The organism is Deinococcus psychrotolerans (assembly GCF_003860465.1).
GTDB classification, from domain to species: domain Bacteria; phylum Deinococcota; class Deinococci; order Deinococcales; family Deinococcaceae; genus Deinococcus; species Deinococcus psychrotolerans.
Window position 1 is genome coordinate 346,029 of sequence record NZ_CP034186.1, and the last position, 57,357, is coordinate 403,385.

51 protein-coding genes and 4 pseudogenes (1 of these 55 cut by a window edge) are annotated in these 57,357 nt (G+C 61.2%); 28 read left to right on the forward strand and 27 right to left on the reverse strand.

The genetic code is table 11. From position 1 onward, the window contains the following. The 4 genes from EHF33_RS19505 to EHF33_RS19520 form a co-directional block, all read left to right on the forward strand. Positions 1–837: the end of a winged helix-turn-helix domain-containing protein gene (locus tag EHF33_RS19505; protein WP_124875324.1), read on the forward strand. 1,893 nt of this gene lie to the left of the window's left edge; 837 of the gene's 2,730 nt are visible here — the last part of the coding sequence; its start codon lies beyond the left edge, outside the window; the stop codon is at positions 835–837. Between the two features lie 407 nt (positions 838–1,244). Continuing rightward, a complete protein-coding gene (locus tag EHF33_RS19510; RefSeq protein WP_124875326.1) occupies positions 1,245–2,672 on the forward strand; it encodes a hypothetical protein in 1,428 nt (475 codons plus the stop codon). 325 nt (positions 2,673–2,997) lie between these two features. Next, complete coding sequence (locus tag EHF33_RS19515) at positions 2,998–12,201, forward strand: PKD domain-containing protein (protein WP_124875328.1); 9,204 nt, start codon at positions 2,998–3,000, stop codon at positions 12,199–12,201. A gap of 82 nt (positions 12,202–12,283) precedes the next feature. After that, the gene (locus EHF33_RS19520; protein ID WP_124875330.1) at positions 12,284–14,236 is read left to right on the forward strand and encodes a fibronectin type III domain-containing protein; all 1,953 of its coding nucleotides are present in this window, start codon (positions 12,284–12,286) and stop codon (positions 14,234–14,236) included. A gap of 34 nt (positions 14,237–14,270) precedes the next feature. Here the strand turns inward: EHF33_RS19520 and EHF33_RS19525 are convergent, their stop codons facing one another. The 3 genes from EHF33_RS19525 to EHF33_RS19535 are packed head-to-tail and all read right to left on the reverse strand — an operon-like array spanning position 14,271 to position 15,480. Beyond that, on the reverse strand, positions 14,271–14,693 hold the full coding sequence (locus EHF33_RS19525) for a helix-turn-helix domain-containing protein (protein ID WP_124875332.1): 423 nt from the start codon (positions 14,691–14,693) through the stop codon (positions 14,271–14,273). Between the two features lie 12 nt (positions 14,694–14,705). Further along, positions 14,706–14,930: a DUF4258 domain-containing protein gene (locus EHF33_RS19530; RefSeq protein ID WP_124875334.1), complete on the reverse strand. Its 225-nt coding sequence runs from the start codon at positions 14,928–14,930 to the stop codon at positions 14,706–14,708. After that, complete coding sequence (locus EHF33_RS19535) at positions 14,905–15,480, reverse strand: replication initiator protein A (RefSeq protein WP_241191431.1); 576 nt, start codon at positions 15,478–15,480, stop codon at positions 14,905–14,907. The genes EHF33_RS19530 and EHF33_RS19535 overlap by 26 nt, the downstream gene beginning before the upstream one ends. A gap of 702 nt (positions 15,481–16,182) precedes the next feature. Here EHF33_RS19535 and EHF33_RS22095 point away from each other — a divergent pair. Together EHF33_RS22095 and EHF33_RS19540 are read left to right on the forward strand one after the other, a co-directional pair. Next, positions 16,183–16,500, forward strand: a complete 318-nt coding sequence (locus tag EHF33_RS22095) for a DUF7662 domain-containing protein (protein WP_420889982.1) — start codon at positions 16,183–16,185, stop codon at positions 16,498–16,500. Next, a complete protein-coding gene (locus EHF33_RS19540; protein WP_124875336.1) occupies positions 16,445–16,774 on the forward strand; it encodes a DUF6979 family protein in 330 nt (109 codons plus the stop codon). The genes EHF33_RS22095 and EHF33_RS19540 overlap by 56 nt, the downstream gene beginning before the upstream one ends. A 121-nt stretch (positions 16,775–16,895) precedes the next feature. Here the strand turns inward: EHF33_RS19540 and EHF33_RS19545 are convergent, their stop codons facing one another. From EHF33_RS19545 to EHF33_RS19555, 3 genes are all read right to left on the reverse strand, one after another. Further along, on the reverse strand, positions 16,896–17,864 hold the full coding sequence (locus tag EHF33_RS19545) for a ring-cleaving dioxygenase (protein ID WP_124875338.1): 969 nt from the start codon (positions 17,862–17,864) through the stop codon (positions 16,896–16,898). A gap of 179 nt (positions 17,865–18,043) precedes the next feature. Then, positions 18,044–18,979: a DUF5996 family protein gene (locus EHF33_RS19550; RefSeq protein WP_124875340.1), complete on the reverse strand. Its 936-nt coding sequence runs from the start codon at positions 18,977–18,979 to the stop codon at positions 18,044–18,046. Positions 18,980–19,139: 160 nt separating this feature from the next. Continuing rightward, positions 19,140–19,673 (reverse strand): (4Fe-4S)-binding protein, encoded by a 534-nt coding sequence (locus tag EHF33_RS19555; RefSeq protein WP_124875342.1) that lies wholly within the window; start codon positions 19,671–19,673, stop codon positions 19,140–19,142. Positions 19,674–19,834: 161 nt separating this feature from the next. Between EHF33_RS19555 and EHF33_RS19560 the strand changes: the two genes are divergently transcribed. The 3 genes from EHF33_RS19560 (at position 19,835) to EHF33_RS19570 (ending at position 22,108) form a co-directional block, all read left to right on the forward strand. Continuing rightward, on the forward strand, positions 19,835–20,137 hold the full coding sequence (locus EHF33_RS19560; RefSeq protein ID WP_124875344.1) for a GNAT family N-acetyltransferase: 303 nt from the start codon (positions 19,835–19,837) through the stop codon (positions 20,135–20,137). A 118-nt stretch (positions 20,138–20,255) separates the two neighbouring features. Then, complete coding sequence (locus EHF33_RS19565) at positions 20,256–21,131, forward strand: Gfo/Idh/MocA family protein (protein ID WP_124875346.1); 876 nt, start codon at positions 20,256–20,258, stop codon at positions 21,129–21,131. After that, complete coding sequence (locus tag EHF33_RS19570; RefSeq protein ID WP_124875348.1) at positions 21,098–22,108, forward strand: Gfo/Idh/MocA family protein; 1,011 nt, start codon at positions 21,098–21,100, stop codon at positions 22,106–22,108. Before EHF33_RS19565 ends, EHF33_RS19570 begins: the two co-directional genes overlap by 34 nt. Before the next feature lie 52 nt (positions 22,109–22,160). On the opposite strand, the gene EHF33_RS19575 is transcribed toward EHF33_RS19570, so the two are convergent. Continuing rightward, positions 22,161–23,279 (reverse strand): N-acetylneuraminate epimerase, encoded by a 1,119-nt coding sequence (locus EHF33_RS19575; RefSeq protein ID WP_241191432.1) that lies wholly within the window; start codon positions 23,277–23,279, stop codon positions 22,161–22,163. A 272-nt stretch (positions 23,280–23,551) separates the two neighbouring features. Here EHF33_RS19575 and EHF33_RS19580 point away from each other — a divergent pair, with 272 nt between their 5' ends. The 10 genes and pseudogenes from EHF33_RS19580 (at position 23,552) to EHF33_RS19625 (ending at position 33,833) form a co-directional block, all read left to right on the forward strand. Beyond that, positions 23,552–24,283 carry a FadR/GntR family transcriptional regulator gene (locus EHF33_RS19580; protein ID WP_124875352.1) on the forward strand — a complete coding sequence of 244 codons (732 nt, stop codon included), beginning with the start codon at positions 23,552–23,554 and terminating at the stop codon, positions 24,281–24,283. Between the two features lie 53 nt (positions 24,284–24,336). Further along, entirely contained in the window at positions 24,337–25,869 is a 1,533-nt protein-coding gene (locus EHF33_RS19585) for an ABC transporter substrate-binding protein (RefSeq protein ID WP_124875354.1), read from the forward strand. Between the two features lie 90 nt (positions 25,870–25,959). Further along, entirely contained in the window at positions 25,960–26,913 is a 954-nt protein-coding gene (locus tag EHF33_RS19590; protein ID WP_124875356.1) for an ABC transporter permease, read from the forward strand. A 94-nt stretch (positions 26,914–27,007) separates the two neighbouring features. Further along, the gene (opp4C, locus tag EHF33_RS19595; protein ID WP_124875480.1) at positions 27,008–27,838 is read left to right on the forward strand and encodes an oligopeptide ABC transporter permease; all 831 of its coding nucleotides are present in this window, start codon (positions 27,008–27,010) and stop codon (positions 27,836–27,838) included. A gap of 29 nt (positions 27,839–27,867) precedes the next feature. After that, positions 27,868–28,809, forward strand: coding sequence for a dihydrodipicolinate synthase family protein (locus EHF33_RS19600; RefSeq protein WP_241191433.1), 942 nt, complete (start codon positions 27,868–27,870; stop codon positions 28,807–28,809). Beyond that, positions 28,802–29,476 (forward strand): N-acetylmannosamine-6-phosphate 2-epimerase, encoded by a 675-nt coding sequence (locus EHF33_RS19605; protein WP_124875358.1) that lies wholly within the window; start codon positions 28,802–28,804, stop codon positions 29,474–29,476. Before EHF33_RS19600 ends, EHF33_RS19605 begins: the two co-directional genes overlap by 8 nt. Beyond that, a complete protein-coding gene (locus EHF33_RS19610; protein ID WP_277425560.1) occupies positions 29,469–30,326 on the forward strand; it encodes an ROK family protein in 858 nt (285 codons plus the stop codon). The genes EHF33_RS19605 and EHF33_RS19610 overlap by 8 nt, the downstream gene beginning before the upstream one ends. Beyond that, positions 30,323–31,408 carry an ABC transporter ATP-binding protein gene (locus EHF33_RS19615; RefSeq protein WP_124875360.1) on the forward strand — a complete coding sequence of 362 codons (1,086 nt, stop codon included), beginning with the start codon at positions 30,323–30,325 and terminating at the stop codon, positions 31,406–31,408. Before EHF33_RS19610 ends, EHF33_RS19615 begins: the two co-directional genes overlap by 4 nt. Positions 31,409–31,434: 26 nt before the next feature. Beyond that, on the forward strand, positions 31,435–32,430 hold the full coding sequence (locus EHF33_RS19620; protein ID WP_124875486.1) for an ABC transporter ATP-binding protein: 996 nt from the start codon (positions 31,435–31,437) through the stop codon (positions 32,428–32,430). Positions 32,431–32,814: 384 nt separating this feature from the next. Continuing rightward, positions 32,815–33,833 (forward strand): annotated as a pseudogene (locus EHF33_RS19625) (SIS domain-containing protein). Positions 33,834–34,219: 386 nt separating this feature from the next. Here EHF33_RS19625 and EHF33_RS19630 read toward each other — a convergent pair. From EHF33_RS19630 to ung, 5 genes are all read right to left on the reverse strand, one after another. Beyond that, a complete protein-coding gene (locus EHF33_RS19630; protein WP_164473633.1) occupies positions 34,220–34,630 on the reverse strand; it encodes a hypothetical protein in 411 nt (136 codons plus the stop codon). Between the two features lie 204 nt (positions 34,631–34,834). Further along, positions 34,835–35,068 (reverse strand): hypothetical protein, encoded by a 234-nt coding sequence (locus EHF33_RS19635; RefSeq protein WP_124875364.1) that lies wholly within the window; start codon positions 35,066–35,068, stop codon positions 34,835–34,837. Between the two features lie 59 nt (positions 35,069–35,127). Then, positions 35,128–35,766, reverse strand: a complete 639-nt coding sequence (locus EHF33_RS19640) for an Ig-like domain-containing protein (RefSeq protein WP_124875366.1) — start codon at positions 35,764–35,766, stop codon at positions 35,128–35,130. Positions 35,767–35,975: 209 nt separating this feature from the next. After that, positions 35,976–36,131: a hypothetical protein gene (locus tag EHF33_RS21255; RefSeq protein ID WP_164473634.1), complete on the reverse strand. Its 156-nt coding sequence runs from the start codon at positions 36,129–36,131 to the stop codon at positions 35,976–35,978. A gap of 620 nt (positions 36,132–36,751) precedes the next feature. Beyond that, on the reverse strand, positions 36,752–39,034 hold the full coding sequence (ung, locus tag EHF33_RS19645) for a uracil-DNA glycosylase (RefSeq protein WP_124875368.1): 2,283 nt from the start codon (positions 39,032–39,034) through the stop codon (positions 36,752–36,754). A 446-nt stretch (positions 39,035–39,480) separates the two neighbouring features. Between ung and EHF33_RS19650 the strand changes: the two genes are divergently transcribed. From EHF33_RS19650 to EHF33_RS21375, 4 genes are all read left to right on the forward strand, one after another. Next, a complete protein-coding gene (locus EHF33_RS19650; protein ID WP_124875370.1) occupies positions 39,481–40,038 on the forward strand; it encodes a ParA family protein in 558 nt (185 codons plus the stop codon). Next, positions 40,035–40,295, forward strand: a complete 261-nt coding sequence (locus EHF33_RS19655) for a hypothetical protein (protein ID WP_124875372.1) — start codon at positions 40,035–40,037, stop codon at positions 40,293–40,295. Before EHF33_RS19650 ends, EHF33_RS19655 begins: the two co-directional genes overlap by 4 nt. A 113-nt stretch (positions 40,296–40,408) precedes the next feature. Further along, the gene (locus tag EHF33_RS19660) at positions 40,409–40,723 is read left to right on the forward strand and encodes an AbrB/MazE/SpoVT family DNA-binding domain-containing protein (RefSeq protein WP_124875374.1); all 315 of its coding nucleotides are present in this window, start codon (positions 40,409–40,411) and stop codon (positions 40,721–40,723) included. A gap of 198 nt (positions 40,724–40,921) precedes the next feature. Continuing rightward, positions 40,922–41,230, forward strand: coding sequence for a type II toxin-antitoxin system VapC family toxin (locus EHF33_RS21375; protein ID WP_206431655.1), 309 nt, complete (start codon positions 40,922–40,924; stop codon positions 41,228–41,230). Between the two features lie 63 nt (positions 41,231–41,293). On the opposite strand, the pseudogene EHF33_RS21655 reads toward EHF33_RS21375, so the two are convergent. Further along, positions 41,294–41,864, reverse strand: a pseudogene (locus tag EHF33_RS21655) (IS6 family transposase); the annotation flags it as partial. A 266-nt stretch (positions 41,865–42,130) separates the two neighbouring features. Between EHF33_RS21655 and EHF33_RS19670 the strand changes: the two are divergent. The 3 genes from EHF33_RS19670 to EHF33_RS19680 all read left to right on the forward strand — a co-directional run bounded on the left by EHF33_RS19670 (position 42,131) and on the right by EHF33_RS19680 (position 43,073). After that, on the forward strand, positions 42,131–42,394 hold the full coding sequence (locus tag EHF33_RS19670) for a type II toxin-antitoxin system Phd/YefM family antitoxin (protein ID WP_124875376.1): 264 nt from the start codon (positions 42,131–42,133) through the stop codon (positions 42,392–42,394). Next, the gene (locus EHF33_RS19675; protein ID WP_124875378.1) at positions 42,394–42,798 is read left to right on the forward strand and encodes a PIN domain-containing protein; all 405 of its coding nucleotides are present in this window, start codon (positions 42,394–42,396) and stop codon (positions 42,796–42,798) included. The genes EHF33_RS19670 and EHF33_RS19675 overlap by 1 nt, the downstream gene beginning before the upstream one ends. 65 nt (positions 42,799–42,863) lie before the next feature. Then, on the forward strand, positions 42,864–43,073 hold the full coding sequence (locus EHF33_RS19680; RefSeq protein WP_124875380.1) for a DUF433 domain-containing protein: 210 nt from the start codon (positions 42,864–42,866) through the stop codon (positions 43,071–43,073). A gap of 183 nt (positions 43,074–43,256) precedes the next feature. Here EHF33_RS19680 and EHF33_RS19685 read toward each other — a convergent pair whose 3' ends face one another. The 6 genes from EHF33_RS19685 to EHF33_RS19710 form a co-directional block, all read right to left on the reverse strand. Next, positions 43,257–44,489, reverse strand: coding sequence for a sensor histidine kinase (locus tag EHF33_RS19685; protein ID WP_124875382.1), 1,233 nt, complete (start codon positions 44,487–44,489; stop codon positions 43,257–43,259). A gap of 18 nt (positions 44,490–44,507) precedes the next feature. Beyond that, a complete protein-coding gene (locus EHF33_RS19690; protein WP_241191435.1) occupies positions 44,508–45,386 on the reverse strand; it encodes a PAS domain S-box protein in 879 nt (292 codons plus the stop codon). Between the two features lie 159 nt (positions 45,387–45,545). Continuing rightward, the gene (locus tag EHF33_RS19695; RefSeq protein WP_124875386.1) at positions 45,546–45,953 is read right to left on the reverse strand and encodes a RidA family protein; all 408 of its coding nucleotides are present in this window, start codon (positions 45,951–45,953) and stop codon (positions 45,546–45,548) included. Next, the gene (locus tag EHF33_RS19700) at positions 45,953–46,924 is read right to left on the reverse strand and encodes a threo-3-hydroxy-L-aspartate ammonia-lyase (RefSeq protein WP_124875388.1); all 972 of its coding nucleotides are present in this window, start codon (positions 46,922–46,924) and stop codon (positions 45,953–45,955) included. Before EHF33_RS19700 ends, EHF33_RS19695 begins: the two co-directional genes overlap by 1 nt. 411 nt (positions 46,925–47,335) lie before the next feature. Continuing rightward, positions 47,336–47,659: a putative quinol monooxygenase gene (locus EHF33_RS19705; RefSeq protein ID WP_124875390.1), complete on the reverse strand. Its 324-nt coding sequence runs from the start codon at positions 47,657–47,659 to the stop codon at positions 47,336–47,338. Next, positions 47,656–48,432, reverse strand: coding sequence for a type 1 glutamine amidotransferase domain-containing protein (locus EHF33_RS19710; protein WP_241191436.1), 777 nt, complete (start codon positions 48,430–48,432; stop codon positions 47,656–47,658). Before EHF33_RS19710 ends, EHF33_RS19705 begins: the two co-directional genes overlap by 4 nt. Positions 48,433–48,882: 450 nt before the next feature. On the opposite strand from EHF33_RS19710, the gene EHF33_RS19715 reads away from it, so the two are divergent. Beyond that, entirely contained in the window at positions 48,883–50,295 is a 1,413-nt protein-coding gene (locus EHF33_RS19715) for a leucyl aminopeptidase family protein (protein ID WP_124875394.1), read from the forward strand. A gap of 170 nt (positions 50,296–50,465) precedes the next feature. Here EHF33_RS19715 and EHF33_RS21660 read toward each other — a convergent pair whose 3' ends face one another. The 8 genes and pseudogenes from EHF33_RS21660 to EHF33_RS19745 all read right to left on the reverse strand — a co-directional run bounded on the left by EHF33_RS21660 (position 50,466) and on the right by EHF33_RS19745 (position 56,903). Further along, a complete protein-coding gene (locus EHF33_RS21660; protein WP_241191466.1) occupies positions 50,466–50,687 on the reverse strand; it encodes a transposase family protein in 222 nt (73 codons plus the stop codon). Next, complete coding sequence (locus EHF33_RS21665) at positions 50,588–50,926, reverse strand: transposase family protein (RefSeq protein WP_241191437.1); 339 nt, start codon at positions 50,924–50,926, stop codon at positions 50,588–50,590. Before EHF33_RS21665 ends, EHF33_RS21660 begins: the two co-directional genes overlap by 100 nt. After that, positions 50,863–51,342, reverse strand: coding sequence for a transposase family protein (locus EHF33_RS21670; RefSeq protein WP_241191438.1), 480 nt, complete (start codon positions 51,340–51,342; stop codon positions 50,863–50,865). Before EHF33_RS21670 ends, EHF33_RS21665 begins: the two co-directional genes overlap by 64 nt. 99 nt (positions 51,343–51,441) lie before the next feature. Further along, positions 51,442–52,722 carry an alginate O-acetyltransferase AlgX-related protein gene (locus EHF33_RS19725; RefSeq protein WP_124875396.1) on the reverse strand — a complete coding sequence of 427 codons (1,281 nt, stop codon included), beginning with the start codon at positions 52,720–52,722 and terminating at the stop codon, positions 51,442–51,444. Then, on the reverse strand, positions 52,719–53,834 hold the full coding sequence (locus tag EHF33_RS19730) for an alginate O-acetyltransferase AlgX-related protein (protein ID WP_124875397.1): 1,116 nt from the start codon (positions 53,832–53,834) through the stop codon (positions 52,719–52,721). The genes EHF33_RS19725 and EHF33_RS19730 overlap by 4 nt, the downstream gene beginning before the upstream one ends. A 9-nt stretch (positions 53,835–53,843) precedes the next feature. Next, positions 53,844–55,262: an MBOAT family O-acyltransferase gene (locus EHF33_RS19735; RefSeq protein WP_124875399.1), complete on the reverse strand. Its 1,419-nt coding sequence runs from the start codon at positions 55,260–55,262 to the stop codon at positions 53,844–53,846. 13 nt (positions 55,263–55,275) lie between these two features. Then, positions 55,276–55,860, reverse strand: coding sequence for an alginate O-acetyltransferase AlgF (locus EHF33_RS19740; RefSeq protein WP_124875401.1), 585 nt, complete (start codon positions 55,858–55,860; stop codon positions 55,276–55,278). A 292-nt stretch (positions 55,861–56,152) separates the two neighbouring features. Beyond that, a pseudogene (locus EHF33_RS19745) lies at positions 56,153–56,903 on the reverse strand (IS6 family transposase). A 23-nt stretch (positions 56,904–56,926) separates the two neighbouring features. On the opposite strand from EHF33_RS19745, the pseudogene EHF33_RS19750 reads away from it, so the two are divergent. After that, positions 56,927–57,154, forward strand: a pseudogene (locus tag EHF33_RS19750) (IS6 family transposase); the annotation flags it as partial. Between the last annotated feature and the right edge of the window lie 203 nt (positions 57,155–57,357).

The window sequence follows — 57,357 nt, forward strand, 5'->3', positions numbered from 1 at the left end:
CTAAAGCTCTGCTTGGCAGAGGGTGAGGTGGAAGCGGCCTACACGGCGCTGCACCGGCTGGACGAGGTAAGCGTCAGCGTCCACGGCAGTGATGCGCTGCTCAAGCAGACTTTCGAGGTGCTGGCCATGCACGGCAGACTGGCCCTCTTGGCCCAGACCCCCCAGTTGACTCACCTTCTGGACGAGGTCAAGGACTGGCTCGAATCGTGCTGGCGCGGCAACGACGAGCACTTCGGATCCCCGCTCAGCGGCCACGATATCCTGGCCCGTTTGCGGCTGGCCCGCAATGAACCCACCCAAGCGCTGCCTCTACTGGAGCGGCTGATCGAGGCAGCCCAGGATCAGGAACGGGAAAACGACCTGATCCGCTTTCTGCTGCTGCAAGCCCTGGCGCTGCAACAGCTGAACCGGGAAGGGGAGGCGATGCAGGCGCTGATCCGCGCCCTGAAACTCGCCGAACCGGAGGGCTATTGCCGCAGCTTCATAGATCTGGGGCCCCAGATGCAGGCCCTGCTCAAGCAGCGTGCCAGGGACCGGAACACACCGTACCTCGCCGCACTTCTGGCCGCGTTTCCGGAAAGAAGCAGTCCTCTGACAGCGCCCGAACAGCCCCAGACCGAAGTGATTCTTCAAAGGGTGCAGGGCGAGGTCTTCAATGCGCGTGAGCTGGCGGTGCTGCGACTCCTGGAAGTTGGGAACACCCACAAACAGATTGCCAGGGAGCTTCAGCTCTCGCCCAACACGGTGAGGTGGTACATGAAAAACCTCTACCTCAAATTGCGGGCGAACAACCGCACTGGGGCGCTCAACCGTGCCAGGGAGATGGGTCTGCTTTAGCGCTGCACTGCACGCTTTCCATCCACACACTTTCTACCCATTTGCAGGGTGACACATCATCACCTTTCTCATTAAGCTTGGATTCAGGTGATGTTCTGTGGGGAGATTTGAGCCGCTGCGTTACGAAATTCGGGTAAAGGGGCATCTCGATGCCGGCCATAGCGAGTGGTTGGGCAATCTCAAGCTTCACCTTGAGTTCCGCCGGGACCAACCCGTCACGGTATTAAGCGGCTCCCTTACCGATCAGGCCGCACTGCACGGGGTCCTTAACATGCTTCAGTCGTTGGGTGTGGTTTTGCTGGAAGTCACTCAAGTCGAGGAGCCGAATTGAAGTGCCCACGAGAAGAAAAGCGGATGAGCGGGTGTCCACTTACCATTCCACTGAAACACGCTGGAGGATGTGACCATTGAAACGACGAGTGAACGAACTCACCGACCCTGACCCGCTTCGCGCCGCTGGCCTGCAGAGAGTGGACAAACAGCGCTGGACATGGCGTGCGGCGATCTATTGCAGCGCCGTCATGAGCAGCGTTGCCGGAGCGTCCGGCGAAGTTCAAGTCAGGTATTACAGCGTCAGCGCAGCCCAGAGTTTTCTGGACGCTTTCAGTGTGCAACTCAAGCTTCAGTCGCCCAGCAGTCAGACAAACAGCTACGCCGCCGACCTGTCGCTCGAAACGCCGCTCCAGAGCTTGACGGGCCGCTACACGTCGGGGCGGCACACCGTTCAGGTTCAGGCTCGCCGCCAGGTCGACTTCGTTCAGAAGAGCGCCAACCTCTCCGGCAATCTGAATTACTCGTACTCGCCCGTGCTGGAGGCTTCGGGTTTGGCGCTCTCGTCTTTCTCGGCGTTTTACGCTTACAGCGGCAGTCAGTCCCCGACCCAGGCCACCACCGTTCACACGGGTGGCCTGAATTTCGGTGTGAGAATCTCGGATGCCCTTTCCGGCTCGCTGTCGGGTTCCGGCACGCTGTTCGACATCAAAGCCGGTACGTTCAGCAGTAACCAGACGAGTCTCACGGCGTCCGGCTCGCTGAATTACCGCCAGGCCAGCACCACCGCCTCCATCAATCCGAGCCTCACCTTCGCGGACGGCAAGACCCGCTGGAACGTGGGGCTCAATGCCCGCGCCGCGCTGACCGGCGACCTGGCCCTGTCGGGGTACACCAATCTGAGTTCCTCGTCCCCGGCCACCACGACCGCAGATCTGGACTATGACGCCAGTAAGCTGCTGGGCCAGGGAACGCCCAAGGGCAAGCTGAGTGTCGGCGCGGCGATGACCCTGACTTCCCCGGTCTTCACCGTAACCGGGCGGGTCAGGACAGCTCCAATCCCCAACCTCACTCTCGGAGGCAGCGTGGGCTATACGCCGTCCACGTCGGCGCTGACCTACAGCGCCGAGGCCTCCGGCAAGTTGGGGCCGATCTACCTGAGTGCCAACACCTCGCTCAGCACCCAGCCGGGAACCGCAGCGGCCTTCAGCGTCAGCACGTCTATCAGCGCTCAGGCGCAACCGGTCTACGGGTCGGTGTCGCTGGGCTACCGGCGGCAGGGTGAGTCACAGAGCGGCTACGCGTCCGGCACCTTCGGCTACCGCCAGGGCAGCCTGGATCTGGGCACCACCCTGGCCCTCAATGCCTTTTCTCAGGGCAACTTGAACACCGGCACGTCCTCAGCGGCGGCGGGTGCGTGGCAGATCCTCGGCACCGCCGACTTCACGGCCGCATACGCCGTCCTCAAGAACATCGACGTGACTGGCAGTGTCCGCTACGAGCAGGCGTCAACTGCCTCGTCCAATCACCTGCGCTACGGCGCGGGACTGCGCTACCGCTTTTGATGCTGGGCGACCGGCGGAGGATCAACATGACCGAGAGACGGTTGCCAGGCACGTTCCTGGCGCGATCACCGATTGCTGTTTGGCGGCATCTGCTGACCGCGCCGACCACCGACCACGACACACCGCGCGGCCCCAAGCCAAGTGGAGAAGCCGTCAAGTTTTCTCTGACGAATGCGGCGCGGCATATTACCGCTCACCTCAATTGGAGAGATGACAACGCAGACGATCAAGGGTACGGCGACGGTTTGGGTTTCCGCCTCTTTGAACATCCATCCCGGTCAACGGGCCAGTCTTCCGTGTGGCTGCCGACCGGTGGAGGACCTCTATGAATCAACAATGGCGGCCAGGAGAAATTCTGGCCCACAGTCGGATGAATGCCGTGCGGCTCGTGCTGCTGGCCCTGTTCCTGACGGGAGGCTGGGGAAGTGCGGAGAGGGTCTACCTCCTCACGCCCGGGGAAGCCACACCTGGAGCCAACCAGTTCGTTCCTCGTGCGGAAGCACAACGGGTGACCGCCTTCGCGGATTTCTCATCTTGCGCGGCAAACGAAAGAGTGTGGACTGTGCAGACCAAGCAGTACACCTCTCCACCGATCATCCACGTCTACACTGTCAACAATCCACCCGGCGGGCAGACCGCACTGGACCTTGGCGTGATTCAGGCAGACGGGTATTTGGAGTTGCGGACATATGGACGTTGTTATGGCGCTACCGCCGGTCAAGAATCCAATTACCCTATACCCACCCGGCTCACGGCAGACGCGAGCAATCCCGCTTACGTGCTGACAGGCCAGCCAGCCCAGTACAAATTTAACAACAGCGGCGAAGGCGTGACGTACACCATCAACTGGGGTGAAGGAGCGCCCGAAACCTGGGTGGGCTTCGGCGGTGAGCCGACCCATACCCTCCCCCACACCTACAACACAGCGGGCGTCTACACGATCAGTACTGTGGCCAGCAACGCGGGTTACACCGCCCCGGAACGCACATCGACCGTGACAGTCTTGACTCCCACCTTGACGCTGCTGACGACGTATCAGGTGGAGCCACGAGACAACATGGCCATCTTGTACAAGGATCTGCTTCCTGGAAGTAGCCACACTGTGGACTGGGGCGACGGTACGACGAGTGACTTTGTTATGCCCGCAGGCCCGCCTCAGCCGTTGAGACTGCTACATGCCTATGCGAAGGAAGGGACCTACACCATTCGCACCCCAACCCAGCCCAGCCTCGCCCCCCTTCAAATCACCATCAAGGCTTCTCCACCCAACCTGACGGTGTCAGGCACAGGATTGGCCGCGACGCTCAATATCAGCTATACCCAACCTGGCACGAACTACACGGTCGACTGGGGCGACAACCAGACCTCGCCGCTGGCGGGGAACCTTTCGGCGCAGCAGCTGAATCACACTTACTCGTCACCCAGCACCTACACGGTCAACGTGTATGGCCCGACCTCGGCCACGACCACGGGCGTGCTGGGAACCGCAACCTTCACAGCCACCCTGGGCAACGTGACCCTCAGCGCCGCCCCTCAGCGGCCCGTGGTGAGGGAACAGGTGGTGGTCACGCTGACTGGACTGGCTGATTCGGCCACGTACGATCTGAACTGGGGAGACGGCACCACCGAGCCGGTGAACGGCCAGACGACCGCGTCGCGCTCGCACGCCTACGCGGCGGCCCAGGATTACACCATCACCGTGACCAACGGCGGGCGGACGCTGGGTACCACCGCCGTGGCCGTGCAGGTTCCCACACCGGTGCTCTCCCATACCGCTCAGAATCTGACCGTGACCCTCCAGGTACAAAACCTCGTGGCGGGCGCGGCCTACACGGTGAACTGGGGTGAGGGAGCGCCCGAGCCACTCAATGCCACTGGCCCGGTTGCGACCCTCACGCACGCCTACCCCAGACCCGGCACGTACACGGTGAGCGTCACACCCGCACGCGGCGCACCCGCCACCGAATCCGTGTCCGTGGTCGCCTCGCAGCCGAAGCTGGCCATCATCCCGCCGGTCGTAGACACCGATCAGACGGTCACGGCAACCCTGTCCGACCTGACCAAAACGCTGAGCTACACCCTCGACTGGAAAGACGGCCCGCCGATCACCTTCACGGCGGCCGACGTGATCAACACCCTGACCCACAGCTACGCCGTGCCCGGCACGTACCAGGCGGAACTGACTTCCTCCAGCACCAATCCGGTCTCCGCACCTGTCACGGTGCGGCCCGCCGCGCCCACCCTGCAATTGGTGGCCAATGAACTGAGCGTCACGCTCACCGCCGCCAAGCTCTACGCCGGCGTGACCTATACCGTCAACTGGGGCGCAGGTGTAACCGAAACCTTCCAGGCCACCGGACCGATCATGACCCTCACGCATCTCTACGCCGCGCCGGGCATGCAGACGGTCACGCTCACCCCTAACGGCGGCACGCCGGCCACGGCCACGGTGACGCTCACGGTCCCCGCGCCCACCCTGAGCGTGGCACCAGCGCAGGGATCGACCGACACCACCTTCACTGCCGCGCTGGGCCAGCTGGTTCCATCACTCACCTACACCCTGAACTGGGGCGACGGTAGCAGTGAACCCGTGACCGGTGCTGCGACCTTCACCCGCACCCACCAGTACACCAGGCCCGGCACCTTCAGCGTCTCGGTCAAATACGCCGATGCCCCGCCCGTTCAGCAGAGCGTGACCGTGAACGTGCCGACCCCGATTCTGAGCGCCACCAACCTCAACCTGAACGCGACCCTGCGACTGAGCAGACTCGTTCAGGCGGCGACCTACCGCGTGCAGTGGGGTGACGGTCAGGAGCAGCCTCTGACTGCTCAGACGCCGGAAACGACGCTGACGCACACCTACGCGGCACCGGGAACCTACACCCTCACCGTGACCCCCACCCTCGGAGACGCGGGAACCACGACTCTGGATGTCAGGTACGTGAATGTGGACGCGCCCACCCTGACCCTCACTCCCATCACCGCCAGCGTCTACGACGTGATCAAGGCCGACTTCAGCGCTCTGATTCCTGCCCTGAGCTACACCCTGGATTGGGGCGACGGGCAGCGCGAGGTCATCACTGACCTCGCCAGCGGCACCCGCAGCCATGCCTACACCACCGCCGGCACCTACACCGTCAGCTTGAAAGCGCCGGAATCACCGGCGGCCATCAAGACCGTAACCGTTACGCAGCCAGCGGCCACCCTGACCGCGACGAGTAACGCTTTGCAGGGACAGGCCACCATTACCGGGCTGGTCAAGGCTCTGGCCTACCGGCTCGACTGGGGCGACGGCACGCCAGCCGTGGATATCACGGGTGTGGAGACGCAGACCCTGAGCCACAACTACGCCCGTCCAGGCAACTACCGTCTGACCTTGAGTGTGCCCGGGAGTGCTCCGGTGAGCGCCGCGCTCACCGTGAGTGTGCCGGCAGCTACCCTGACTTCAACGACGGACGCGCTGAGCGTGACCGCCGTGGTCAGCGGCTTGCAGGAAAGTCTGACTTACCGGCTCACCTGGGGCGACGGTTCGAATACCGATCTGACTGGCAAAGTCACCGACACCCTGACCCACACGTACGCCAAACCCGGTGTCTACGCTCTCGAACTCAGCACGCCCGGTGCTCCCAGCGTGACCGCTAACGTGACGTTAACCCTCCCTGCGGTCACGCTGAGCGTGACCCCGGCCCAAGGCTCCACCGACACCACCTTCAGCGCCGTGATCGGTCAGCTGGTGCCGACCCTCACCTATACCCTCGACTGGGGCGAAGGGGTCAGCGAACCGGTCACCGGTGTAAGAACCTTTACCCGCACCCATCAGTACGCCAAACCCGGCACCTTCAGCGTCTCGGTCAAGTACGGAGATTCTGCTCCCGTTCAGCAGACCGTGACCGTGAACGTGCCGACCCCGGTGCTAAGCGCCACCAATCTCAACCTGAACGCAACCCTGCGGCTGAGCCGGCTCAGCCCAGCAGCCACCTACCGTGTGCAGTGGGGCGACGGCCAGGAACAGCCGCTCGTCGCCCAGACCTCCGACGCCGTGTTGCCGCACACCTACAGCGCCCCCGGCACCTACACCATTACCGTGACTCCCACGCTTGGGGATCCGAGCAGCGTCACCCTGAACGTCAAGTACGTCAGCGTGGACGCGCCAGTCCTGACCCTCACTCCCATCACCGCCAGCGTCTACGACGTGATCAAGGCCGACTTCAGCGCTCTGATTCCTGCCCTGAGCTACACCCTGGATTGGGGTGATGGGCAGCGCGAGGTCATCACCGGCCTGACGGTCGGCACCCGCGTTCATACTTACACCGTTGCCGGCACCTACACCGTCAGCTTGAAAGCGCCGGAGTCGCCGGCTGCCATCAAGACCGTAACCGTCACGCAGCCGCTGGCCACCCTGACCGCGACGAGTAACGCTTTGCAGGGACAGGCCACCCTCACCGGGCTGGTCAAGGCCCTGGCCTACCGGCTCGACTGGGGCGACGGGACACCGGCCATCGACATCAAGGATGTGGAGACGCAGACCCTGAGTCACAATTACGCCCGTCCCGGCACCTACCGTCTGGTTCTGAGTGTGCCCGGGAGTGCTCCGGTGAGCGCCGCGCTCACCGTGAGTGTGCCGGCAGCTACCCTGACTTCAACGACGGACGCGCTGAGCGTGACCGCCGTGGTCAGCGGCTTGCAGGAAAGTCTGACTTACCGGCTCACCTGGGGCGACGGTTCGAATACCGATCTGACTGGCAAAGTCACCGACACCCTGACCCACACGTACGCCAAACCCGGTGTCTACGCTCTCGAACTCAGCACGCCCGGTGCTCCCAGCGTGACCGCTAACGTGACGTTAACCCTCCCTGCGGTCACGCTGAGCGTGACCCCGGCCCAAGGCTCCACCGACACCACCTTCAGCGCCGTGATCGGTCAGCTGGTGCCGACCCTCACCTATACCCTCGACTGGGGCGAAGGGGTCAGCGAACCGGTCACCGGTGTAAGAACCTTTACCCGCACCCATCAGTACGCCAAACCCGGCACCTTCAGTATCTCGGTCAAGTACGCCGACGCCCCCCCCGTTCAGCAGAATGTGACCGTGAACGTGCCGACCCCGGTGCTAAGCGCCACCAATCTCAACCTGAACGCAACCCTGCGGCTGAGCCGGCTCAGCCCAGCGGCCACCTACCGCGTGCAGTGGGGCGACGGCCAGGAACAGCCGCTCGTCGCCCAGACCTCCGACGCCGTGTTGCCGCACACTTACAGCGCCCCCGGCACCTACACCATTACCGTGACTCCCACGCTTGGGGATCCGAGCAGCGTCACCCTGAACGTCAAGTACGTCAGCGTGGACGCGCCAGTCCTGACCCTCACTCCCATCACCGCCAGCGTCTACGACGTGATCAAGGCCGACTTCAGCGCTCTGATTCCTGCTCTGAGCTACACCCTGGACTGGGGCGATGGACAGCGCGAGGTCATCACTGGAGTGATGACCGGCACCCGCAGCCATGCCTACATCACCGCTGGCAACTACACCGTCAGCTTGAAAGCGCCGGAATCACCGGCGGCCATCAAGACCGTAACCGTCACGCAGCCGCTGGCTACCCTGACCGCGACGAGTAACGCTTTGCAGGGACAGGCCACCATTACCGGGCTGGTCAAGGCCCTGACGTACCGGCTCGATTGGGGCGACGGCACGCCAGCCGTGGATATCACGGGTGTGGAGACGCAGACCCTGAGCCACAACTACGCCCGTCCCGGCACCTACCGTCTGACCTTGAGTGTGCCCGGGAGTGCTCCGGTGAGCGCCGCGCTCACCGTGAGTGTGCCGGCGGCCACCCTGACTGCTACGACGGACGCGCTGAGCGTGACCGCCGTGGTCAGCGGCTTGCAGGAGAGCCTAACCTACCGGCTCACCTGGGGCGACGGTTCGAATACCGATCTCACTGGCAAAGTCACCGACACCCTGACCCACACGTACGCCAAACCCGGTGTCTACGCCCTCGAACTCAGCACGCCCGGTGCCCCCAGCGTCACCGCTACCGTGAATGTTCAAGTCCGGCCTCTGGTGCTGGCAGTGGTTGCCCCCGAATTGCGGGCCACGGCCTCGCTCAGTGGCATGGTCAGCGCCCTGACTTACACCGTGAACTGGGGCGACGGACAGCAGGACACGGTCACGGGCCAGACCGCCACGACCTTGGTTCATACATACTTGAAACCCGGGCAGTACACGGTCACCGTCACTGCTCCCAGCCTGGAACCCGTCACGACTACCTTCACTGCGGGTCTTCCGCCGCAGGAAGTTCTCACCGCCACACCAGGTAGTTCACCGGACGTACTGGACATCCGCATTACTGGACTTCTGGAGGGCGCGACCTACTTGCTCGATTACGGTGACGGCCAGGTGGAACAACTGACCTTTATCGGCCAGTCAGGCCGCTGGACGCACCGGTACGCCCGCACGGGCGTGTACACCCTGACGCTGAATCTGCGCACGCCGGACGGTGTGAGCAGCGTCCGCGCGGTCACGACCGTGCAGGCACAGTTGCAGCTGTCCCTGAGGGCGGCCACGGTAGCGTTCGCGAGCGATTCTACGAACTCAAACATTACCCTGAATTCTCTTGATCCTGTCGCCGTCCGCCTGACCATCGACTACACCGGGAGCGGCAGCCTGACGGGCAACTGGCTTCTGGACGGTCAGGCTGGTCCTCCCGTCACCGTGAATCTGCCGGATGGAGGCACCACAGCGACCGCAACTTACACGGTCTCGCCGCCCAAGCCTGGCAACCATACGGTGTCGTTCCGCATCGCAGATGTCCAGTCGACATGCGCCGCGGCTTGCCCAGCACCCATTCTGCCCGGGGCGAACACGCTCAGGTACACCCTCGACAGCCCGAGTCTCCTCACTTATGGGGGACTGAGCGTCAAGCTGACCAGCATCAAGAACCTGGACCTGAAGAGCTTTGCTGCTGAAGGAACGGTGCGCCTGATCGTGGGTGGCGCAGATCTGGGCGAACAGAATGTCACGATGGCGAACCTTCAGGTGACCCGCTCGGCCACGGGCTACAAGGTCACGGGCGGCGACCCGACCAGAGTGAGCCTGGCCAATCTTCCCCTGCGCCTGCTGAGCCTGGGTGAGGCGAGTGTCCGCCTCACGTCCCTGAACCTCAGCTCTGAAGGCGCAGCACTCAGCGGAACTGTTCAGATGCCCAGCGGCACGGGTACCGGACTGACTTTCACAGACGCCAGCTTGCTGGAAGGCGGCGAGCTCCTGGCCGACCTCAAGGGCAGCGCGAATGCTTTGGGCGACCTGAAGATCGGCACCACTGGAATCAGCGTTTCGGCCACCGGTGGCGTGCTCGATCTGTCGCGCAAGCAGAACGCCGACGGCCTGAGTGCTGCCTACACGGGCGGCACGGCACCCACACCTGACTGGATGGGTGTGGTGTTGCCGGGTGCCAACCTGACCATCGGCAGCCCCATCGTCTCCGGCACCCCGGTGAGCGTGAGTGGCTTGGTGGCCTACACGCTGGGCGGCTACGCCACCGCCTTCGATTTCACGCCCACCGATCTGAGCGTCGGTGGCTGGGCCATCAAGTCCGGGCCGCTGAAAATGTCCATCAGCGGCAGCGCCATAGCCAGCTTGAACGGCCAGGGCAGCCTGACCGTCCCCATGGTGAACGAGCCTCTTGCCCTGACCATCGGCTGGAACCCGCAGCTCGGGAATCCTGGCGCGAAGTGGGAAGTGAAGTCGGACGTCGCCGTGGCGAACCATGACTTCGGGCGCACGGCGCTGGACCTGGGCCGACCCACCTGGGAGTTCGGCGGCGACGGTAAGGCGAAACTGATCTTCTCGAACGCCAAATGGAATCTGGGCAGCGTGAGCGGCAAGGACGTCAAGGTGCCGGTCTATAACATGACCTTCACCCCGGACGGCGGGGTCAGCCTGGGCGGTGAGGCCTGGGCCAGCGCCACAGGCCTGACGAACTTCACGCTGTTTGATTACCCTCTGCCCACCGCCGAAATCGGCACCCGCCGCGAGGCGGACGGCCAGTACACACTCAGTCTGCGTGGCAAACTCCAACTGGGTGACGCGCTTCCCGTGAACGCCGTCGCGAGTCCCATCAGCTTCTGGGTGAAAGACGGTAAGGACGTGAAAATCGTCTTCGACAAGATTCGGATCTTCGGTCAGATCAAGACCGTGGATTATGACGTGTCCGTCGCCGCCTCGTTCAAAGATGAAAACAACCTGGAATTCATCGGGCAGGGCACCATCAAGATCGCCAAGAAAATTGCTGTGGCCGCCAAAGCTGGCTTCGGGCGGGACAACGGCACCAGCTACGGCTTCTTCTGGGCCTCTGTCGCCTCATCCGGCCTGAAACCCTTCGTCACCGTCGGCTCCGTGGGATTCTACGAATTCAGCGGCGGTGTGGGCATCAACATGGTCTGGAAGGACGGGAAGTTCGATGCACCGCCCGTGAAAGCCATTCCGCCCGCCGGTGCCGCTCGCGTGGTTAACGTCGCGATTCAGGCAGGCGCAGTGTTCGGAACGGCCATCGACAACGGTACCACCGCCCACTTCCGGGGCACGCTGGGCGTGGACTCAGAAGGCACTGTGGCCATCAAGGCCGTGGGCTGGCTCTTTACCCCGCTGGCACAGGGCGCTCTCGGAAGCTATTCCTCCGGCACGGCCAGCGCTGCTGGCCCGAACCTCTCGACCGTCTCGACCAAGGGGAGCCTGGCACCTCAGGTTGCCGCACTGATTCTGTTGAGCGTGCCGCCCGAGAGTCCCGACAGCGGCTACCTGCTCGTGCAGGGCTGCGTGGGGCCAGCTGCCAAGTCATCGGTCGGTGGGCTGGACTGCACGCACAACCGTGAACTCGACTTCTATAACATCGTCGCCGTGAGCGGGTACGCCGAGATGTACATGCCGTTTTCCGGCAGCGGTCAGCGCGTGTACCTGGGCACCAAAGCCAACCCGATCAGCGTGCGCCTGCTCTCTATCAAATCAGGCAGCACCACCACCACGACCACGGCAGCCGTCAAAAATGCGGACGGTACTACCACGGACGCCACCTCCGGTACCACGGCCAACTCTTCATCGAATGCGGCCACCGCAGGCTCTAGTAACACCACGACCAGCCGGGCCGATGGACTGGGGTACAACGGCTACCTGATGGTGGACGGTACCCAAATCAGCGTGGGTGTGGGCGTCAGTCTGGCCTACAGTGTGGGTCAGAGTGGCACCGGCAAGGTCTGCGACTGGTACTGGTACGCCAATGCGCACCTGGCCCTGAACGCGGACTTCACCGTCGTGTATGACCCCACGTCCCTCGACGCCTCGGTGACCCTCAGTGCCGGTGCCGCTGCAGGCGCGGGAGCGTGCGGCCTCAAGGTCGATGTGGGCATCAACCTGTCAATCACCGGACACCTGTACGTCTCGGCAGCCAGCAGTTATATCGACGGCACAGCGTCGGGCAGTGTGACCCTGCCGGTCATCGGTGACCTTCCCTTCAGCGTCAAGGGTCGCGTCGACTTCTGAATGCACAGCGGGGGTGGCAAGCACCACAAGCCACCCCCGCATCCCCAACAGCCCTACCAACCCATCCCACGAGGCCCCATCCATGCGAATATCCCTGCTTCTACTGACCCTTACGGCTACTCTGGGCGTGGCGTCTGCCCAAACAAGCACCGCGCCCAAGGGCAGTCCGGCCAAAGGCGGCGTGGCGGCTCTGCCCACCCCCGACGGTGCCATGCTGCGCTGGGCGCTCCCCGGCGACGTCCTGCCTGCTAGGGGCTTCCGCCTGCGGATCAACGGCCCCGGCGGCACCCGAGACCAGACGGTGGCTTCTCCCCAGTCATATTCCGCCGCGCTCGGCCTGTCCAAAGCGGATTACGATGCACTGGTCAGCGTGTACGAACAACCCCCAAAAAACGACTCGGAACGGACCCAGAGAACCTTTTTCAACCTGAACGTGGTCGCCCGGCCCGTCTATGCCCACGCTCTAGGCATCATGACGACCCTTGAAGGGCTGTCCCCCGGCCAGTACACCGTCACCGTGACTGCCGTGGGCAGCAATGAAACAAAGGTCGGCGAGGCGACGTTCAAGACGGGGGCGATGCCCGCTGTGCCCGCACCCAGCACACCCAAGGCCAAACCCGGCCCCGCTGCCGTGCAGCTCACATGGACCGTGCCGCCGCCCGGCCCCAGCAATCTGGTGGTGGCCTACAAGATTTACCGCGCCAGCGGCGCGGGCGCGTATGCCCTGCTGCAACCCACCCCATTTTTTCTGACCACTGCGCCGGGCGGTGACGTGTTCAAAGACACCGACCTGAAGGCCAAGACCACCTACCGCTACCAGGTGGCGTCCGTAGACCTGTTCGGTCGTGAGTCCGCCCGGACGGCCCCAATCACCGTCACCACCGAGGCCGTCACCGTCCTACCGGCACCCGAGGACCTTCAGGCGACCGTCAAGGAACGCGCCGTGACCCTGCGCTGGACTGCGCCGAAAGACAGCCGGATCACGCAGCAGATCATCGTGCGCGGCACCGACCCTAGTCAGCCACTAAGCGCACTGGCCACACTGCCTCCAGGAGCGAACACCTACACTGACACCACCGGACGTGCCGGTGAGCCCTACGTGTACGCCGTCGTCACGCGGGACGCGGGTGGGCAGGTGGGCGCACGCAGTAGTCTCGTCGGCGCACGGCCCGTGAACACCAGGCCCCCCGCCCCGCCATCTGGCGTGAAGATCACGGCAGGTGTGGCCGCCATCACGCTGAGCTGGGAAGCAAACCGCGAGAAAGACATCGAAGGCTACCAGATCTACCGCAGTGAGTCCGGCGGGGCGGGTGCGCCTTCCCTGCTCGTCAACGCCTCGCCCGTCGTGGGCACGACCTTCACCGATCCCCTGGTCGCCGGTTTGCAAAACCGCTACTCCTACCGCGTCACGGCCCTGAATACTTCCCAGGCGGAGTCCGCACGTTCGGCAGCTGTTGCCTCCAAGCTGATCGACAAGACGCCCCCGCCCGCCCCGACCCTGCTTCCTTCCACGGTGAGCGCACAGGGCGTGAAACTCAGCTGGACGCAGGCCGACCTCCCGGACCTGGCCGGTTTCCGCGTGTCGCGCGCCGCAGGGGGTTCGGCACCCGTGGAACTGGGCCGCCTGAAGGCCGCGACCCGCACGTATCTGGACGCCACGGCGGAGTCTGGCGTGACCTACGCGTACAGCGTGCAGAGCGTTGATGACGCCGGGAACGTCTCGGCGTCCTCTGAACCGGTGGTCATCCGCCGCGCCAGCACGGGCCTTCCGGCAGCGCCCCAGGGTGCCGCTGTCAAGGCGCTGGAAGCGGGTGCCGGTAACCGCGTCACCTGGACGGCCACTCCCGGCCTGCCGGTGGCCGTATACCGCCTGGATGCGGCGGGCAGCGAGCCGCTGCAGGTGTCGGGCCTGATCACCACCGGATCGTTCACCGATGCCCAGGGCACCCCGGACAGCGAGTACCGACTCCGCGCCGTGAACGAACGCGGGCAGATGAGCGCACTCACGCCGCCCCAGACGGTGGCAAAGCCTTAAGTGGAGTTCTCCAGCACCGTGGCATCTGCTCAGCTCAAGCTGAGCATTTTGGAACCAACCGCACTTCCACGTCCATCTCCAGCACCTCAGCCATGCGGCGCAAGGTTTCCATCCCGTGTGCGTGGTAATCGGGACTGAGCCAGCGTGACACCACTGGCGGCGTCACGCCGAGTTGCTGGGCCACCTGAGCGCCACTCATCTGCCGCAGTCTCAGTGCTCGCCGCAGTTCCAAGCTGACCGGATCAGGAGCGGGCGCGAGTGGCAGGTACTGGAGTTCCAGCACCTGCACATTTGGTGCAGCGGCCTCAACAGCTCGGGCAATCAGAAGATCCAGATCGCGCATCACTTTGAGATCGAAGCCGAGTTCCTCACCGTCAGCGCTGAAGGTGGTCGGCACACCGAAGACCGTGACCGAGAAGCCACGCTGCTGAGTTTGGTAAGTGGTGAATTGCTGCATCCGTCCCTCCTTTCAGTTCGCCATCACGGTGATGACAAGGTAATACCGCTCTTTCCAGTCAATCTTGGCTCGCACGCGCACTTTACCGAGGTAGCGGTCAAAATTGAGGCCAGGTGCGCGAGTTCCACCGGGAAGGTCTTTGGTGATCTCATCGGGAAAACTGATGGCATCAAGGACATCGCCGAGAGTGAGGGCGTCAAGGCCAAGTTCTTCACGGGCGTGCAGGGTGAAGATCAATGTCTCCTGATCGATGGATGTTGCGGGTAAGCTCGTGCGGCAGGGTGATGGCGATCTGCTTGGCACCGTCGGTATCGCGCCGCGCCCGCGTGAAGACCAGCTTTTCGATCAGTCGGAAGCTAACTGTGACCCAGTCGTCGTCCTCGTGGCTTCGCCAAGCGCCGCTGATCCAGTATTGAGTCGAACTAAGGCGCTCTAAGCTGACCCGTAGCATCTGACGGTTGGCTCCTGTATCGAATAGACCGCACATCTGGAGTAGCCGATACATGGTAAAGCTGAACAGCCCATCATCCGGGCAGCCCTGCTCAATGTAGAGTTCCTGAAGGGCCAGATAAGTATCGTTGTCGATGCCGTGCGGCACGCCGTATTTCTGGGTGCCGTTGCATTCGATTTCACTGGAGACGCCATTGCGACTGAAGGCGACCTTCCACTGGGCATAATCCTCTGCGATCTTGCGCTGGATCGAAATGAGCCCCAACTGACCCACGTTGAGATCCTCACGCAGTGTGATGGCCTGTTCGGCTTCTCTGATCGCAGGCACCCTAGACATACCCCAGTCTAGTCGCTTTAGCCTGTTAACACGATACCGTCATGAATGGGGGAAACGAGAGGAAATAGACGAGTCTACCCTCCCGCTCATCCCGTTATGAATGGGGGGAAAGAGAGGATTAGTGCCGTCTGACGCGCGCGGGACTTCGCGCCTGATGTTTATTCGTATCAAGTAGTAAAAGATATACTACTCAAAAAATAAACAACAATCAGGAACTGCGATTTCGATCGGCCCAGGTTTTAAGCTTAAAAGTCCAAGTGTCGTCCCTAAGACTTTGTCTTGTGACAACCCGCGGCGGGGTTCTGGCAAGCTGTTGCTGACAAAGTAAACCCGAGGAGCGGCGGCAGGTGGCCTGAACTTCAGGTTACCTGCTGTACGATGTCCTTCCAGCTTCGCAGTGTGGTTCTTAGAAAAGATCGTCGGTCGTGAGTGGGGATGGTCGAGTGGGTAGAGCCGTGAAGATTGGTATCTTGGGCAGGCATCTGACCAAGTTGGGGGTACACCTGTCACAGGAAGATCCTTAACCTTATCCTGTCTATAATTTTTAGTGTTACTAAAGTATGTTAAGTCATGCGGACACTGAAAGTTGAGCTTCGAGAGCACGATAAATCCCTCTTCACCACGGAGCTTGAGACGTTCCTGACGCCCAAAGAGCTTCTCCGTCTTTTGCCTAAACTGCTTGACGCTCCGGTCTCTAGGGTTATGAAGCCTCCGCTGAAAACCAGCCAGAAGTACGTCCGTCTCGCTGAGCATCTCCGCCGCTCCTCCCAGGACAGCCTCACCCTCACTTACGAGGAGATGGAAGGCATTCTTCATGCCCCGTTTCCCAGTTCGGCTCGAAAGCATCGTGCCTGGTGGAGCAACAGCGTTCAGGGCCACTCTCAGGCCAGCGCCTGGCTCAACGAAAGATGGCAGGTCGCCAGTGTCCAGCCCGGCAGCGTAACCTTTCAACGGAATAACAGCAATGATGCGGACTCCTGTTTTCGAGCGAATGGCCAGCAAAGCTCTCGATCACCTTAACGCGGGCATGAGTCCTGCCGCCGCCTGGGAACGAGCCAGCAACGAAGTGAAGTGTGGCCCTGAAACACGGATTAAAGTCTGCCCCCGTTCAGCATTTATCAGTCTTGCAGAGCACGGACATATTCGTGGCTACACAGCAGGTGAGCCGAACAAGCCCCTCTCCAAAAACGCCAGCTATTGCCTGACCGGAGCGCTGCTTCTCCAAAAGGACCCCACGTTGATTGGAAAACGCAGCCTGCTCTGGCAGGAAATCCACCAACAAACGGCCTGCTGAAGGCTCTGGGCATCCGTGACGGTGACAGGGTGCTGGGTCATTTTTATTGCTCCTGTGGATTTTGACTTCTATTGAAATGATCTACCGCTGTCCAGCCCTGCTCGCTATCACGCAAACTGCGTCAGTCGATGGGCTTGAGGCCCGCCAGAATCTGTTCTCTCATCCCTTCTAAACGGGGCGGCAGGATGGTCTTCTCGCCCAGCGTCGCCGGGTCCTCGTCCACCCCAAAGCCGGGGCCATCGGTGGCGATCTCGAACAACACCCCTCCCGGCTCGCGGAAGTACAGGCTGCGGAAGTAATAGCGGTCCACCTCCCCGCTGCTTTGCAGGCCGAAGTGGTTGAGATGCTCGTTCCAGGCGTGGTACTGCTGATCGTCGGGCGTGCGGAAGGCGACGTGATGCACCCCGCCTGCGCCGGGCCGCGCCGGGGACAGATCGGGCCGGACGGCCACATGCAGCTCGGCGTGGGGACCGCCCGCACCCATCTCGTAGACATGCACGGTGTGGGCGGGACTGGCCGGGTCAGGGTACTCGCGCACCGGGCGCAGATTCATGACCTGTTGCAGCGCGCGGTCCGTGTTCGCCAGGTTCTGGACGGTCATGGTGATCGGCCCCAGGCCGCGCAACTGGTGTTCGGCGGGGACCGGGCTGCTTTCCCAGGGCACCGGCGGGTCACCCGCCCCACCGTCCACCACCAGAGTGAGGCGCTGGCCTTCCGGGTCTTCAAAGTCCAGAGTGGGCCGCCCGTCGCGGTCGGTGACCTCGCCGTGCTGGATGCCCAGGCTCTCGAAACGCTCCTGCCAGTAGCGCAGGCTCAGCTCGTCCCGGACGCGCAGGGCGGTGCGGGTCACGCTGCGGCTGCCCTGGCCCTCGCGGCCCACCGGCCAGTCGAAAAAGGTCATGTCCGTGCCGGGGGTGCCCACCTTGTCGGCGTAAAACAGGTGGTAGGCGCTGACGTCATCCTGATTGACGCTGCGTTTGACCAAGCGCATGCCCAGGTCCTGGGTGTAAAAGCGTTTGTTCTCGCGAATGTCGGCGGACACGGCGGTCAGGTGATGGATGCCGGTCAACTGAAGATCACTGCTGGACATAATCAGACTCCTGGGAGGGGAAATGGGGGCAGATGAAATAGGGTTCCGGCGCGGCAGGGCCAAGCGTCCGTCCAGCGCGCCCGGTGGCCCATCAGGGATGAATTCAGAAGGAGGAGAGTGCGGTCAGCAACGTGCCTGGACGCTTGCAGGCTCCATACAGACACTCCGCACAAGAAACTTTACGACAGTGGCAGCCTGTCGGAATCGAATTCCAGGTCGGCCCGATCCCAGTGGCCCAGCTCCGCCGCCGCCACGTAGGTGCTTTGCAGGAACTCCAGCAGCGCCGCGTCCGGATCCGCCGCCGTACGCACCGCCTCGTAGGGCAGGACGAATTCGCCCAAGTCCTCGTGGTAGTACGTTGCTGCTGGCCCCACCTGGGCCGTCCTGAAGCCGTCTGGCTCGGGGTAGGCGTACGCGTAAAAGGCCGCCTCGCCCAGCCCGGATCCCGGCCAGAAGCCCGCGCTGGATAGCTCGTGGGAATACGCCTCTTCCATCACCCAATCTGCGCAGTTGGGCGCGCCGCCTGGATGCTTGGGGGCCGTGCGTCCCGAGAAGCGGGTCACCGCCAGGTCAGCGGCCCCCCAGAAGTAATGCACCGGGCTGACCTTGCCCAGAAAGCGCGCCCGGAACACGCTGAAGACCCGGTGGATGCTGAGGAGCGCCCGCCAGTAGCGCTGGGCAGCCTCCGGGTCATACGCCGCGTGGGCGTGGTCCTCGGGAAACGGCGTGATGGGGTCAGGCAATTCAACCGGGGTAGGCCGGATCTCCACATTCAGGCCCAGCGTGTCCAGCGCCGACATCAGGGCTTCGTAGAACGTAGCGACACTCAGCCCTTCCAGCGCAAAGGAGCGTTCGTCGCCAGTGGCCGAGATAACCGCCAGATGATGGCGGCGGAAATCGAACTCGATCTCGAAGGTGCCGTTTGGATGGTGCATCGGCCCGGTGGTCAGGCCGCGTGCGCCTGGGTACAGCGTGACGTGCCAGGAGTGGTTGTTCCAGGGGGTCAGCGCCAGCCGGATCTTGCCGACGATCTGGGTCCACAGGTGCAGGGTTTCCATGGTGTCCTGCCAGGGTGCCAGGGGCAGGGGCGGCCAGGCGTCGTGGGATGGGGTCATGGGTCCTCCAGAAAATGGGTTCAGTGGGGCTGAGGAAGTCTTTTTTGGTGCGGCAATCTCGGTAGCGAGGATACGGCGCTCAGTGAAAGCGTGATGTGTGCAGGTCAACCCAATGCGAATCAGGCCATGCTCCGCTGTGGGCGTCGCCAGGAGACCTTTTCTAGTTCTGTTCGGCCCCGTCGGCCCGCTGGCCCTCTTCCCGGTGGCCGTCTCCGCGCTGGTCGATGGAAGCCTGACCGCCGGGCTGGTCGCTCTTCCAGCCAATCTTGGCGTGCGTGCCGTCGCAAAAGGGCTTGTGGCTGCTCGCGCCGCAGCGGCACAGCGCCGCCCGCACTTCCCGCACCTCACCTTCGGGGGTCTGAATCACGAGGTCACCCCGCAGGGTCAGCGGCCCGTCCTTCACTGGCGTCAGCGTGGTGGGCACAGCGGGAGCTTCCGGGGGTCCGCCGTGCAGGGCATAGTGCAGAGCGCCGGTGGGGCAGGTTCGCACGATCTCGGCCACACGCTCGGCAGACGCCTCATTTTCCAGTTGAATCCAGGGGCGCTCCTTTGGGCGGAACACATCGGGCAGACCGCGCACGCAATTGGCAACGTGGGTGCAGCGCGGAGGATCGTAGGATACGGAGATCCCGTCGCTCGCGTAGGTCTTGCCGCGCAGCAGATCCTCACCGATCGGTTCATGGTGCTGGGTCATGGTTCAGTTTAGGGCACGGGCCGTCAGGGTAAGGAAAAGTTAAGAGAAAGGGAAACCGCTCCTCTATCATCGTCTCTGTCCCCCAGCAGACATGCCTGGAGGAATGGCCCATTTCGCATACAGCGTTTCAGGTAGCAACTTGAAAAATATGGAGGCCAGTCATGGCAGAGATGAGAAAAAACGAGGATCGGGAGCGCTACGAGGTGGTGGTGGACGGTCAGGTGGCCGGGTTCGCCGAGTACCGTCTCGTTGGAGACGCCGTGATGCTACCCCACACGGAAATCAAGCCCGAGTATGAAGGCCAGGGCCTGGGCGGGCAGGTGGCCCGGTTCGCGCTGGACGACGTGCGGCAGATGGGCCGACTGGCGATTCCGATGTGTCCCTTTATTGCCAGTTACATTCGGCAACATCCCGAGTACGTCGATCTGGTTCATCCGCAGCAACGCGGCATTTTTCATCTCTGACCTGGCAGAGATCTCACGGCTTGAGAAGCGCTGTGCCGAACATTGGCCGAGCATCAGATATCTGATAACTTGATCTATGCAGATTGCGCTTCTTGATCATGGCCATTGGCACCGGAGTATGTACGTTCAGGCGTTTGAGGCCGTTGGACAGCCCTTCCAGAATGGCGAGAATGCGCTGGAAGACAATCTGAAACGAGTTCTGGAGAGCGGCCCTGAACTGCTGGTCGTGCTGGGAACTCCACAGGAAATGCTGCGCGAGGTGGGGCGCTGTATTGAAACTAGCGTACCGGTGGCCGCTGAAAAGCCAGTGGGCCGCAACGCCGCCGAACTGGAGCCACTGGCCGAACTGGCCCGGCAGCATGGAGCTTTCGTGACCGTGGCGCAGCCCCATCTGCTGGGGGAATTCTGGGACGTCTGCACGCCTGAGGCGGGAGGCCCCCTCTCGCACCTGCGCTTCCGGTTGGTGAACGGCTCGCCGGAGCGGTACGCGGCGCTGGGCGTTCCCTGGGTCATGCAAGCGAATGTGGCAGGAGGCGGCGTGCTGCGCAATCTGGGCATTCACGGGATCAGCGCCTTCCTGAAGGCCACCACCGGGGAAGTTCAGGTGCATTCCTGCGTGCTGAGCCGCCGTCTGTTCCAGATGGAGGTGGAGGAATACGCCGCCGTGACTCTGTCGGCAGGCGGCGTGATCGGACACATTGAAGTGGGGTACACCGCCGCCGTGGATGACGCCAGCGACTTTGAGCTGAGTGGACACCGCCGTGACCTCACCGTTAAGGATGATGGGCAGGCGCTGACCATCTTTGACCGCCGTGCAGGTCGGACTCGGGTGCAGCCCGTTCTGCCCCTGGCCCGCCGGTACGAGTTGTTTGCCGCCGCCAACGTGCAGGCCATTCAAACGGGCGGCCCGGCCCCCCATTCCCTGGACGATCATCTGGCCGCCATGCGCGTGATTGACGCGTGCTACGCCGCCGCCACCTGGATGGACGCATGAGGGTGGGCATTCTCGGCGCGGGGTGGTGGGCCGATCAGCACGCGCAGGCCCTCGCCACGCTGGACGGTTTCACGGTCACGGGCGTCAACAGCGGATCGCTGGAGACGGCCACCGCCTTCGCCGCACAATACGGGGGACGCGTTCATGCCGACGCCGGGGCCTTACTGGCCGCCCCGGATGTGGACGCCGTGCTGATTACCGCGCCGCACGAGTACCACGCCCCACTGGCCCTCCAAGCCATTGCCAGCGGGAAGCCTGTTCTGCTGGAAAAACCTGTCGCCACCAATAACACAGACACCCATGCCGTTCTGAATGCCGCTCGTGACGCCGGAGTGACGTGTCTGGTGGGCTTTACCAGTCACTATTTCCCTGGATTCAGCCGGGCCAGGGAATTGATTGACAGTGGTGAACTGGGCCGCCCCCTCAGCGGACAGAGCGTCTTCCAGAAACGCTGGATGGAGGCCAACCGCCGCGACTGGCACCTGGATCGGGGGCGCGGCGGCGGAATGCTGCTGACCGCCGGCATCCACGCCCTGGACCGCCTGATGTGGTTGATGGACAAACCCGTGCAGTCGGTCAGCGCCGCTATGGGAACGCATATGCACGATCAGCAGGCCGACGATCTGTCCAGCATTTTCCTGCGGTTCCAGGGCGGCGGCGCGGGCATGGTGGGCAGCTACGGCTACGCGCAGGGCGGCCCCATCAACGCCACCACCATCCTGTGCGAGGGCGGCAGCTTGCGCGTCACGCCCGACAGTCTGGAGATCGGCCAGAACGACGGCTGGGAAGCGGTTTCATTAACCTTACCGGGCAACCTGACGCTTGCCGCTCTGGCGCAGGAGTGGGTGGAATTGCGTGCCTGGGCCGAACGGGGTCAGCTTCCCAGAGTTACACCGGAGTTTGCCGGTTCAGTGATGGATGTCGTCTTTGCCGCTGAGGAATCCGCCGTCCAGGAGCGCGAGGTTTCGCTGGGATGAACGAAGCGGGGGCCAACTGGTGTAGCAGTTGGCCCCCGCTTCGTTCAGATGCTCAGTCCTTGATCTCGATGCTGTCGCCCTTGAGCGAGATGGAGAAGACCTTGCTGCTGGCGTCGCCGCCCTTCAGCTCGCCGCCCACCAGAATGACCTCGTCGCCGCGCTGGATGCTGATGCCCGAAGCCTGGGCCTGCGGCAACTGGCCGACCACGCTCCACTTATCGCCGCGCAGCGCGTAGATGTCGCTTTGCCAGGTCTTGGTCAGGCCCTGGTGGGCGTACTGCACGCCACTCTGAAACTTGACGGTGCTACCGGGGAAATTGGCTCCACCGGCCACCAGCAGCGCTCCTTGGCTGGAGCCGGTAAAGGCCGCGGCCACGCCTTCTTGCACCGCGCCGTTCGCCGCACTGGGCAAGTCGGGCAGCGTGCTCCAGGTCACGCCGCCGTCCTTCACGGTGGCGCGGCCCGCCTGAGCGGTACGCAGTCCGGGCTTCATCTCGCCGCTCACCACCGTCAGCGCGTCGCCCTGAAGGCTGACGGCGGCTCCGGCACGGCCAATGAAGGGCGCGGTGCCCAGCGACTGCCAGGTGTTGGTGGCGGGCGTGTAGCTCTGCACTTCTCGCCCGAAGAAATAATCCTGGGGGCGTCCGCTGAAGTACGCCAGGGCCACGGCGTCACTTCTGACCTTGTCAGTTCCGGCGGCGGCGATGTCCTCGAAGTACCCGTTAAAGATGTTGCGGTTGACGCCGCCGAACAGCAGGATGCGGTCACCCTGGGCCACCGCCGTGCCGCCGCCGATGTCCTGGGGAGCGCGGGTATTCAGTGCCTGCCAGGCGTTGCTCGCCGGATCGTAGGCGTAAACCTGATTGAAGACTGAGGTGGTCGCCTCGGGCGTGGGTTTGCCCAGGCCGCCGAACACGTACAGTTTGCCGTTGACCACGGCGGCGGCGGCCTGATCGCGGGCTGCGCCGGGGAAGGCGGCCATTTCTGTCCAGCCCTTGGCGGTGTCCAAGAGGTTCAGAGCATAGAACTTCTGTCCTGCCGTGCCGAGTCCGGCGTAGAGGGTGTCGCCGATCATTCCGCCCACGCCGTTCTTGATTCCGGCGGGCAAATCGGGGTAGGTCTGGGTCTGTGCGGCGGCGGTGGTGATCAGCAGAGCGGCAAGCAGGGTCATAGTCCTCATGGGGCCTCCAAAGAGAGAGCGGGTGGTGGAGCCATGCACCAAATTGGGATGCTCCTTAGATATCTGATATCTGACTTGTGGTGGTTTGAACTGTACTTTGGATGAAGTGCGCCTGTCAAGTAGGCGGTTCTCAAGGAATTGAGTGGGGGTACTGGTGGTTGACAGAACCATCACCGCTCACGTAAACTTCCCTCACCTATCAGATATCTGATGTCAGATTCACTCCAGCACTGGAATGGCCTGGCGTCGCCCACAGGAGGTTTATGGCTGCCCGAATCCCCGCTTACCGACAGGCCCAGACGTCAATCAAGCAGTACATCGAAGATCACCAGTTGCAACCTGGCGATCCATTGCCCCCCGAAGGCCAGCTTGCCAAGGACATGGGCATGAGCCGCCTCTCGCTGCGCGAGGGTGTCAAGACGCTGGAAGCGGTTGGGATTCTGGAGGCCCGGCAGGGCGAGGGCATTTACGTCAAGGCGTTTACCTTCGACAGCATTTTCGAGAACCTGCCGTACTCATTGGCCAGCGACGGTCAGTCCCTGCGCGACTTGCTCCAGGTTCGCACCGCGTTGGAAGAAGGGCTGGTGGGCATGGTGGCCAGCCAGGCCAGCCCCGAACAGATTGCTGAGCTGGACATTCTGGCCCAGCAGATGGTGAAAAAAGCCTGCGATGGCCAGACCTTCGAGGACGAAGACCGCGAGTTTCACTTGACGCTGTATCGCCCGCTGAACAACCCCTTCCTCAACCGACTGGTCGAACTGTTCTGGGAAGTGTTCCGTCGCCTGCACGGCAGCGAGGGTGTGACCCACTGGAACCTGGAACAGACCGCTCAGGATCACGTCGCCATCGTCGAGGCGCTGCAGGCTGGCAAGGCAAGTCAACTCACCAAGGCCATGCACAACCACTTTCGTCAGATCAAGCAGCGACTCGATCCCCAGACCTCAGCCGATCCCCAGACTCCAGATCAACCCGTACCTCAATCCACCCACCCGTAACACCCAATCCATCCACCGTCCCTTCGCCCCAGTTCACACGCAGGAGATCCACCATGATGAAACGTTCCTTGCTCGCTCTCACTTTCGCCCTCTGCACGCTGGGCAGCGCCTCCGCCGACAAGGTCATCACCGGGGCTTTCGACCAGGGACCCGGCGGCGCACCGGGACAATTCAATCCACTGACCAACACGGCGGGTTTCACCTGGCTCAACAAGTACTACTCGACGCTGGTGCTCTATGATCCGGCCTTTAAAACGATCAGCGGCGATCTGGCCTCATCGTGGACCGTCGCCGACGGGGGCAAAAAGTATACCTTTGTGCTCCGCAACGGCGTGAAGTGGCACGACGGCGAGGCATTGACCTCCGCTGACGTCAAGTTCAGTCTGGACCTCGCCAACAACCCGGATTCCGGCAGCGGTTTTGCCGCCAAGTTCGGCAACATCACCAAGATTCAGACGCCCAGTGCCCGCACGGTGGTCATCACCCTGAGCAAGCCCAACGCCGCGCTGCTCGACGCCCTGACCAACTTCATGATCCTGCCCCAGCACGCGCTGAGCAAGATTGCGCCCAAGGACCTGCGCAACGCCGCGTGGTGGCGCGCCAACCCTATCGGCACCGGCCCCTTCAAGTGGAACAAACTGGTGCCCGATCAGTACGTGGAACTCGTCGCCAACCCCGATTACTTCCGGGGCAAGCCCAAAATAGACCGGCTGGTCAACCGCTACTTCAAGGAGCAGGCGGCGGCAGTGGTGGCCCTCAAGAGCGGCGACCTCGACTTCTCGTACCTGTCGCTCGACGACACCAAGACCTTCAGCGGCAACGCCGTCAAGATCATCAGCGGCCCCTCGCAGGTCGCCAACTATCTGGGCTTCAACAACGCCTCGCCTGTCCTGAAAGACGTGCGGGTGCGCCAGGCCATCTTGCAAGCGATTGACCGCGACACCATCGTCAAGCAGCTCTACGGCGGCGGCGCGGAAGTGGCCAACTGCCCGGTAACCAACACCAAGTACGTGCCCAAGGGCATCAACGCCTACGCCTACAACCAGGATCAGGCCCGGCAGCTGCTCAAGGCGGCGGGCTGGGACAACTCCAGAACGGTGGAAGTCATCACCTACTACTCTGATCAGCTCAGCAAGGACGTGCTGGTCACCATCCAGCAGATGCTGGGTCAGGTGGGCATGAAGATCGCGCCGCGTTTCGTGGACGTGCCCACCTACAACCAGACCACCGGCGGCAACGACTTCACCATGGTCTACGCGGGTATCGGCAACGGCCCTGATCCCGACACCCTCTACCCCAGCATGCACTCCGACTTCATTCCGCCCAACGGCACCAACCGCATGAAGGTCAATATCCCCGCACTCAACAAGCTGTTCGAGCAGGGACAGGAAACCACCTCGACCGCTGCTCGCACCAAGGCGTATCAGGAGATGTGCAGCCTGGCCAACAAGCAGCTTCCCTGGGACGTGTTGTGGAGCGCCAAGCGCTTCGGCGGCGTCAGCAACAAGCTGAGCAACTTCATCTGGACGCCCGCACCGGGCGGTGGCCGCTACGACGACAAGGCCTACCTCTGGGACACCAAGTAAGACGTAGGGGGACGCCACGGGCAGAGTTTCAGTTGTCCGTGGCGTTTTCTCTGCCGCGCCGTCTCTCCATCTTTGTAAGGAGCTGATTGTATGGGCCTGTATACCCTCCGCCGTCTCTTGATCAGCATCCCGCTGCTGCTGGTGATCAGCGCCGTGGTCTTTACGCTGCTGCAATTCACCCCCGGCGATCCGCTGGACGCCTACATTCCACCCGATCAGGTCCTCAGCGCCCAGCAGCGCGAGATTTTGAAAGTCGACCTGGGCCTGGATCAGTCCAAGCCGGTGCAGTACTTCAAGTGGCTGGGCCGCGCCGTGCAGGGCGATCTGGGCTACCGCATCAAAAACGGTCAGCCGGTGCTGGCCGAACTGGGCCGCCGCCTGCCGCCCACGCTGCTGCTGATGGGCCTGGGAATGACCGTGGGAGTGGCGCTGGGCATCTTCTTCGGCATCGTCGCGGCGGTCAAGCGTTACACGTTGCTGGACAACACCCTGACCTTTCTGGCTTTCCTGGGGATCTCCACGCCCGCGTTCCTGGCGGGATTGCTGGGCATGTACGTTTTTGCCCTCAAGCTGGGCTGGTTTCCTGCCGGGGGCTACCAGACGCCGGGGCAGGGCGGAGTGCTGGACATCCTGCGGCACCTGATGCTGCCCGCCATGATCTTGTCGGTCACCTACATCGCCATTCTGATGCGCTACACCCGTTCCAGCGTGCTGGAAGTGCTGTTTCAGGACTATGTTCGCACCGCTTCGGCCAAGGGCGTGCGGTCGTACCGGGTCATCGCCAAGCATGTGCTGCGCAACGCGCTGATCCCGGTCGTGACGGTGATCGGGGCCAACATTGCCAACCTGATCGGCGGCGCAGTGTTCCTGGAAAGCATCTTTTCGTGGCCCGGCACCGGGCAGTTGTACCTGGACGCCATCGACTCACGCGATTACCCGATGATCATGGGCACTACCCTGATTCTGGCGATCATCATTTTGCTGGCCAACCTGATCACCGACTTGATGTACGGGCTGATTGACCCCCGGATTCGGTTCTCGTGAACGCCCGCCTTGACATTGAACTGGGGAGGCTGAACCCGTGACGACCATTTCTCCTTCCAAATCCAGCAAGCCCCGCGCCCAGACGCCCGGTAGCATGGCCCTCAAACGTTTCTTGCGCCACAAGCTGGCCGTTGTCGGCCTGGTTTTGCTGAGCGTCATCGTGCTGCTGGTCATCTTCGGCCCGCTGATCGCCCGCTTCGGTCCTGACGAGATCGATTTGCTGGCCCGCAACCAGCCGCCCGGTGGAGCGCACTGGCTGGGCACCGATCCCACCGGGCGCGATATTCTGGCCCGCACCCTGTCTGCCGGGCGCGTCTCTCTGATGGTGGGCCTGTTCAGTACCCTGATCTCGGTGGTGATCGGCACCACGCTGGGAGCGCTGGCCGGATATTTCGGCGGCTGGGTAGACAACGTGATTATGCGTTTCGTGGACGTGGTCATGACCTTTCCCAGCATCGTGGTGCTGCTGACGCTGGCAGCCATCGTCGGCCCCGGCATTGACAAGACCATCATCATTATCGGCGTGCTGGGTTGGCCGCTGGCCGCGCGACTGGTGCGGGCCAAGCTGCTCTCGGTGCGCGAACTGGACTTCATCTCGGCAGCCACCGCACTGGGGGCCAATGACCGCCGCATCCTGCTCAGGCACGCCCTGCCCAACGTCATTGATGTGCTGGTGGTGTTCGTCAGCCTGGGTGTCGCCAGCGGCATCCTGACCGAAGCGGGCCTGAGCTTCCTGGGCCTGGGGGTGCAGCCTCCGCAGGCCAGTTGGGGCAATCTGCTCAGCAGCGCCCGCGAGATCAACATCCTGGAAGCCTACGTGTGGCAGTGGATGCCCGCCGGACTGCTGATCATTCTGACCGTACTGGCCACCAACTTCCTGGGCGACGGCCTGCGCGACGCGCTCGATCCTAAAGCCAAGCAGTAATTTTCTCACCACCCCATCCGAGGTTCCTTATGATGAACACAGACTTTCCCGCCAACCTGCACGGCATTATTCCCCCCGTCGTTACGCCCCTGACCCCAGACTTTCAAGTGGACGAGCCGTCGCTGCGCCGCGTGATCAAGCACCTGCTGGACGGCGGTGTGCATGGCCTCTTTCTGCTCGGCTCCACCAGTGAGGTGGTGTTCATGGACGCGCCCCAGCGCCGCGAGGTGCTGCGGATTGCCGTGGACGAGGTGGCCGGGCGCGTTCCGCTGCTGGCGGGCGTGATTGACCCCACCACCGACCGTGTGATCGCCCATGCCCGCGACGCCCGCGATGCCGGAGTCGACGGCCTGGTGGTCACTGCGCCGTTCTACGCCCGCACCAGCCAGACCGAGATTGTGGAGCACTTCCGCGCGGTGCATGAGGCCGTGGGCCTGCCGATCATGGCCTACGACATCCCGGTGTGCGTGCAGGTCAAGCTCGAGCGCCCCACCCTGCGCCAGATGCGGCGGGAAGGCTTGATCGTGGGCCTCAAGGACAGCAGCGGCGACGACACCAACTTCCGCCTGCTGGCCCGCGAGTGCGCGGATGACCCGGAATTCCGCATGTTCACCGGCTCGGAACTGATGGTGGACACGGCGTTTATGGTGGGCGCGCACGGCTGCGTGCCGGGGCTGGGCAATGTTGACCCGGCAGCCTACGTGGCGCTGTACGACGCGGCCCAGCGCGAGGACTGGCGCGAGGCCCGTCAGATTCAGGAACGCCTGATCCGGCTGTTCGCAGTGGCCTTGCAGGGCACGCCGCGTACCAGCGCCGGAGCCTCAGGTGTGGGCGGCTTCAAGGCGGCCATGCGCCTGATGAACCTGATCACCCACCACCACATGAACCGTCCGAATCTGCCACTCAATGACCAGGAAATGGAACGGGTGCGGGCCATTCTGGAAGCCGAGGGGCTTATGGTTCATGCCTGAGGGCGGGTTGCTGGATCAGCTGCGCGGTGGCCTGATCGTTTCGTGCCAGGCCAATCCTGATTCGCCGCTCCGCGATTCGTACATCATCAGTCGGCTGGCGCTGGCCGCCGAGCAGGGCGGAGCGGTGGGCCTACGCATTCAGAGCTTCGAGGATGTGGTGGCGGTGCGGGCCGTGACTTCCCTGCCCATCATCGGCCTGACCAAAACAGACCGGGACGACACCGACATCTACATCACTCCGACCGCCGCCGAGGGTGTGAAGCTGGCCGAACTGGGTGCACAGATCGTGGCCTTCGACGCCACCGCGTTGCCCCGGCCCGAACCGCTGGCAGACATGTTCGCCGCCGTTCATGCAGCGGGCGCGCTGGTGATGGGCGACATCAGCACCCTGGACGAGGCACTGGCCGCTTTTGATCACGGTGCGGACATCGTCAGCACCACCATGAGCGGCTACACCCCGCACAGCCGCCAGCTTGCCGGGCCGGATTGGGATCTGATGCGGGAGTTGCGTGATGCTGGACTGACTTTTGCCGCCGAGGGTCGACTGAACAGCCCTGCAGACGCGGCACAGGCCATGCAACTGGGGGCAAGTTTTGTGGTGGTGGGCAGTGCGGTGACCAGGCCAGACGTCGTAACCCGCTGGTTTGCTCAGGCAGTACGTGTCTGAGCCGGCAGCCCAAGTCCTCGCTGTCGATATCGGCGGAACGACGACGCGAGTGGCGCTGGTCGAAGGCTTGTCGCTCCATTCACGCCGCGAGATGCCCACCCAGGCCCACGATGGTCCCGAGCGGCTGCTTCAGCGGCTGGGCCAACTCATCGCCGAGGTACAGCCACAGCCGGAAACGGTGGCCGTTGCCTGTACCGGGCGCGTTCATGACGGGTGTGTATCGGCCATCAACACCGCAACCATGCCCGGCTGGCTCAACATTCCCTTGCAGGCCACGCTGACCCAGACCCTGAAAGCCCCCGTGGCGGTCATCAACGATGCGCGGGCCGCGACACTGGGTGAATGGCACGCCCGGGGTGCGCCCGCGTCGGAGAATTTCATGTTCGTCACGGTCTCGACGGGGATCGGCAGCGGCGTGATCCTCGGCGGACACCTGAACGATCCACCTGGCGGACGGGACGTCGGGATGGGCTTTACCCGTGGTCTGAACGGTGCGCCGCTGGAATATGCTTCGTCCGGCAGCGGTTTGAAATCGGTGGCCCACTGGGCTGGGTATTCGAGCGTGGCGGCTTTGATGGACGCGGCGGAGGCGGGCAATGACCGTGCCCAGGCGGCGCTGCGCGCGCCTCTCACGGTTCTTGCCGACCGAATTTGGGATGCGCACTGCCTGCTGGGACTTCACACCATCTGTCTGGGTGGCAGCGTGGGTCTGCGGCCGTTCACTGGGGAGGTATTGGGTCAAGTTCTGAGCGGAGCGAATGGCCCGGCACTTCAGCCAGCCAAACTCGGTGCCGACGCGGGCCTCATCGGTGCCGCCGTCTTCGTACAGCAACAGGAGAGGAGAGTATGACCCATCAGAACGAAACGCTGCTCTCGGTGACCAACCTCAAAACGTACTTCTTTACCGACGACGGCGTGGTCAAGTCGGTCGACGGCGTAACCTTCCACATCGGCAAAGGCGAGACGCTGGCCGTGGTGGGCGAGTCCGGCTCCGGCAAGAGCGTGACCAGCCTCAGCGCCATGCGCCTGATTCCCGTGCCGCCCGGCAAGATCGTCGAGGGCGAGATGCTGTTTACCGGCAAGGATGGCCGCACCACCGACCTGGCCACCATGAGCGAAGCCGAGATGCGGAAAATTCGCGGCAACGACATCTCGATGATCTTTCAGGAACCGATGACCAGCCTCAATCCGGTCTACACGGTGGGCGATCAGATTGCCGAAGCAATCAGTCTGCACCAAAACAAGAACCGCAAGGAAGCCATGCTGGCGGCCACCGATATGCTGCGGCTGGTGGGCATTCCGGCCCCCGAGAAGCGGGTCAACGAGTACCCCCACCAGATGTCCGGCGGCATGCGCCAGCGGGTCATGATCGCCATGGCGCTGTCGTGCAACCCGGCGCTGCTGATCGCCGACGAGCCGACCACCGCCCTTGACGTGACCATTCAGGCGCAGATTCTGGACCTGATGCGCAAGCTGCAAAAAGAAATTGGCATGAGCATTCTCTTCATCACCCACAACCTCGGCGTGGTGGCGGAAATGGCCGACCGGGTCGTCGTGATGTACGGCGGACGGGTGGTTGAGGAAGGCGACGTGATCGAGATTTTCCAGGCCCCGCGCCACCCGTACACCATGGGCCTCTTGAACAGCATTCCGCGCGTGGACCATGCCGCCGAGTACCACACCGGCCCGGGTCAGAAAAAAGAGCGCCTGGAAGCCATTCCCGGCAACGTGCCCAACCCACTGAACTTGCCGCCCGGCTGTCCCTTCGAGCCGAGGTGCAAGTACGCCATCGCCGCGTGCAGCACGGCTGTGCCTGCGCTGGAAGACACCGGCGGCGGCCACATGTCGCGCTGCATTCGCTGGAAGGAATTCGAGAACGAAGCCCGGCCTGCCGTTTCGCAGCGCCAGAACGCCATGGGAGAAACGCTGTGACCGCCAACTTCAACACCAATTCCGCCGTGCCGGGGGCCGTCGTGTCCGCCGCGCCGCCGCTCCTCAAGGTCCAGAATCTGGAGAAGTACTTTCCGATCCGGGGCGGGCTGCTCTCGCGGGTGGTCGCCAACGTCAAGGCCGTCAACGACGTGTCGTTCGAGCTGGCCAAGGGCGAGGTCGTCGGACTGGTGGGCGAGTCGGTGTCCGGCAAGACCACGGCCGGGCGCGCCATCTTGCGGCTGATCGAGCCGACTGGCGGGCAGGTCATCTTCAACGGCACCGACGTGACCAAGCTGAACAAGTCGGACATGCGCGATTACCGCCGCCAGATGCAGATTATCTTCCAGGACCCGTTTGCCAGCCTGAATCCGCGCATGACGGTTTCGGACATCATCGGCGAGGCGCTGGACATTCACAAACTGCACCAGGGCTCGGCACGCACCGACCGCATCGCCAGCCTGCTTCAGAAGGTGGGACTGCGCCCCGAGCACATGCGCCGCTACCCGCACGAGTTTTCCGGCGGGCAGCGCCAGCGCATCGGTATCGCCCGCGCCCTGGCGGTTGATCCCAGCTTCATCGTGGCCGACGAGCCGGTGTCGGCGCTCGACGTGTCGATTCAGGCGCAGGTCGTCAACCTGATGCAGGACCTGCAGGAAGAACTCGGCCTGACCGTGCTGTTTATCGCGCACGATCTGGCGGTCGTCGAGTACATCTGCGACCGGATCATCGTGATGTACCTGGGCCGCATCATGGAGATCGCGTCGAGCCGCGAACTCAACCGCAATCCCAAGCACCCCTACACCGAGGCGCTGCTGTCGGCGGCCCCAGTACCGGACCCGACCGTCAAGCGCCAGCGCATCATCCTGGAAGGCGACATTCCCAGCCCGATCAACCCGCCGAGCGGGTGCGTCTTCAGAACCCGTTGCCGCTACGCCATTGCCGAGTGCGCCAACGTGATCCCGGAGCTGCGCGAAGTCTCGCCGGGCCACTTCAAGGCCTGCATCCGCGACGACGTGCTGTAGAGCATTTGTCAAAAAAAGAAGCTCTTTTTTGACCGAGCGGGCAGGCCGCATAATGGTGCTGCTTTGCCCAAGAACCAACGGGAGTGAAGTAGAGAGCATTTGGGAGGATGGACGGCTAAGCGTGCTTTTTGCTCAGACTTCTCTTCGGACAAATGCTCTAAACAGTCATTTGTCACTGCCTAAAGCTTTGAGACGCGCCCTTACAGCGAATACCTGCATGTGGATGGCTTAGAAGTGGTACGTCGCCTTTCTCTCGGCAGCACCTTACGAATTTAAATGAATTCTCCTTATGGCGTCGCGTCACGAGATACCAACGACAACGACATCCTGATTCGTTCTGCAACCCCTGAAAAACCGCCATACAGCTCCTCCTGGAGGACAGCCATGACCATCACCGATCCCCTGATGCTTCAAGAAACCCGTGAGGCCCCCCAGGTCATTGCCCGGCAATTCCGTGAAAACGCGGCCCTGAGTAAGGCCCTGGCGTCTGCTCTCCGTGAACGCCGCCCGGCCTACGCCGTCACGGTGGCGCGGGGCAGCAGCGATCACGCCTGCACGTTCCTCAAGTACGCTCTGGAAACGCAGTTGGCCCTTCCGGTTGCCAGCTTGGGGCCGAGTGTCCACACCCTATATGGAGCGCGCCTGAACCTGAGCGGCGCACTGGTGATTGCCGTTTCGCAGAGTGGGGCCAGCCCGGACGTGGTGGAAAACGTGCGGATGGCGCGGGAAGGCGGGGCCACCACGGTTGCCCTGGTGAATGTCGAGGACAGCGCCCTCGCCCATGAAGCGGAGTTTGTTCTTCCACTGCGTTGCGGCGAGGAGCGGGCGGTGGCCGCCACCAAGAGCTGACTGCCTTGCTGCCCGTGATCGCCGATCTGAGCGGGGACACCGCCCTGGCCCAGATGCTGCCCAGGCTGCCCGAGTTGCTGGAGCCTGCGCTGGAGCTGGAAGAGGACGCCCGCGAACTGGCGGCGCGTTACCGCTTCGCCAGCAACCTGCTGGTGCTGGCCCGTGGGTTGCACTTCGGCGTGGCGCAGGAGGCGGCGCTGAAGCTCAAGGAGACGTGTGGCATTCACGCCGAGGCATACTCGGCAGCCGAGTTCAGCCACGGCCCCAAGCGTCTGCTGGCCGAGGGCCTTCCCATTCTGGGCTTCCAATCTACGGATGCGGCGGCGGACGCCACAGCGCAGGCCTACGCAGAGCTGTCCCGAGGCGGCGCGGACCTGCGCACACTGGGGCCTGCTGAGGGAAGCACCCTGACCACCCCGGACACCGGACACGCCCTGACCAACCCGGTGTCGAGTGCGCTCGCCTTTTACCTGTTCGCCGCGCACCTGGCGCTGCACCGGGGTCTGGATCCCGATGCCCCACCACTGCTGCAAAAGGTGACCCAGACCCGCTGAACGCGGACCGTTCCTCAACACTGGTTTTATCGGCGTGAAGTCTCCGGCCAGAAGTGGACCACGAGGAACGGAAAGCTGGGCTGACGCTGTTTCTCACCCAGGGGCGGTGCCGTCGGCAGTTGGCTGACCATCACGTACAGCGCGTTGTCCGAACCTGGAATCACGTTATCGGGCCAGTACAGATCGCACACGCTGGTACGAACGGTTGGCTGGGCCGACGCAGCCGATGGCGTATCTCCCAATCTCGGTGAGATGCAGGTTGTCCGCCGCGTCCATCCACATTCCGCCTGCATTGAGCCGGTCGGCGTAGCGCTGCTGTAACTCGTCGTCATCCAGACTCTCGTCCAGTAGATCACGGGTCCGCAGACGCCAGATGGACTCTCCTGTCAGCGGTCCGTAGTAACCAGTTGTGCGGGTTTTGAGATTCGGAGCGAAAAGGTCGCCAAGTGCATCTTAAAAACATCTTCGCTGACCCAGCCGAACCATTCGCGTGACCAGGCCAGCAGGACATTGAAGACTGCGGCCACATATGCGAGATGAGCCGTGAGGTACGCCTCACGGCGGTGATCCATTCGTTTGAGATTCACCACCCTGGTCAGTAAGGAAAACGCCGTTTCCACCTGCATCCGTTCGTTCCAGGTTCCCTTCTTGCAAAGCTTGAGATTCGCTGGAACCAAGGTTTTCTCTGCGCTTCGGTATCCCCAATCGGCCAGCACGATGGCCTGTTCACCGACGGCCTTGACCAGGGGATAGAACACCTGATCGTGACGGTTCATCGGTGCCCAGCTGAAATTCACGACCTCACCGAGGTCGTTCAGAACGCAACACCATTTGATGCCGACACTCCAACGCCCTTTGTCCTTGCTCTTTCTGACGAGTGAATGCTGTGCTCGTCCCTGCTGCCTAGGGTGGAGAAGTTCAACCGGATAGCTATCTATCACGACAAAAAACGAAGGATCGCCCAGGAAGTTAGCACACAGCGCTGCGTGTTTCGTGATCAGTCAGGAAAGGCGAGAACGTTCAGGCAGCCTGGGAAAAAGGGCAAGGTAATCACGGGACAGCCAGCGGTAAAACGCCTTGAAGCCAATACATTTCAGGCCGAACAGCATGCCGAGGGTCACGATCTCACTGGGATGCAGCTTGGACAGCGGATGCTGTCCAAGTCCCCCTAAGCGGTCATCGATTTGAACGAAGAGGTGTGTGATGATGTCAACCGTTGAGGGAAGGGTTTGCACCGCCTGAGGATGCGCTTCTGGCGCACCCTCACCCCCGACTGCTTAACCCGCACAACTGGTTAAATACCCCATTGACTGAAGTACGCCACCCGTTTCAGTCCACCCGTGGGCGGTGGAGTGGTTCCGGTGCCGCTGGAGATATTGACGGTGACGCTGGTCGAAGCGGATTTGGTATTGCCGGCTGCCTTGAAGGTCTTGGCCGTATAGGAGCGTGTGCCGTTCTGGGCAGACGTGACCGCTTCGGACGCGGTGTAAGGTGCCGTGGTGTCGGTATTCAGCAAAGTGGTGCCGCTGTAGAACTCGACCTTGCTGACCCCAACGTTGTCGCTCGCCGAGGCACTCAGGGTGACGTTGCCTACGGTGGTGACGCTGCTCGGAGACGCGCTCAGCGAGACACTGGGCGCGGTGGTATCGCCACCGGGTAAGGTTGTGCCGCACGTACCGCTGACCACACCCCAGGGCTGGCCACTGCCGGACGGGCCACTGTGGATCGCACGGGCGTCACCTTGCGTCCACCAGTTGGCTTTATAGGTGATGCCGCCCGCGCTGGCGGTATAGGCGGTCGTGGCATTCCAGGCCGCGCAGGTCAGCGCCTGGCTGCTCAATGAGTTTGAGCCTGGTGTCGGTGAGGTGCTGCAAGCGGCCAGGGTCAGGATTAGAGTCAGGAAACTCAAAGCGGACAAACGGAAGTGAGACATAGACTCTGTTCCTCCAAGTACGTTGAGTACCGCAATAAACTAAGAGTCACCCGGCCCGGAATTGGGAAAGTGTACGTTTTGGTTGCGTGACGTAAAGATAACTTTTTTCTCCATTACGCGTAGGGATTGAAAATTATTTTCTTCATCAAACTCCATTACACCCCGGCACCTTGACCCACGAATCCGACGGAAGGCGCGGGGAGACAGCGTCACAGCTTCAACTGCCTTTGCAGCTTGGCCATGCGCCGGGCCACTTCGTCCGGCGGCAGCAGGTTCGTTTCTAGTTCACGCGGGGCTTGCAGCTCAGCCTCCACGAACTGGCGGGTCTGCTTTCCGGGCTGGCCGTTCGCAGTCAGGCTGCGCACCTGGCAGCTGTGCCCGAACCCGGCTTCGTGTCAGATCATCTCGACGACACCCCGGCGCTAGCGGGCGTTGCGGCCTTCGAACCACGTGACCGCGTCGCCGATTCTAAACTCCGCACCCCGATCAAGAGCAGGCTCGTGCATGGGAGCCGCCCTGCCGACCCCCGTGCGCCGGTCCCCTGCAGCGCTGAGGCGTCGCTCGACGATCGTCTTGGCGGGTTGCCGCTCACACTAGGGCCACACCATGTACCAGGTAACGCCCTCAGCTGTCCGCACCTCCTCAACGACGCCCCGGCCTCATGGCCGCTGAACATCTCCCGCCACCTCACCAGATCGCCAGACTGAGAACAGGGAGCTGGGCTGATCATGCCAGCCTCTCCCGGCCCAGCACGGCCACCCGCTCAGCCACTGCCTGATTCCAGCGCTCCCGCTCGCCCACACGGCCGGAAGTCTTCATCCACAATCGTCCGGCCGACCTCGGAGGCCACCCACTGCGTGAGCGACTCGGCCTAACGCCCTAAAACATGATGTCGAAGACGGTGTTGCACTCCCTGATTTCAGCGAACTTACCTCTAAAATGGCCTACTGCACGGAATTCAGGAATTGAGACCAGCGCAATTTGCTCAGGCAGACCACACCACCGCCCCGCGCGCAGCCTCTTCGAGCGCAGCATTCACCCTGGAAAACGGGCGGATCCCGAAGAAGTGCTCAGCGCTGTACGGCGAAGGGTGGGCCGATTCCAGAATGACGTGCTGCGGGGCCGTGATGAGTTTTGCCTTCTTGCGGGCATACGCGCCCCACAATACGAACACCACCCGCTGCGGCTGAGCGTTCACCGCCCGAATCACGGCGTCGGTCAGCGGCTCCCAGCCCTGATTCGCGTGGCTGTTGGGTTGGCCCGCCCGCACCGTCAGCACGGCATTGAGCAGCAGCACACCCTGAGTGGCCCAAGCCGTCAGATCGCCATTTCGGGGAGGCGTGATACCGAGGTCGTCGTGAAGCTCCTTGTAGATGTTCTGCAAACTCGGTGGCACCCGCACGCCAGGCCGCACGCTGAACGAGAGACCCTGGGCTTGACCGTGTCCGTGATACGGGTCTTGCCCCAGAATCAGCACCTTCACCTCTTCCAGTGGCGTCAACCGCAAGGCGCTAAATACGTCCGGCGCAGGCGGGTAAATGGCATGCTCGGCCCGCTCGCGCACCAGGAAGTCTTTAAGAGCGTGGAAGTACGGTGCGGCGAACTCGGCGGCGAGGGCTTCTCGCCAAGAATCTGGCAGGCCTGCGATATGAATGGGCTTACCAACGCTTTGAGCGCCGCCGAAGAGGGCGGGCTGAGCGGCACTGACCAGCATGGGTTTCGGCGGTTTGGACGTCACCTTGACGGGCTTGGGCGGCAAGCCTCGCGCTACTCGCTCCGCCCGCATGACTGCCTTCTTGCGGCTGCCGTGCAGGGCGTAGACCCGCCGCGACTCAGGTTCAAACTGAGGCTGAGCACGGGCTGCCATGATTTTGGCTTTGGCAGCCCGCGCCGCTTTTCCCTCGTCCACAATGGGAGTCGGGTAGTTCAGGCGGCTCGACCCGCTCCACTCCCAAGGGGCGTGAATGAAATCACTGGGCGCGTCCTGCAGTTCCGGCACCCAGCAGCGGATGAACTCCCCCGCTGGATCTTGCTGCTTGGCCTGACGAGTGGGTGAGTAGATGCGGACACGGTTGATGCCCACCACCGCGCTCTGCATCTGCATCTGTGACCAATGGATGCCGGGTTCATTGTCAAGCCACTGCCGCGCCAGAAATACACCGGTGGGCCGCCAGTGCAGCCACAAGTGCTGCGAGGCAAAACTCACCAGCATGGCCCGCATCCTGAAATTGAGCCAGCCGGTCGCCACCAGCATCCGCATGCAGGCATCGATCAGTGGGAAGCCGGTTTGCCCGTGTGCCCAGCGGTCAAAAAACTCAGGGTTCCAATCATGCTCGCGCAGGCCGTCAAAGGCCCGATTGAGATTTTGGAATTCCATCTCTGGTTCAGATTCCAGCCGCTGGATGAAATGGCAGTGCCAGTGTAAGCGGCTCTCGTAGCTCCTGAGTGACCTGACCCAGCGCGGGTCGGTTGCAGGATCTCCGCTAACGGCGGCCAAGCGTTGCCGAGTGGCGTGCAGCGTTTCCCTGAGTGACAACGTACCGAAGGCCAGCGGAGCGCTCAGCCGTGAGCAGGCGATTTCAGCGCTCAGGGGACTGCTCATCTCGCGCATGTAGTTCACGCCGCGCACCATCAGGAAGCTACTGAGCGTATCGCGGGCCGCCCGTTCGCCACCGGGTAGGATCGTCTGTTGGCTGGGCGCGACGCCAAGCTCCGCGTGGGTTTGCAAGCCCTGCACCGCGAGAGCCGTACCGATCAAAGCAGTGGGCGGCAGCAAGGGCGGCGACCCTAGTCGCTCTTCCCAAGTGTCAGCCCAGCCGTCGCGGTTGGTCATGCGGCGCACCACGCCGTTTTGCGGCAACTCGTGGAAAAGAATGCTGCGCTCTCGCGCCCAAGCCCGCACCCGTTGGTCACGGGCGTAACTCACGGCGTTGCCGGTTTCCTCGTGTGCCCAGATGCCGCTGATGCCGACTTCCTCCCGCAGCGCTTCCATCACACTGACCGCCTCACCCACTCGCACGATGAGCGGCGTGCCGAGTTCGCGTAGCCGCTCACTGAGTTCGTGCAAACAGTCGTTGAGGTACATCAGGTGGTGTCCGGCGAATTCCTCATGGGCCAGTTGCTCCGGCTCGTAGATGTACAGCGGCAAGACCGGCCCGCGTGCGGCGGCCTCCACCAGCGGGGCATGGTCGTTGATTCGCAGGTCTTTCTTAAACCAGACGAGTTGAACAGGCTGAGGGATTAAGTTAGATACAGACAGAACCGACATGGCTTTATTGTCTCCTAAGCTGAATGATGGTTCCGTAGGCCAACAGCCTGATCTTTTGACCTCTGCCCTCTGACGCCAGCAGAATGCAGTGCCAGCCAGCCGCTCTCTACTCTTGTGACAGCGATCAGTCTCTATGGTTCGTTTTTGTTGAACATGACGACCAAAATCCCATTGACTGACTGAAGTGGACACAGCGGACGCAGCTGATATTTGAACTTCACCGGGGGAAGGTGACAGCACCCTGCCCGGTCGAGACGCTACGTACAGCTTGAGCAGCGCAGACGATCTCCGCCCCAACATGGGTTTGAAATTTTGTGAGCCAAAAGCCGACAGATACGCCGCTCGTCATCGGCCCCACCCTGCTGCCCCGATCCGGCACCCTAGTGGTAGCTTTCAATCATTCAAAATGACTTTCTTTCTATCTTTCTTTCAAGTAAGCTTTCTTTATGACAGAACGGATTTCAGTACTTTCGCGCAAGGGTGGCGTCGGCAAAACGGTCAGTGCGATCTACACGGCGGCGCTGCTGGCTGCGCAGGGCAAAGACGTGTGCATCCTGGATAAAGACCCGGAAGGCAGCGCAGGCGCGTGGGCTCGGGCGGCGGGCGACTTGCCTTTTCCCGTTTACCCGGAAGGGAAGCAGGCTGCGGCCCTCAAACATGCTTGGGTGGTCATTGACACGCCGCCCAACGATCCTCGTGCGCTCGGTGACGCGGCGCGGCTGGCGACCCGTGTGCTGGTGGTCGCCAAATGCAACGCCCTAGAAGCAGACCGATTGGTTCCGACGCTCGACGCACTGATGGCTTCGGGCTTCAGTGGCCCCTGGGGCATTTTACTGACCCAAGCAAGGGGCGGCCTCGGTAGGGAGATGAAGCTGGCATTGGAAGAAGAGGACTTGCCGGTGTACGGCGTCATTCCACATCTCATCAAATACGAGCGGGCCTTTGGCACCTTACCCGACGATCTGAGCGAGTACCACAATGCATTGTTGGGGGCGTTGGCATGACGGGGGACCGGAAGAAGGGTGTGAGTATCGGCGCGGCCATGAAGCAGCGCATGGGCAGTCAGGAGGAGACGCCGGTGCAGGTACACGTCCCCGATCCCGTCCCGCTGAAGACCGAAGAAACGGACGTCCTCGAATCATTTAACACCCGTCTGCCGCGCAGTTTGCAGCGCCGCTTGAAGGTGTACGCCGCTGAGGAGGGCGTCAAGATTCAGGATGTGGTGCAAAGGGCATTAGAGGAGCATCTGGGCATGATATAAAGAAAGATATAAAGATTTCTTTCTTTATATCATCACGAAACCGAGCCGGGTTCGCCCGTTTCGCTGGCCGAGCGTAAAAGAGACTTAGTAAGGAACTCTTGTAAGGTGTACAAATGACCTCTATCACCGCCAAAATCACCAGCAAGGGGCAAGTGACGCTGCCGCGCGAAATCCGTGAGCGGCTCGGCGTACATGATGGCGACCGCGTGCGTTTTGAGTTAGAAGGCGGCGCGGTGGTGCTGTATCCGCAAAGCGATACGCCCAGTTTTGAAAGCATGATCGGCCTCGCCAAGCAGCTAGCAAGGCAAGACGCCCAGCGCGTCATCGACCAACTCCGGCACGACCCGGCAGATCGGGCAGCTTTGGACACGGCTCCAGTGCACCCGCGTATCACGGTACTCACCGACCTTTCGGTGGATGAGACTTGAGCACTGCGCTCGACAGCAATGTGCTGCTCTCGCTGTGGAACGCCGAACCCACCGCGCCGAAGCTGGCTGCCGCGCTTGATAAGCTGGCCGCTCAGGGAAGATTGGTGATCTGCGGGGCGGTGTACGCCGAACTGTACGGCTTTTATCCCGATTTAGAGGCGCTGCCTGAGGACTTACGGCGTCAGCGCCGATCCGCAGATGCCGCTGAGTGCCTGGCAGCGGGCAGGCGAGGCCCACGCCGCCTACAGCGCCCGCCGTCAGGTGAGTGGGGAAGGGCTGCCCCGGCGCATGCTGACCGACTTTCTGATCGGCGCGCACGCCAGCACCTTCGGCCACACCCTGCTGACCCTTAATACAAGTGATTACGGCGACTTTCCCGAAGTGCCACTGCTGACAGTGGCCCAAGAATTCTTGAGCGCGTTTCCTTCGTCTGAACCCCTGCTGACTTCTTGGGCAGAACGGACGCCCATGAGGATGCCTGCCCGCTGCGCTCTTGTCGCCGTGTAGATCGATGTTCCTGTGTTGGGCAGAACGGGAGGAATAGCCCCATACGGGTGTATCGTCATGAACGGACACACGTGTGGGGCCTGCCCGCTGCTCGATGATGTTGTTGCAGTGCGCCGTAGAGATGACGTGCTGGTGGTCGACGTCAGTCAGGCTCAGGAGCTTCCGGATGGCCGCTCCGTAACTCTGGAGCTGATCCGTGTGAATCACCTCTGGAACGTCGTATTCGCCCAGTAATCTGGTCAGGAAGGTCTTGGCAGCTGCAGTATCTAGGCGCTATTGAAGCAGAATATCGAGTACGTACCCGTGCTCGTCCACGGCCCTCCAAAGCCAGTGACGAACGCCATCCATCGTCGTGCACATCTCGTCCAGATACCACCGCGAACCCGTTGAGGTTCGCGGTGACGAAGATCTGCCACAAAGAGAAGGCCGAACTTGATACACCATTCGCGGAGAGTTTCGTGGAGGAGTGGCGTCCTCAAGGGCGTCCGTTCACGACGATACTGACTTGGATGCCGCGCTGATGCAGCAATTCCTGTGCGTCCCGATAGCTCAGGGGAAAGCGATGGTACAGCCAGATGGTGTGCTGGATGATTACCGTCGAAAACCGGTGGCGGTAGGGCGTTCCTTCGGTCACGGTGGTCAGCCTACTCCAATCTGATTAAGGCAACACAACCGAAAATCGAGCTGGCAACTCTCCGCAACTGCTTGACCTCACGCAGTTGCGGGCACAGGACAGATGGGAAGAGCATCTCAGCCGCCGCGCCGGGCTGAATCTCAAGAGTAGAACGCTGAAGCAGCAAAAGACTGGGTTGGCCATCCGAATCCGAGGGTGAGCGTGCTACATTGAGTGGGTTAAGCCTGGCCTGACCTGGCCTTTTCCTACCTTCAGAGGAGCCACCCATGCAAACTGTCAACCTGTACGACGCCAAAAACCGCTTTAGCAAGCTGGTGGACGCTGCTGAAGAGGGCGAGGTCATCATCATCGCCCGCAACGGCAAGCCCGCTGTCAAACTGGTGCCACTCCATTACGGCGAGCACTCCAGCTGGAGCGCTCCCCTGCAAGCCTTCATTCGGGACGGCTTGAAGTCTGGTCAGTACGATGAACAGGCCTTCGAGTTGGATTGCAGCGACGTGCTGCCCATGCCGGAACGTGACCTGCTTTAATGCATTACTTGCTGGACACCAATACCGTCAGCGACTTCTTCCGGCAGCATCCCAGCGTACTGACCCATTTCGGTCAGGTGGCCCCGTCTGAGCTGACCATCAGCAGCGTGACGGTCATGGAAATCGAGTACGGCTTCGCGCGTCAACCGGCTGCCCGCCAGAAGTTCGGTGAGATCTGGGCCGCCTTCCAGCATGACGTGACCGTTCTGGAGTACACCGCGCCTGATGCTGTGGCGACCGGACAGCTCCGCGCCCACTTGGCCGGACTCGGCACACCGATTGGGCCGTTTGATCTGCAACTCGCCGGAACAGCGCTGGTTCGCCGCCTGACCCTGGTGAGCAACAACACCGCCGAGTTCATCCGGGTGCCGGGTCTGACGCTGCAAGACTGGCGTCAAGCCTGACTTTCCCTGCCAACGGTGCCGACGAAGGGTTACGCCGAGCGCCGCTGGGCTGCTACCCTGAAGCGATGAACGTAATGCAGCGCAGCGGGCGGCCCTGCATTCAGACAATGCGCATCCAGGTCAGTGACCTGATTGATCTGTTGGGTCAAGGAAGCAGTGAAGCCGAGATTCTGGTGAGCTTCTTCAGCTTGGGGCGTGGAGACTTCCACACAGCGCTGTTTTACACCGCCAGGTGGATCGACACGGGGAAATTCCCCTACTTGGTGTTTTCGTGAGACTGCAGCGACAACACGGGTTCCGGGATCTCGGGAGGTTGAAGTAACTGTCATTTCTGACCGTTGGTTGAGCTGTGCAGTCTCCTTCTGAAATTCGGTCGTGAGCGTTCTGCAATGGGTCATCGCCGCATCTCTGATGATCGAGGCTCAACTTCACCTGCACAAAATTAATTGAACTTCAGGTCACGTCAAATCGGTCAAGCGAGCGGACTCGGTCAGGTCAACTTTGGGGAGGGTGAAGCCAAAGGTCGCCCCCTCGTCCAATTGACCTTTCGCCGTGACCACGCCGCTGTGCCGGGTCACGATCCGCCGGGCGTTGGCCAGACTCACCGCTGCTCCCTCGAAGTCCTCTTGACTGTGCAGGCGCTGAAACATCGAGAACAACTTGCCCTGATACTGCGGATCGAAGCCTACCCCGTTGTCGCGCACCAGCACTGTCCAGCTCTGCGGCTGTTCCTCAGCCCAGACCTCGATGACCGCCTGCTCACGGGTGCGGGTGTACTTGACGGCGTTGCTCAGCAGTGTCACGAGCACCTGCCGCAAGAGGTTGGCGTCACCCATCACTGTCGGTAGCTCGGCCACCTGCCAGGTGATCTGGCGGTTGGGAACAGTCACGCCCAGCTCCTTGTGAACCGCGTCCACCAGCCGTCCCAGGTCAACCCTGCTCACCTCCAGCGGCCGCCGGGACGTGCGCGAAAGGTCCAAGATGACGTCGATCAGTTCGTTCAGGTGGGCCGCTGCGGTTTCGATGATCTTGAAGTACCGCTCGGTCTTCTCACCCAGTGGCCCCGGCAGTGAACGGCGCAGCAAACCGCCGAAGCTGAGGATGTGCCGCACCGGGGTCCGCAGGTCGTGCGAAACCGAGTAGGTGAAGGCTTCGAGTTCCTCGTTGGAGGCCCGAAGTAGGTCACGCTGAGCCGTCAAACGCCGGGCGGTCTCGGTACGCTCGAGCGCCAGATTGAGACTGCGGCCCACTGAGCGGAACACGGCTTGCTGATGGGCGGACAAGTGTGAAAGGCCCAGCGCGAAGATCGCCCGTATGGTGCTGTCCACATGTAGCGGGTAAGTGCTCACACTCTGGTACACTTCAGTCATGGCGATCTGTTCGCGCTCTGAGTCCCAAGCATCGACGAACACCGGCTCACCAGTTTGCATGAGCCGGGCGAACACCGGCGTATCCAGCGGCAGCCCAGCCTTGAGTGAGGCCAGCAGGTCTGGGGCAGCTTCCAGATCGCTGCTGTACACCTTGAGCTTCCAGGCCCCGTCTTCTAGCGCGTAGTAGCAGTTGGTGCAGTCGGCAAACAGGAGACTCAAGACCTCCCCAGCCCGCGCGGCCAAGGCCAGCACGTCCGTCTCACCGTCGGCCAGCTCGGTAAAGTGCACGAAAGCTTCGAGTTCAGCAGTGCGGTTCTCCACTTGCCGCTCCAAGTTGCTTCAGAGCCGCGCCCGGTCGAGCGCTAGGGCGCACTGCCCCGCCAGCGTCAGCAGGAAGCGTTTTTCGTCGGGGGTGAAGTGATGCGGCTCACGGAAGTCCAACACGATCACGCCCAGCGGCTGGCCACCCTCGACCATCGGCAGCACCGCGTTGGCGACCGCCGCTATACCGCAGGTCTGGGCTTCAAGTTCAGGGTAAGCCCGGATCAGATCGCCTACGTCGTTGAAGAAGAGCGGCGTGTTGGCGCGGAGGGCGTCCGGGCTAGGCCGCGAGTCACTCAGCGCACTGGCCTGCCAGACGCTGGCCTCATCGTGACCGCGCCGGGCCGCGACATGAAGTTGATCGCCCTGCACCAGCAGCACTGCGCCGCTGATACCGCCCAGGGCTTCTAGGGCGTCACGTAGAACCAGGTTGAAAACCTCGTCCTGTGTGAAAACGGCAGCCAGAGCCTGGGTCATGCCTTGGAGACGGTTCATCAAGCTGGAGGTTCGTTCCCGCGCGGTCACGTCGGTCTGGAAGCCCACGAAGTGCGTGAGGGTCCCCGCCGCGTCACGGATGGGGCTAAGGGTCAGCTCGTTGTGAAACAGCGTACCGTCCTTGCGGTAGTTGCGCAGCACCATGGTGGTGCTTCGGCCCTGCTGCACAGCTTCCTGGATCTTACGCCGAGCGTCTTGATCGCGGTCTTCACCTTGCAGGAAGCGGCAGTTGGAACCGACGACCTCTGCGGCTGGGTAGCCGCTGAGCCGCTCGAAGGCTGGGTTGACGTAGATGATGGGTATGTCCGGCTGCTGGGCATCAGCGATGGCGATGCTGCTCGCGCTCGCCGCAAACGCCTGGCGCAGGAGCCAGCGGTCAGGAGCGGACGCAGGTAGCTCCATTCTCCTGCGCGGCGGGTTGGGCTGCATGAGCAAACTATAGAGCCGCAAACAGCTGGACTTGGATGCTGAGGACATTGCACGCTTCTGAGTTGCACCGTCAGAAAACTCTCACGAGGTTTCGGCTCTCGTCAGATTGAGATCTTGTACATTCGGTCACGCTCACTCTTTTTGAGCTGCGGGGACGGACACCTGCGCGACTGCCTCGAGTTCGAGGGCGACACCGAAATGCAGAACTGGAACGGGCACGATACACCGGGCCGGTCGGTGATCTCTCATCCACTGGGCGTAAAGGGCGTTGAACGGTCCCCAGAGACCCACGTCTGTCAGGTAGACCCGGACCTGCACCAGCTGCCTGCGGCTGCTTCTGCAGCCCGTCAACACCGTGTCCAGGTTGTGGAAGACCTGTGCCACCTGAACCTCGAACGGTTTATCGGCAAGCGCGTTGCCCGCAGGATCTACCGGCAGCAGACCGGAAATGAAGGCCAGCCCACCAGCGATGACGGCGTGGCTATAGTGCCCGCCCGGCGCGGGCAGGCCACTTGCCGTAACAAGCCGCATCTCCGTCATTACAACGCTCCCTGGAGCAGGCTGCTGAAACGGGTCAGGTCGATGTTTCCGCCCGAGATCACCACGCCCACTCGCTGCCCCCGCAGGTCGAGCTGATCGCCGAAGGCTGCCGCTGCACCCAGGCATCCGGTCGGCTCCACCAGCATCTTCATCCGGCTGGCAAAAAACGCCATCGCCTCGACGAGTTCTTTGTCACTGGCGGTCACGATGTCGTCGACCCGCTCCAGAATCACGGGGAACGTGTGGCGGCCCAGATGCTGGGTCTGCGCCCCGTCGGCGATAGTTACCGGGAGATCAATATGCACGATCAGATGACTGCGAAAGCTTCTCTGGCCGTCGTTTCCAGCCTCTGGCTCGACCCCGATCACCCGGCACTCAGGGTGCAGGGCTTTGGCGACGGTGGCGCAGCCGGACAGCAGACCGCCGCCGCCGAGTGGAACAAGCAGGACGTCAAGCGAACCGACCTCCTCGAACAACTCCTTGGCGACCGTGCCCTGACCAGCCATCACCTGCAGGTGATCGTAGGGTGGAACCAGGGTCAGGCCACGCTCGTAAGCGAGGCGCTGACCGATGGCCTCCCGGTCCTCGGTGGCGCGGTCATACAGTACCACTTCCGCCCCGTATCCCCGGGTGGCCTCAAGCTTGATGGTGGGGGCGTCGGTCGGCATCACGATGACCGCCGGGATGCCGAGCAACTTTGCCGCCAGCGCGATTCCCTGGGCGTGGTTGCCCGACGAGAACGCCACCACACCCAGGCGGCGCTGCTCTGGCGTGAACTGCGCGAGCGCGTTGTAGGCTCCCCGGAACTTGAAGGCTCCCATCCGCTGGAAGTTCTCGCACTTGAAGTACAGTTGCGCCCCCAAGCGTTCATTGGCGGTGGTGGAGGTCAGCACAGGCGTCTGGGAAATTATACCGACAAGCCGTTCATGGGCGCGGATTACATCATCGTAAGAAAAAGTTGCACCGGTCATCCCATCAGCCTAAAGGATCTTGAAACCAGTCAGGGGAGACGGGTAGGGCAGCGGGCGGACGGCTTGAGTGGATCAGGTCACCTGGCGGTTGTGTTGGCTCCCCTCGGCGGGAGTGCCAGCGGCCACGCATCTGCACCGGCGCTCCTTCAGCCAGCAAGTTACACCAGTGCTCAAGAGTTAGAACAGCCGCGCAAAGCGTCAAGCTGGGCTCCAAGAGCTTGAGTCAAGCGCAGAGATGGGCTCGTTTTTTGCCGTGTTCGTCGTATTTTAGGGCTCTAGTCTGACGCCCAATTGAGGTATACCCCAGTTCGACATGTGCCGCGAGAACTGACGATGCTCTCAAAGCACCATTACCGAGCAAAGAATGCAGCGTTCTCACAGCTCAGATCTCGCACACAACAACATTTAAAGTCAGCCAGCGACGTCTACATCATTGAGCACCGTAACCTGCGGAGCCTCGCTGAACCAGTCGCCAGCTTTGGCGCGGTATGCCTGGTAATGGGCACTTGCGCGGTGAGCCTCAACGGCCTTCATGTCGCGGTAGCGCTCCTGAATGTGGAAGCGCAGCACACCCTCCTTCTCCTCACGCAACAGGTCGTAGCGGAGGTTGCCCTCTTCCTGACGGCTGTGCCGAACCATGGTACGCATTTCCTGCTCGACCTGCGCAGCACACTCGGGTTTGGGAACGATGATGGCCTGCACGTTGACGTATGCGGTTGCAGCGTCGCTGTTCATGCGCCTGCCGCCACAGGGCTTTCCTCGAGGGCTTTCAGGAATACGGCCACAAACTCCTCGTCGCTCATGGGATTTTGCCCGGTGATCAGTTCACGGTCGCGCGTGACGTGACTGCTCCATTTCGCGCCGTTCTGGATGGTCATTCCAGCGGCAGTCAGCGCGTCAGCGGGGTAGTACAGCATGGGGGCCTCAAAACCGCTCTCGGCCTCCTTCTCTTCAGGCGTGCTGAACACGGTGGCCTTGTAACCACCGTATAGAAAAGCCTGAGCGGTTGGCGTGCCGCCGCTCTGTAAGGTGTCCTGGTAAGCGGCAGCATCGTCCTGTGCGGCCAGCAACGCTACGGGGGCGTGGCAGATCAGAGCAGTGGGGAGGGCACGGGCATGAAAGTGTGCCAGCACGCGGCGCAGGTCAGGATCACGCATCAGTTCAATCATAGGCGCGTGCCCGCCAGGCAGGAACACGGCCACATACTCGTCCAGGTTCGCAGCAGCATCGGAGAGCTTGATGATGGGGCCGCTCAGGGTCTGGTCGACAAAGGTCTTGATTTGCTGGTACTCGGCCTCATCTTTGAAGAAGCTGGCGGCGTCGCTGCCCGGGTCCAGCGGGGGACGATTGCCGCGTGGCGTGGTGACGGTGAGGTCGTAGCCTTTCTGTACGAGGCGGTGGGCTGGCACGCCGAACTCGTTAAGGTAGAAGCCGGTGGTGTGCGTCTGTCCGCCTTGTAAGGGTAGAGCGGATTCACTGGACATGACGACGAGGATTTTTGCGTTCATGCCACCCACCATAGGAATCAGCAGCGAAGTAATATGTATAGCAAAACACTTTATTTATTAAAGCGTCTTAAGCAAACGTCCAGACGCAGCGGTGCTGCATGGCAAAAAACTTTAACTGAAACAGATTTGGCGAGCTGCTCAACCAGCAGTAGGAGGTCCAGCAGCGTCTATGCCTCGGCTCGCAGGCGCAAGATCTTTTTGCGGCTGGAGGTGGCAACCCTGCTGCCGCCTCCAGCTAGAGAGAGTCGCTTAGCCACGGTGTCCAGCAGGGTGAGGACTGAAGGTGGGTGGCTTGTGTTCAGATGGTCACGGCGGAGCGAGACAGGTGAAAGGGGTAGGGAACCAGTGCCCGACAACGAGGAGATGTTCCAACTACTCGACCGAACCTGTTCCTGGCTGGTTGAATCGTAAGTTTGCCAGCACTGGTCGCAAGCCGTGTTAGTTTGCAGCATGCAACTTCAAAGTGGTTTGAATCCTGACGCAGCACTGCTTGTTCTGATCGGCGACGCAGTGCGAGAAAATGCTTTGGGTGAAATTCTGACGCCGGACAGTTGGCACATCTTGAGCGCCGCTGCTGGGCGGCTGCTCCCGGATCTCAAGGCTGGACAGCTCGAAGTGGTGCGCCTAGGTCATCGCGACGTAGCCCTTGCCATCCTTCCCATTGACGCGGCCGAAGCTCGCGCGCTCGGGGTGGCGGCGGCGCGGACGGCAGAGAAGCTCAAGGCACCCTCGGTTGGCGTCATGGGACTGGGAGCAGAACTGTCCAGTGAAATGGCTCTGGGCGTGCAGCTGGGCAATTACCGCTTCACCCGCTACAAACCCGGAGAAGCGCCCGCCATCGAGCAGCTCAGCGTGGACAATCTGTCGGACAGTGAAGCCCAGCGGGTATCGGCGCTGGCTTCCGGCGTCTGCCTGGCACGCGACTTGGTGAACACGCCTTACAACGATTTACCAGCCACGGCCTTTGCTGAGGTGGCCCGCAAGGTGGCCCAGGAGAGTCAGCTGGAAATCGAGGTCTGGGGGCAGGCCGAGTGCCAGCAAAAAGGGATGAGACTGTTCGTAGCGGTGGGCCAGGGCAGCGCCCATGAGCCTCAATTTCTCAAGCTCACCTACCGGCCTGAGGGCACAGGCAACCATGCGCCCAAGCGAATTACAGCTCTGGTGGGTAAAGGCGTGATGTTCGATACCGGCGGCTACAGTCTCAAGACTGCTGGCGGAATGTACGGCATGAAAGGCGATATGGGCGGCGCGGCAGCGGTTCTGGGCGCGATGCAGATCGTGGCCGCGCTGCGTCCCCAGCACGAAGTTCGCGCTTACATCGCCGCCACCGACAACGCGGTCTCAGGAACGGCCATGCGCCCCGGCGATATCTACAGGGCGCTGAACGGCCAACGGGTCGAAGTCACCAACACCGACGCCGAGGGCCGCCTGATCCTGGCCGACGCCCTGACCCTGGCTTCCCAGGAAGGGGCCGACGAGATCATCGACATCGCCACCCTGACCAGCGCTAAAGTCACGGCACTGGGCGAGGATGTGGCGGCCCTTTTCAGCGATGACCCAGCCCTGACCCAGGCGGTGCAGGACGCAGCGCGAACTGCCCAGGAACCAGTCTGGCAACTGCCATTACATGCGCCCTATCTGGAGAGCTACCGCTCTGGCATCGCCGACTTAAAGAATAGCGATATGGTGCCGGCTGGCGGCAGCGTCAAGGCGGCGCTCTTTTTGCAGCAATTCGTGACGCGGCCTTGGGCACATCTGGACATTGCCGGCAACGCCCTCAAAGATAAGGCCCACGCCTTCGGCCCCGCTGGGGCGACTGGATTTGGGGCGATGTTGCTGGCCGAACTGGCCGCCCGACCCTGAACAGGTACATGCTCCCTCGACTTTCAGCCGCTTTGTAAACCGGTCTGATTGTAGAGAACTGAGGCGGGAGCGACGAACGCGAACTGCTCAAACACCTCAGGGAAAATATGTAAGGTTCAAGTCTCTACGCAGCTCTGATAACCCACGCGGCATTAGACCTCTTGCGAAAGTCATGATTGGCAGGCTCGCGTAAGGTTGCAGAGGGCTGCGATCAGCTGAACTCGGAGAGCGAAACGACGACGTCGATGGCGATACACGCCCTTGAGCACGCGAAAGACTTTCATGCGACGAATCACGTGCTCCATCCCTTGGCGGGTATAGGCCAGTTCCCGATTCTCCTGACGCTGTTGAGTACAGAGAGGCGACGCCCGCGTTGCCTTTTGGGTGGTGATGGCGCGCCTGTGGCGAAGCCACAGGCCTTGATATAACCGGCATCTCCGATCACGGCCGTGTCGTAGGGGAAGCGCACGCTGGACTGCCGGAATAGCTTCAGCTCATGAACCGCTCCAGCGCTTGTCGCTGTGCCGAGGATCCGCTGCGTCACGGTACAGATGAGCAGTTGGAACTTCAGTGTGTGCTGCTTTTTCTTGCCGCTGTACCAGCGCCGCTGCTGTCTTGTGCAGAACGGCACCTATCGGGCCTGCACGCTTTTTTGGGTCGTTCACACGGTACTTCGGAGGCACCGACTGCGACAATGCTGTAGACGATCTGCGCTTCTTGAAACACGCGCTTTTTGGGCATCTGGACTTGCGGACTGGCAATCAGCGCTGCCTCGACACGTTCCACCGTGCGGTGCACGGTGGCCTCATGGACACCCCAGTCATTGCCCAAGTACGCGAACGTACGATATTCACGCCAAAATTCCAGGGTCATCAGGAGCTGCTCAGCCAAGCTGAGTGCCGCTGGGCGGCCAGATTTCTTCTTCCGTTCTTCTCGTTCAATCAGGACAGCCTCCATCTCAGCGAAGGTCTCAGGATGTACCCCAGTGCGTCGACGGGACTGCTTGCGGTTCATCTTCAGCGTGCGTGTCAGGCGTTCTTGCTCCACCCTCTAAGCTTAGCCTGCGACTTTCGCAAGAGGTCTAATGACTGCGAAATCCGACAAACAGGAGTAGGAAAAGTCGAATTCTCTGATCAGCCGATAGAGTCATTTAATAGTTTTGCAAAATGTGATACTATAATCACTTTGAAAATCTTTGATAAAGTCGGGTATTGTTATGGTTAATTCATCAGAGTCCGGGATTTTTACGTAAAAATCTCCGCTGTTCTGGATAAATTCCCACCTTCCGACATTAGTGATCGGAAAAGCTACAGCAGATTTATAGAGAGAAACATCAAAAAATCTTATACCTAGATTTGAAAATGAGAATTTTACGATTACATTGCTTCCCTTGGTCTTAAATTTCAAATCTGTTATTCTATTCTCTATTTTTCCAACAAAACTGGGCTGCATATTATCGCAATTAGACTTCAAAAGATCCAATAATTGTTGCCAATGATGCTGCTCGAGAACACTATCATAAAGTCTATCTACATCAAATTCCCATATAATTACTTTAGGCTTATTTTTCTCAAACTCGTCACCCAAAAGATAACTTTGAATGCCGCTATGCACCCCACCGCCTACAACCGCATAATTGCTTATCTCTCTTTGTAGAGACTGTTCCAAATATCCGCTAAAATTCCAAGGTGAGGCGCTAAAACTGGTTCCAACCAAAATAATCTGGGGTGTATCATCTGATAACAAGTCTAGTTTACTTTGCATTTGGGTTTTAGATGCCTCTACCGTTTCTACATTTTTATTTTCGAAACCGCATCTTTTTTTCAACTGATCAGCGTAATAAGCCGCTCCATCCACAAGACTCACCATATAATCAGTGGTAGAAAATTCACGAACAGGAATTTGAGAGTAAGATGGTATTTTTTTGACTATACTCGCCGTCGCCTCGGCAACCATCTTTGCACTTTGTGGTTTCCAGTGCCAATCAGTTTTATTTATAAATTGTCCATTTGTCTGTTCTGCAATTTTGAGAACGTCTATAACATTTATTTTATTGGCGATTAGACCACTAATAAATGTTTCATAATCTTTTCTCGATTTTTGCCATTTGTAAGACTTCTGTATGGGATCGTCTAAGTTGAGCTGATTAACCTCAGTTAATCCTTTGTGAGAAACCGGCACAATGACTAAATCTATACCCTTGACCTTTAATAGATTGGCCGCCTCTATAAATGAAGGCAAATACTTTGCATAGGGTATTTCCGAGTTAAAATCCTGACTTGGGATAAAAAGATTTCCATTTAAACCATAGACGACTCTCTCAGGACTGGTTATGTTTTCCTGGCAATCAGATTCTTGTGCAAAGGCAGTGCCCAAGGACGAAAAGGCTAAAATGGCCACGTAGGAAAATATCGTATGTTTTTTCATTTTTTTACCTCATAATCGACACGCAGGAAGCGTTCTGGAATCTCCCAGACGACCACTTGCGGTGGGTTGTCTTTCCTGTCCTGACTCTTTAGGTACCCGCGCATCGGCACGATGGGGCCTTTGCCTTCCTGCGCGGCGTTGAGCACTTCGGTACCCAGTACCTTAGACAGCACTCCGTCAAAGTGCCAGACGTTATTCTTGCTCACCGCACTGTAACTGGTGCCCACCAATGTCACCGCCAATGGATCGCTGCCCAGCAGCCCCCCGCCTCCAGTATCAGTGCGGGTATAGACCGCTTCCTGCACGGTGTCGGGAGCTGGCCCCTCACCTTCCGGCACTGGGACATAGCGCAGTAGATCACCAGACCGTTTTACCGGAGGTTTCTTGGACGCCTGATACGTCGCTGCTGGCAGGTCTAACCCCAGCTCCTTCACGACAGGCGCGAGCGCCTGCGCCGCCACTTGTGCGCCCAGCGGCGTCCAATGCGTGTCCGTGTGGAAGAACAGATCCCCCTGTGACTTGGCCGCCTCGAAGTCTGCTGCCAGATTAGGCGCGGGAATCCCCGCTGCAACAAGCTGTTGACGAAAGTTTTCGTAGAGCAGTGCATTCATTTCGGGCACCTTCATGCTGCCCAACTCATCAGCGTAGACTCGCACTTTGGCTGGGATCAGCGCCACCACCAGCTTCGCACCGCCCTTCGCCAAGTCATCTCTGACCTGTTTGATGTACGCGACCTTGCCCGCAATTTCGGCAGCATCGGTCTTGCTGGTCTGGAATTCTTCGTTGGTAAACAGCCAGCCGTCCTTGCCGATCACTGCTCCGTCGCGGGCTTCGTTGAACAGCCGGTAATTCAGACCGCCCCACAAGTTCACGCTGGCATCCCGCCAGGGTACGCCGGGGTCGAGATTGGTCTTTTCATAGGTTCCCATCCACTGTCCTGTCACCACGTCCTGCCCAGTGGGAAAAGTGCGGGTACCTTTGGAGGTGAGGGCCAGCACCGCGCCGACGCCCACCACGGCCAGCAAGAAGGCGGCGGGCAGCCACTGCAAGACTCTCGGCGCAGCAGGGTTATCGAGGTTGGGTTTGACGGTGTCCTGGGCAAATTCAGTCATTCGTTCACCTCAGAACTGGAAGTAGAGGAAGGGGGTATAGCTTTGCGCCGAGAGTTTCATGATCGCCAGCACGAACAGTGGCAGCAAGGTCACGGTAGCGACCACTGCCAGGCCGGGGCGTAGGAGTTTACTGCCCACGTCTCCAACACGGTTGCCCCACACCGGAGCCACGTAGACCAGCACGGCGGCGACCAGCATGGTCACCAGTTCGCTAGGCCGCACCTGCCAGCTGAGGGTGTCACTCAAGCCCAGACCATTCAAACCGAGCATCCCTCTGTACATCCTGAAGGCGTCGGGTACGTTGTCGGCGCGGAACATTACCCAGCCGATGATCACCAGCAGCAGGGTGCCGGGAATCGTGAGCCACGCAGAGCGTGGCTGCCAGAGTTTGGCTTCCTTCATGCGTCGCTCGATGGCCAGGATGCCGCCGTGCCACGCGCCCCACAGAATGAACGTCCAATTGGCCCCGTGCCACAACCCACCCAGCACCATCGTCAGCGCCAGATTGATGTAGGTACGGGCCCGACCCTTACGGTTGCCACCCAATCCAATGTAGAGATATTCGCGCAGCCACGAACTTAAGCTCATGTGCCACCTGCGCCAGAACTCGGTGATGCTGCGGGAGATATAGGGGTGGTTGAAGTTCTCGGGGAATTTGAAGCCCATTATGGCCGCCAACCCAATAGCCATATCCGAGTACCCCGAGAAGTCGAAGTAGAGCTGCAAGGTATAGGCAAAAGCGCCAAGCCAACTATCAAAAAAGCTGGGACTGGGTTGATTGAAGCTGGCGGTCACGAGCGGCGCGATGGTGTCGGCGATCAGCACCTTCTTGGCAAAGCCGGTCATGAAACGGGTGGCCCCGTAGCTGAACTTCTCAAGCGTATGGGTGCGGCTCAGGAACTGATCGGCCAGCAGGTTGTATTTCAAGACTGGCCCAGCGATCAGGTGAGGGAAGAGGGCGATAAAAGCCGCGAAGTCCAGCAGATTGCGGGTGGGCGGCTCTTCCTTGCGGTAGATGTCCACCAGATAGGAGATGGCATGAAAGATAAAGAAGCTCAGGCCAATCGGCAGCAAAATCGGTGCCCAAGCGAATGGCGCGAAGCCCAAACCGGTCATGGCGGCGTTGAAACTGCTGATGCCGAAGTTGGCGTACTTGAAGTACGCCAAAGCACACAGGTTAAGCGTCACCGCCACGGTCAGCAGCTGAAAACGGCGTGGCCCGTTGGAGCGGTCTATCGCCAAGGCAAAGAAATAAGCTGCCAACGTCACGCCAGCCAGCAGCCACAAGAAATCCAGTCGCCACCACGAGTACAGCGCGTAACTGCCGATGAGAATCCACGCGCTCCGCCCTTTGAACGGCAGGAGGTAGTAGATGATTAGGAAGACTGGTAGGAACAAGAACAGGAAGACGTTGCTGCTGAAGACCACGCCCGCCCCCTGTTTACTTGGTCTTGGTGCTGCTGGTGGTCAGGGTCAGGCCGCTATCAGTAAGCACCAGAGCGTAGGCGCTGCCACGCTCCAACTTGACGCCTTTGAGGGTACCCAGCGGCTTGCTGCCGCTGAAGGCCGCCAGATCCACGGTGATGCCGTTGACCGCGCGACTGCCGCTCTCGCCAGGTTTGACGCCGCTCACCACCGCTGTTTTGCCGTCGGCGGTCTTGAGATCGACGTTAGCGGTCTTGCTGAGGTTGTAGATCACCAGCAGAGCTTTGGCACGGTTGTCGGCAAAGGGGTCAGTGAGCAGATTGAGTTTGGCTCCGTCGGCGACCACGCTGTAGAACTTGCCTGCCTCGACCTTCAGCTTGCCGTTAACGCCGCCGACTTTGGCGGTGAAATCGCCTTGGGGGATGACGACGTAGACGCTCGCCGCACCCTTGTCAGCGATCACGGACTTGTCGCCGAGAGTGGCCGAAGGCGTGTTCAGGACGCGCACGAAGGCGCTATTGGCGGGTGGAGCCGGTTCGTAGAGGCCGTCTTGGGCGAGAGCGGTGCCTGAGAGCAAGAGGAATGGCAAAAGTTTTTTCATTCTTCACATCTTAAACCTTGGAACTGATTTGTCCTGAGAAGCATCATTCCTGCTTTCACTTCTCCACCTACACGGGCAACTATCAGCTTGACACGCCCTGATTCTCAGAAGTATTGGGTAGCAGGCACAGGCGGCATTGGCCCCAAATACTTCTTCACATGAGGTCAGTAAATGAAAAAACCACCCAGGCCGCCGCAGACTAAGCCCGCCAAGACCTGCGCCATTCGCCCTGAAAAGGGTTCTGGCAACTTAATCGCGAGCGAGCCGAATCTACCCTGCGGCGGTCTGACGTTCAGACCACCGCATCAACGGCATGGTGCCAGGCTAGGTGGGCCTTCGTCTGATGCGTTCTTCGATTGTGCGCGGTGACAGTGGTTCGGGTGTGCTGGTGAAGGTTCGAAACGCGGGTATGCAGGGCCAGAAATTCCTGCGTTCGTCGCGGTTTCTTGAAGCCCAGCTGACCTCGCTCCTGTTCCCAGGTCGGGCGATGCGATTGTTCAATCAAATTGTTGCAGCGCGCAGAGGAAATGACTTGGAGGTGCTCCACAGCGTGGAGCACCTGAAGCGCTCGAATGGCCGCCCCGTAACTCCACAGTTTGTCGGTGTGAATGACCTCTGGGACGTCGTCGTTCACCAACAGCCTTTCGAAAAAGATCTTGGCCGCCTGCGTGTCGCGGTGAGGTTGCGGCAGGATGTCCAGCGCTGTGCCGGTTTCATCGACGGCTCTCCAGCGGCCAGGCGTGCTCAAGCGCGTCCGTTCTGGCCAAGAACAACCAATGTTTCCTGCCACTGATCTTGACGTACACCTCGTCCAGGAACCACCGGGAACCCCGGCGCGGTTCTCGGTGACGCAGCTCTTCGGTGAGGAGCGGGGCGAACTTGATGTTCCACTGGCGCAGAGTTTCATGACTGAGTACAATGCCGCGCTGGTGAAGCAATTCTTGGACATCGCGCTCGCTGAGCGGAAACCGGTGGTAGAGCCAGAGGGCGTGGTGGATGATGCTGAGTGAAAAACGGTGTCGGTAAGGCTTGCGGTCAGTCACGGAAGATCAGCTTATTGCAATTAAGTTGCCAGAACAATTTGATTGAACAATCGCATCGCCCGACCCGGGAACAGGAGCGAGGTCAGCTGGGCTTCAAGAAACCGCGACGAACGCAGGAATTTCTGGCCCTGCATACCCGCGTTTCGAACCTTCACCAGCACACCCGAACCACTGTCACCGCGCACAATCGAAGAACGCATCAGACGAAGGCCCACCTAGCCTGGCACCATGCCGTTGATGCGGTGGTCTGAACGTCAGACCGCCGCAGGGTAGATTCGGCTCGCTCGCGATTAAGTTGCCAGAACCCTTTGCCGCAGGCCAAGTTAAGGCAACACAACCCTTTTTTAGCTCCAAGAGCGGCTTAAACCAAATTTGTCGGATACTGGAGCCCGTTAAGGTAACATAAGCGTATAATTAGGCGATAGTTAACTTAAGTACAACCAGATTGCCGTTT

Bases quoted from the DNA above. Each gene is read 5' to 3' on its own strand.
- EHF33_RS19725 (WP_124875396.1), bottom strand. From the start codon at position 52,722: ATGAAAAAACATACGATATTTTCCTACGTGGCCATTTTAGCCTTTTCG.
- EHF33_RS19655 (WP_124875372.1), top strand. From the start codon at position 40,035: ATGACGGGGGACCGGAAGAAGGGTGTGAGTATCGGCGCGGCCATGAAG.
- EHF33_RS22095 (WP_420889982.1), top strand. From the start codon at position 16,183: ATGAAGCCTCCGCTGAAAACCAGCCAGAAGTACGTCCGTCTCGCTGAG.
- EHF33_RS19695 (WP_124875386.1), bottom strand. From the start codon at position 45,953: ATGACGGAGATGCGGCTTGTTACGGCAAGTGGCCTGCCCGCGCCGGGC.
- EHF33_RS21375 (WP_206431655.1), top strand. From the start codon at position 40,922: ATGCCGCTGAGTGCCTGGCAGCGGGCAGGCGAGGCCCACGCCGCCTAC.
- EHF33_RS19600 (WP_241191433.1), top strand. From the start codon at position 27,868: ATGATGAACACAGACTTTCCCGCCAACCTGCACGGCATTATTCCCCCC.
- EHF33_RS19545 (WP_124875338.1), bottom strand. From the start codon at position 17,864: ATGTCCAGCAGTGATCTTCAGTTGACCGGCATCCATCACCTGACCGCC.
- EHF33_RS19715 (WP_124875394.1), top strand. From the start codon at position 48,883: ATGCAACTTCAAAGTGGTTTGAATCCTGACGCAGCACTGCTTGTTCTG.
- EHF33_RS19605 (WP_124875358.1), top strand. From the start codon at position 28,802: ATGCCTGAGGGCGGGTTGCTGGATCAGCTGCGCGGTGGCCTGATCGTT.
- EHF33_RS19525 (WP_124875332.1), bottom strand. From the start codon at position 14,693: ATGCAGCAATTCACCACTTACCAAACTCAGCAGCGTGGCTTCTCGGTC.
- EHF33_RS19710 (WP_241191436.1), bottom strand. From the start codon at position 48,432: ATGAACGCAAAAATCCTCGTCGTCATGTCCAGTGAATCCGCTCTACCC.
- opp4C (WP_124875480.1), top strand. From the start codon at position 27,008: ATGGCCCTCAAACGTTTCTTGCGCCACAAGCTGGCCGTTGTCGGCCTG.
- EHF33_RS19590 (WP_124875356.1), top strand. From the start codon at position 25,960: ATGGGCCTGTATACCCTCCGCCGTCTCTTGATCAGCATCCCGCTGCTG.
- EHF33_RS19575 (WP_241191432.1), bottom strand. From the start codon at position 23,279: ATGACCCTGCTTGCCGCTCTGCTGATCACCACCGCCGCCGCACAGACC.
- EHF33_RS19540 (WP_124875336.1), top strand. From the start codon at position 16,445: ATGATGCGGACTCCTGTTTTCGAGCGAATGGCCAGCAAAGCTCTCGAT.
- EHF33_RS19680 (WP_124875380.1), top strand. From the start codon at position 42,864: ATGAACGTAATGCAGCGCAGCGGGCGGCCCTGCATTCAGACAATGCGC.
- EHF33_RS19650 (WP_124875370.1), top strand. From the start codon at position 39,481: ATGACAGAACGGATTTCAGTACTTTCGCGCAAGGGTGGCGTCGGCAAA.
- EHF33_RS19675 (WP_124875378.1), top strand. From the start codon at position 42,394: ATGCATTACTTGCTGGACACCAATACCGTCAGCGACTTCTTCCGGCAG.
- EHF33_RS19640 (WP_124875366.1), bottom strand. From the start codon at position 35,766: ATGTCTCACTTCCGTTTGTCCGCTTTGAGTTTCCTGACTCTAATCCTG.
- EHF33_RS19555 (WP_124875342.1), bottom strand. From the start codon at position 19,673: ATGACCCAGCACCATGAACCGATCGGTGAGGATCTGCTGCGCGGCAAG.
- EHF33_RS19660 (WP_124875374.1), top strand. From the start codon at position 40,409: ATGACCTCTATCACCGCCAAAATCACCAGCAAGGGGCAAGTGACGCTG.
- EHF33_RS19535 (WP_241191431.1), bottom strand. From the start codon at position 15,480: ATGTCTAGGGTGCCTGCGATCAGAGAAGCCGAACAGGCCATCACACTG.
- EHF33_RS19560 (WP_124875344.1), top strand. From the start codon at position 19,835: ATGGCAGAGATGAGAAAAAACGAGGATCGGGAGCGCTACGAGGTGGTG.
- EHF33_RS19690 (WP_241191435.1), bottom strand. From the start codon at position 45,386: ATGGAGCTACCTGCGTCCGCTCCTGACCGCTGGCTCCTGCGCCAGGCG.
- EHF33_RS19580 (WP_124875352.1), top strand. From the start codon at position 23,552: ATGGCTGCCCGAATCCCCGCTTACCGACAGGCCCAGACGTCAATCAAG.
- ung (WP_124875368.1), bottom strand. From the start codon at position 39,034: ATGTCGGTTCTGTCTGTATCTAACTTAATCCCTCAGCCTGTTCAACTC.
- EHF33_RS19585 (WP_124875354.1), top strand. From the start codon at position 24,337: ATGATGAAACGTTCCTTGCTCGCTCTCACTTTCGCCCTCTGCACGCTG.
- EHF33_RS19670 (WP_124875376.1), top strand. From the start codon at position 42,131: ATGCAAACTGTCAACCTGTACGACGCCAAAAACCGCTTTAGCAAGCTG.
- EHF33_RS19730 (WP_124875397.1), bottom strand. From the start codon at position 53,834: ATGACTGAATTTGCCCAGGACACCGTCAAACCCAACCTCGATAACCCT.
- EHF33_RS19515 (WP_124875328.1), top strand. From the start codon at position 2,998: ATGAATCAACAATGGCGGCCAGGAGAAATTCTGGCCCACAGTCGGATG.
- EHF33_RS19740 (WP_124875401.1), bottom strand. From the start codon at position 55,860: ATGAAAAAACTTTTGCCATTCCTCTTGCTCTCAGGCACCGCTCTCGCC.
- EHF33_RS19615 (WP_124875360.1), top strand. From the start codon at position 30,323: ATGACCCATCAGAACGAAACGCTGCTCTCGGTGACCAACCTCAAAACG.
- EHF33_RS19700 (WP_124875388.1), bottom strand. From the start codon at position 46,924: ATGACCGGTGCAACTTTTTCTTACGATGATGTAATCCGCGCCCATGAA.
- EHF33_RS19565 (WP_124875346.1), top strand. From the start codon at position 20,256: ATGTACGTTCAGGCGTTTGAGGCCGTTGGACAGCCCTTCCAGAATGGC.
- EHF33_RS19705 (WP_124875390.1), bottom strand. From the start codon at position 47,659: ATGAACAGCGACGCTGCAACCGCATACGTCAACGTGCAGGCCATCATC.
- EHF33_RS19520 (WP_124875330.1), top strand. From the start codon at position 12,284: ATGCGAATATCCCTGCTTCTACTGACCCTTACGGCTACTCTGGGCGTG.
- EHF33_RS19550 (WP_124875340.1), bottom strand. From the start codon at position 18,979: ATGACCCCATCCCACGACGCCTGGCCGCCCCTGCCCCTGGCACCCTGG.